This is a genomic window from Geodermatophilus amargosae, from assembly GCF_900116515.1.
GTDB classification, from domain to species: Bacteria; Actinomycetota; Actinomycetes; order Mycobacteriales; family Geodermatophilaceae; genus Geodermatophilus; species Geodermatophilus amargosae.
The window spans coordinates 1-56,296 of record NZ_FPBA01000003.1 but is presented as its reverse complement, the minus strand read 5'-3'; the positions used below and the strand labels follow the sequence as shown (position 1 = coordinate 56,296).

At 75.4% G+C, this 56,296-nt stretch carries 58 protein-coding genes (1 of these 58 cut by a window edge); 25 read left to right on the top strand and 33 right to left on the bottom strand.

Going from position 1 to position 56,296, the window contains the following annotated elements; all coding sequences use genetic code 11:
* On the top strand, positions 1–715 hold the 3' portion of the coding sequence (locus BM414_RS05485) for a sulfite exporter TauE/SafE family protein (protein ID WP_093578444.1). It extends 89 nt beyond the left edge of the window; only the last 715 of its 804 coding nucleotides appear in the window; its start codon lies off the left edge, out of view; its stop codon occupies positions 713–715.
* Positions 716–779: 64 nt separating this feature from the next.
* Positions 780–1,760 (top strand): hypothetical protein, encoded by a 981-nt coding sequence (locus BM414_RS05480; RefSeq protein WP_093578443.1) that lies wholly within the window; start codon positions 780–782, stop codon positions 1,758–1,760.
* Here BM414_RS05480 and BM414_RS05475 read toward each other — a convergent pair.
* Positions 1,720–3,369 carry an AMP-binding protein gene (locus tag BM414_RS05475; RefSeq protein WP_093578442.1) on the bottom strand — a complete coding sequence of 550 codons (1,650 nt, stop codon included), beginning with the start codon at positions 3,367–3,369 and terminating at the stop codon, positions 1,720–1,722. The genes BM414_RS05480 and BM414_RS05475 overlap by 41 nt on opposite strands.
* Before the next feature lie 6 nt (positions 3,370–3,375).
* Positions 3,376–4,347, bottom strand: a complete 972-nt coding sequence (locus tag BM414_RS05470) for a cyclase family protein (protein WP_093578441.1) — start codon at positions 4,345–4,347, stop codon at positions 3,376–3,378.
* Positions 4,348–4,479: 132 nt separating this feature from the next.
* Between BM414_RS05470 and BM414_RS05465 the strand changes: the two genes are divergently transcribed.
* Entirely contained in the window at positions 4,480–5,754 is a 1,275-nt protein-coding gene (locus BM414_RS05465) for a hydroxyacid-oxoacid transhydrogenase (RefSeq protein ID WP_093578440.1), read from the top strand.
* Positions 5,755–5,870: 116 nt separating this feature from the next.
* Here the strand turns inward: BM414_RS05465 and BM414_RS05460 are convergent, their stop codons facing one another.
* The 3 genes from BM414_RS05460 to BM414_RS31285 form a co-directional block, all read right to left on the bottom strand.
* A complete protein-coding gene (locus tag BM414_RS05460) occupies positions 5,871–6,287 on the bottom strand; it encodes a PaaI family thioesterase (RefSeq protein ID WP_139245718.1) in 417 nt (138 codons plus the stop codon).
* A complete protein-coding gene (locus BM414_RS05455; RefSeq protein WP_093578439.1) occupies positions 6,284–6,856 on the bottom strand; it encodes a dienelactone hydrolase family protein in 573 nt (190 codons plus the stop codon). The genes BM414_RS05460 and BM414_RS05455 overlap by 4 nt, the downstream gene beginning before the upstream one ends.
* 70 nt (positions 6,857–6,926) lie before the next feature.
* On the bottom strand, positions 6,927–7,268 hold the full coding sequence (locus BM414_RS31285) for a WhiB family transcriptional regulator (protein ID WP_093578438.1): 342 nt from the start codon (positions 7,266–7,268) through the stop codon (positions 6,927–6,929).
* A gap of 346 nt (positions 7,269–7,614) precedes the next feature.
* Between BM414_RS31285 and BM414_RS05445 the strand changes: the two genes are divergently transcribed.
* The 6 genes from BM414_RS05445 (at position 7,615) to BM414_RS05420 (ending at position 13,958) form a co-directional block, all read left to right on the top strand.
* Positions 7,615–8,637, top strand: coding sequence for a BMP family protein (locus tag BM414_RS05445; RefSeq protein WP_093578437.1), 1,023 nt, complete (start codon positions 7,615–7,617; stop codon positions 8,635–8,637).
* Entirely contained in the window at positions 8,634–10,250 is a 1,617-nt protein-coding gene (locus BM414_RS05440) for an ABC transporter ATP-binding protein (protein ID WP_217644557.1), read from the top strand. Before BM414_RS05445 ends, BM414_RS05440 begins: the two co-directional genes overlap by 4 nt.
* Complete coding sequence (locus tag BM414_RS05435; RefSeq protein ID WP_093578436.1) at positions 10,247–11,332, top strand: ABC transporter permease; 1,086 nt, start codon at positions 10,247–10,249, stop codon at positions 11,330–11,332. Before BM414_RS05440 ends, BM414_RS05435 begins: the two co-directional genes overlap by 4 nt.
* Entirely contained in the window at positions 11,329–12,258 is a 930-nt protein-coding gene (locus BM414_RS05430; protein ID WP_093578435.1) for an ABC transporter permease, read from the top strand. The genes BM414_RS05435 and BM414_RS05430 overlap by 4 nt, the downstream gene beginning before the upstream one ends.
* Before the next feature lie 113 nt (positions 12,259–12,371).
* Entirely contained in the window at positions 12,372–12,713 is a 342-nt protein-coding gene (locus BM414_RS05425; protein ID WP_093578434.1) for a YciI family protein, read from the top strand.
* Between the two features lie 3 nt (positions 12,714–12,716).
* Complete coding sequence (locus BM414_RS05420) at positions 12,717–13,958, top strand: RNA polymerase sigma factor (RefSeq protein WP_093578433.1); 1,242 nt, start codon at positions 12,717–12,719, stop codon at positions 13,956–13,958.
* Positions 13,959–13,979: 21 nt separating this feature from the next.
* Here the strand turns inward: BM414_RS05420 and BM414_RS05415 are convergent, their stop codons facing one another.
* Genes BM414_RS05415 through BM414_RS05395 form a run of 5 tightly spaced genes read right to left on the bottom strand, consistent with a single transcriptional unit; the run spans position 13,980 to position 18,606 of the window.
* Positions 13,980–15,284 (bottom strand): D-arabinono-1,4-lactone oxidase, encoded by a 1,305-nt coding sequence (locus BM414_RS05415; protein WP_245784511.1) that lies wholly within the window; start codon positions 15,282–15,284, stop codon positions 13,980–13,982.
* Positions 15,285–15,289: 5 nt separating this feature from the next.
* Entirely contained in the window at positions 15,290–15,760 is a 471-nt protein-coding gene (locus tag BM414_RS05410) for a heme-degrading domain-containing protein (protein WP_093578432.1), read from the bottom strand.
* Positions 15,757–16,038 (bottom strand): YciI-like protein, encoded by a 282-nt coding sequence (locus BM414_RS05405; RefSeq protein WP_093578727.1) that lies wholly within the window; start codon positions 16,036–16,038, stop codon positions 15,757–15,759. Before BM414_RS05405 ends, BM414_RS05410 begins: the two co-directional genes overlap by 4 nt.
* A 40-nt stretch (positions 16,039–16,078) precedes the next feature.
* Positions 16,079–17,662, bottom strand: a complete 1,584-nt coding sequence (locus BM414_RS05400; RefSeq protein ID WP_093578726.1) for an asparagine synthetase B family protein — start codon at positions 17,660–17,662, stop codon at positions 16,079–16,081.
* Positions 17,662–18,606 (bottom strand): DUF5715 family protein, encoded by a 945-nt coding sequence (locus tag BM414_RS05395; protein WP_093578431.1) that lies wholly within the window; start codon positions 18,604–18,606, stop codon positions 17,662–17,664. The genes BM414_RS05400 and BM414_RS05395 overlap by 1 nt, the downstream gene beginning before the upstream one ends.
* An 80-nt stretch (positions 18,607–18,686) precedes the next feature.
* On the opposite strand from BM414_RS05395, the gene BM414_RS05390 reads away from it, so the two are divergent.
* On the top strand, positions 18,687–19,511 hold the full coding sequence (locus BM414_RS05390; RefSeq protein ID WP_245784510.1) for an alpha/beta hydrolase: 825 nt from the start codon (positions 18,687–18,689) through the stop codon (positions 19,509–19,511).
* Between the two features lie 19 nt (positions 19,512–19,530).
* Here the strand turns inward: BM414_RS05390 and BM414_RS05385 are convergent, their stop codons facing one another.
* Together BM414_RS05385 and BM414_RS05380 are read right to left on the bottom strand one after the other, a co-directional pair.
* Complete coding sequence (locus tag BM414_RS05385; protein WP_139245717.1) at positions 19,531–19,782, bottom strand: hypothetical protein; 252 nt, start codon at positions 19,780–19,782, stop codon at positions 19,531–19,533.
* A 112-nt stretch (positions 19,783–19,894) separates the two neighbouring features.
* A complete protein-coding gene (locus tag BM414_RS05380; protein WP_093578429.1) occupies positions 19,895–21,202 on the bottom strand; it encodes a cytochrome P450 in 1,308 nt (435 codons plus the stop codon).
* Positions 21,203–21,401: 199 nt separating this feature from the next.
* Here BM414_RS05380 and BM414_RS05375 point away from each other — a divergent pair, with 199 nt between their 5' ends.
* The gene (locus BM414_RS05375) at positions 21,402–22,439 is read left to right on the top strand and encodes an aldo/keto reductase (protein ID WP_245784509.1); all 1,038 of its coding nucleotides are present in this window, start codon (positions 21,402–21,404) and stop codon (positions 22,437–22,439) included.
* 78 nt (positions 22,440–22,517) lie between these two features.
* On the opposite strand, the gene BM414_RS05370 is transcribed toward BM414_RS05375, so the two are convergent.
* On the bottom strand, positions 22,518–23,693 hold the full coding sequence (locus BM414_RS05370) for an MFS transporter (RefSeq protein WP_245784508.1): 1,176 nt from the start codon (positions 23,691–23,693) through the stop codon (positions 22,518–22,520).
* A gap of 58 nt (positions 23,694–23,751) precedes the next feature.
* Between BM414_RS05370 and BM414_RS05365 the strand changes: the two genes are divergently transcribed.
* The gene (locus tag BM414_RS05365) at positions 23,752–24,237 is read left to right on the top strand and encodes a cupin domain-containing protein (protein WP_245784507.1); all 486 of its coding nucleotides are present in this window, start codon (positions 23,752–23,754) and stop codon (positions 24,235–24,237) included.
* Between the two features lie 38 nt (positions 24,238–24,275).
* Here BM414_RS05365 and BM414_RS05360 read toward each other — a convergent pair whose 3' ends face one another.
* The 7 genes from BM414_RS05360 to BM414_RS05330 all read right to left on the bottom strand — a co-directional run bounded on the left by BM414_RS05360 (position 24,276) and on the right by BM414_RS05330 (position 29,649).
* On the bottom strand, positions 24,276–25,211 hold the full coding sequence (locus tag BM414_RS05360; RefSeq protein WP_093578426.1) for an alpha/beta hydrolase: 936 nt from the start codon (positions 25,209–25,211) through the stop codon (positions 24,276–24,278).
* A gap of 91 nt (positions 25,212–25,302) precedes the next feature.
* Complete coding sequence (locus tag BM414_RS05355) at positions 25,303–26,154, bottom strand: ABC transporter permease (RefSeq protein ID WP_093578425.1); 852 nt, start codon at positions 26,152–26,154, stop codon at positions 25,303–25,305.
* Complete coding sequence (locus tag BM414_RS05350) at positions 26,151–27,128, bottom strand: ABC transporter ATP-binding protein (protein WP_217644556.1); 978 nt, start codon at positions 27,126–27,128, stop codon at positions 26,151–26,153. The genes BM414_RS05355 and BM414_RS05350 overlap by 4 nt, the downstream gene beginning before the upstream one ends.
* Positions 27,125–28,213, bottom strand: a complete 1,089-nt coding sequence (locus BM414_RS05345; RefSeq protein WP_093578424.1) for a hypothetical protein — start codon at positions 28,211–28,213, stop codon at positions 27,125–27,127. The genes BM414_RS05350 and BM414_RS05345 overlap by 4 nt, the downstream gene beginning before the upstream one ends.
* Entirely contained in the window at positions 28,197–28,808 is a 612-nt protein-coding gene (locus BM414_RS05340) for a sigma-70 family RNA polymerase sigma factor (protein ID WP_245784506.1), read from the bottom strand. The genes BM414_RS05345 and BM414_RS05340 overlap by 17 nt, the downstream gene beginning before the upstream one ends.
* Before the next feature lie 53 nt (positions 28,809–28,861).
* Positions 28,862–29,284, bottom strand: coding sequence for a cupin domain-containing protein (locus tag BM414_RS05335; protein ID WP_093578423.1), 423 nt, complete (start codon positions 29,282–29,284; stop codon positions 28,862–28,864).
* Positions 29,285–29,445: 161 nt separating this feature from the next.
* On the bottom strand, positions 29,446–29,649 hold the full coding sequence (locus BM414_RS05330) for a cold-shock protein (protein ID WP_093578422.1): 204 nt from the start codon (positions 29,647–29,649) through the stop codon (positions 29,446–29,448).
* 559 nt (positions 29,650–30,208) lie between these two features.
* Between BM414_RS05330 and BM414_RS05325 the strand changes: the two genes are divergently transcribed.
* A complete protein-coding gene (locus tag BM414_RS05325; RefSeq protein WP_093578421.1) occupies positions 30,209–30,451 on the top strand; it encodes a hypothetical protein in 243 nt (80 codons plus the stop codon).
* 6 nt (positions 30,452–30,457) lie between these two features.
* Here the strand turns inward: BM414_RS05325 and BM414_RS05320 are convergent, their stop codons facing one another.
* The 4 genes from BM414_RS05320 to BM414_RS05305 all read right to left on the bottom strand — a co-directional run bounded on the left by BM414_RS05320 (position 30,458) and on the right by BM414_RS05305 (position 35,577).
* A complete protein-coding gene (locus BM414_RS05320; protein WP_093578420.1) occupies positions 30,458–31,807 on the bottom strand; it encodes a cytochrome P450 in 1,350 nt (449 codons plus the stop codon).
* 88 nt (positions 31,808–31,895) lie between these two features.
* Entirely contained in the window at positions 31,896–33,224 is a 1,329-nt protein-coding gene (locus BM414_RS05315; RefSeq protein ID WP_093578419.1) for an alpha-amylase family glycosyl hydrolase, read from the bottom strand.
* Between the two features lie 38 nt (positions 33,225–33,262).
* Positions 33,263–34,120 (bottom strand): alpha/beta fold hydrolase, encoded by an 858-nt coding sequence (locus BM414_RS05310; protein ID WP_217644555.1) that lies wholly within the window; start codon positions 34,118–34,120, stop codon positions 33,263–33,265.
* A 35-nt stretch (positions 34,121–34,155) separates the two neighbouring features.
* Complete coding sequence (locus BM414_RS05305; RefSeq protein ID WP_093578417.1) at positions 34,156–35,577, bottom strand: MFS transporter; 1,422 nt, start codon at positions 35,575–35,577, stop codon at positions 34,156–34,158.
* Positions 35,578–35,678: 101 nt separating this feature from the next.
* Between BM414_RS05305 and BM414_RS05300 the strand changes: the two genes are divergently transcribed.
* Positions 35,679–36,434 (top strand): HpcH/HpaI aldolase family protein, encoded by a 756-nt coding sequence (locus BM414_RS05300; RefSeq protein WP_093578416.1) that lies wholly within the window; start codon positions 35,679–35,681, stop codon positions 36,432–36,434.
* A gap of 6 nt (positions 36,435–36,440) precedes the next feature.
* Here the strand turns inward: BM414_RS05300 and BM414_RS29105 are convergent, their stop codons facing one another.
* Positions 36,441–37,652 carry a coiled-coil domain-containing protein gene (locus tag BM414_RS29105; RefSeq protein WP_175551430.1) on the bottom strand — a complete coding sequence of 404 codons (1,212 nt, stop codon included), beginning with the start codon at positions 37,650–37,652 and terminating at the stop codon, positions 36,441–36,443.
* Between the two features lie 173 nt (positions 37,653–37,825).
* Between BM414_RS29105 and BM414_RS05290 the strand changes: the two genes are divergently transcribed.
* From BM414_RS05290 to BM414_RS05270, 5 genes are all read left to right on the top strand, one after another.
* Positions 37,826–38,800: a site-specific integrase gene (locus tag BM414_RS05290; RefSeq protein ID WP_245784505.1), complete on the top strand. Its 975-nt coding sequence runs from the start codon at positions 37,826–37,828 to the stop codon at positions 38,798–38,800.
* A 132-nt stretch (positions 38,801–38,932) separates the two neighbouring features.
* Positions 38,933–40,141 (top strand): phosphoglycerate dehydrogenase, encoded by a 1,209-nt coding sequence (serA, locus tag BM414_RS05285; RefSeq protein WP_093578413.1) that lies wholly within the window; start codon positions 38,933–38,935, stop codon positions 40,139–40,141.
* Between the two features lie 109 nt (positions 40,142–40,250).
* Positions 40,251–40,589: a hypothetical protein gene (locus tag BM414_RS05280; RefSeq protein WP_093578412.1), complete on the top strand. Its 339-nt coding sequence runs from the start codon at positions 40,251–40,253 to the stop codon at positions 40,587–40,589.
* Positions 40,590–40,665: 76 nt separating this feature from the next.
* A complete protein-coding gene (locus tag BM414_RS05275) occupies positions 40,666–41,508 on the top strand; it encodes a nitroreductase family protein (protein WP_093578411.1) in 843 nt (280 codons plus the stop codon).
* The gene (locus BM414_RS05270; RefSeq protein ID WP_093578410.1) at positions 41,403–41,666 is read left to right on the top strand and encodes a hypothetical protein; all 264 of its coding nucleotides are present in this window, start codon (positions 41,403–41,405) and stop codon (positions 41,664–41,666) included. The genes BM414_RS05275 and BM414_RS05270 overlap by 106 nt, the downstream gene beginning before the upstream one ends.
* A 687-nt stretch (positions 41,667–42,353) precedes the next feature.
* Here BM414_RS05270 and BM414_RS30625 read toward each other — a convergent pair.
* Positions 42,354–43,181, bottom strand: coding sequence for a DUF222 domain-containing protein (locus BM414_RS30625; RefSeq protein ID WP_245784504.1), 828 nt, complete (start codon positions 43,179–43,181; stop codon positions 42,354–42,356).
* A 229-nt stretch (positions 43,182–43,410) separates the two neighbouring features.
* Between BM414_RS30625 and BM414_RS05260 the strand changes: the two genes are divergently transcribed.
* Together BM414_RS05260 and BM414_RS05255 are read left to right on the top strand one after the other, a co-directional pair.
* Complete coding sequence (locus BM414_RS05260; RefSeq protein ID WP_093578409.1) at positions 43,411–44,220, top strand: DUF6544 family protein; 810 nt, start codon at positions 43,411–43,413, stop codon at positions 44,218–44,220.
* Between the two features lie 116 nt (positions 44,221–44,336).
* The gene (locus BM414_RS05255; protein ID WP_093578408.1) at positions 44,337–45,008 is read left to right on the top strand and encodes a response regulator; all 672 of its coding nucleotides are present in this window, start codon (positions 44,337–44,339) and stop codon (positions 45,006–45,008) included.
* Between the two features lie 35 nt (positions 45,009–45,043).
* Here the strand turns inward: BM414_RS05255 and BM414_RS05250 are convergent, their stop codons facing one another.
* The 3 genes from BM414_RS05250 to BM414_RS05240 all read right to left on the bottom strand — a co-directional run bounded on the left by BM414_RS05250 (position 45,044) and on the right by BM414_RS05240 (position 48,453).
* Positions 45,044–46,756 carry a GAF domain-containing sensor histidine kinase gene (locus BM414_RS05250; protein ID WP_093578407.1) on the bottom strand — a complete coding sequence of 571 codons (1,713 nt, stop codon included), beginning with the start codon at positions 46,754–46,756 and terminating at the stop codon, positions 45,044–45,046.
* A gap of 104 nt (positions 46,757–46,860) precedes the next feature.
* The gene (locus BM414_RS05245) at positions 46,861–47,214 is read right to left on the bottom strand and encodes a pyridoxamine 5'-phosphate oxidase family protein (protein WP_175551429.1); all 354 of its coding nucleotides are present in this window, start codon (positions 47,212–47,214) and stop codon (positions 46,861–46,863) included.
* 186 nt (positions 47,215–47,400) lie between these two features.
* A complete protein-coding gene (locus BM414_RS05240; protein WP_093578405.1) occupies positions 47,401–48,453 on the bottom strand; it encodes a TerC family protein in 1,053 nt (350 codons plus the stop codon).
* Between the two features lie 181 nt (positions 48,454–48,634).
* On the opposite strand from BM414_RS05240, the gene BM414_RS05235 reads away from it, so the two are divergent.
* The 3 genes from BM414_RS05235 to BM414_RS05225 all read left to right on the top strand — a co-directional run bounded on the left by BM414_RS05235 (position 48,635) and on the right by BM414_RS05225 (position 51,485).
* Positions 48,635–48,952 (top strand): winged helix-turn-helix domain-containing protein, encoded by a 318-nt coding sequence (locus BM414_RS05235; protein WP_093578404.1) that lies wholly within the window; start codon positions 48,635–48,637, stop codon positions 48,950–48,952.
* 148 nt (positions 48,953–49,100) lie between these two features.
* Positions 49,101–50,315: an AI-2E family transporter gene (locus BM414_RS05230; protein WP_245784503.1), complete on the top strand. Its 1,215-nt coding sequence runs from the start codon at positions 49,101–49,103 to the stop codon at positions 50,313–50,315.
* 141 nt (positions 50,316–50,456) lie between these two features.
* Positions 50,457–51,485 (top strand): universal stress protein, encoded by a 1,029-nt coding sequence (locus BM414_RS05225; protein WP_093578403.1) that lies wholly within the window; start codon positions 50,457–50,459, stop codon positions 51,483–51,485.
* 151 nt (positions 51,486–51,636) lie between these two features.
* Here the strand turns inward: BM414_RS05225 and BM414_RS05220 are convergent, their stop codons facing one another.
* From BM414_RS05220 to BM414_RS05210, 3 genes are all read right to left on the bottom strand, one after another.
* Entirely contained in the window at positions 51,637–52,305 is a 669-nt protein-coding gene (locus tag BM414_RS05220) for an HAD family hydrolase (RefSeq protein ID WP_093578402.1), read from the bottom strand.
* A gap of 182 nt (positions 52,306–52,487) precedes the next feature.
* Positions 52,488–53,645 (bottom strand): acyl-CoA dehydrogenase family protein, encoded by a 1,158-nt coding sequence (locus BM414_RS05215; RefSeq protein ID WP_093578401.1) that lies wholly within the window; start codon positions 53,643–53,645, stop codon positions 52,488–52,490.
* The gene (locus tag BM414_RS05210; RefSeq protein WP_093578400.1) at positions 53,642–55,189 is read right to left on the bottom strand and encodes an acyl-CoA synthetase; all 1,548 of its coding nucleotides are present in this window, start codon (positions 55,187–55,189) and stop codon (positions 53,642–53,644) included. The genes BM414_RS05215 and BM414_RS05210 overlap by 4 nt, the downstream gene beginning before the upstream one ends.
* 130 nt (positions 55,190–55,319) lie before the next feature.
* Here BM414_RS05210 and BM414_RS05205 point away from each other — a divergent pair, with 130 nt between their 5' ends.
* Positions 55,320–55,985, top strand: coding sequence for a TetR/AcrR family transcriptional regulator (locus BM414_RS05205; RefSeq protein ID WP_175551428.1), 666 nt, complete (start codon positions 55,320–55,322; stop codon positions 55,983–55,985).
* 117 nt (positions 55,986–56,102) lie between these two features.
* On the opposite strand, the gene BM414_RS05200 is transcribed toward BM414_RS05205, so the two are convergent.
* Positions 56,103–56,296, bottom strand: a 194-nt coding sequence (locus tag BM414_RS05200) for a transposase (protein ID WP_139245716.1), incomplete at its 5' end; no start/stop codon positions are given.

Sequence of the window (56,296 nt, the reverse complement as noted above, 5' to 3'; positions counted from 1 at the left end):
CGGCGGCGGGCTGATCCAGCTGCCCGCCCTGCTGCTGGTGCCGGGGCTCGCGCCGGTGCAGGCGCTGGCCACCAACAAGCTGGCGTCGGTCTTCGGGACGACGACCAGCGCGGTCACCTACCAGCGGCGCGTGCACCCCGACCTGCGCACGGCGCTGCCCATGGCCGCCGTCGCCCTGGCCGCGTCGTTCGGCGGGGCGTCGGTGGCGGCGCTGCTGCCGGCTCCGGTGTTCAAGCCGGTGATCGTCGTCGCGCTGGTCGGCATCGCCGTGTTCACCGCATTCCGGCCCTCGCTGGGCGAGGTGACGGCGCTGCGGCACACCGGCCGCCGGCACTCCGGCACGGCCGCGGGGATCGGCGCCGTGATCGGCTTCTACGACGGCGTCCTCGGGCCGGGCACCGGCTCGTTCCTCGTCTTCGCCCTGGTGTCGCTGCTGGGCTACGACTTCCTGCACGCCAGCGCGAAGGCCAAGATCGTCAACGTCGCCACCAACCTGGGCGCGCTGGCGTTCTTCGTGCCGCACGGGGCGGTGGTCTGGGGCCTGGGCCTGCTGCTCGCCGCGGCCAACACGCTCGGCGGGTACCTCGGCTCCCGGACGGCGACCCGCCGTGGCACCGGCTTCGTCCGCGCGGTGTTCCTCGTCGTGGTGTCGGCGCTGGTCGTCCGGCTCGGCTGGGACGTGTGGACCGAGACGCTGCGCCCCCTGGCGCGCTGACCGGGCGGGCCGGACCGGCAGGGGACCCAGGACCCTGGTTGCTGCCGCGGGGAGGCGCCAGCCTGTGGCGGGGGGGATCGACGGGCGGCAGCCGATGGGGACGGTCGACGCGGAGGTGCCGGACTCCGGCGAGGAGATCCGCCGGGGCACGAGGTGGCTGCTGGCCGCCTTCCTGGTGCTGACCCTGCTCGCGGTCAACCAGCTGTTCGTGCTGGCCGACGTCGCCGACCGGTACTGGGCCTGGACGATCTCCACCGAGGCGACCGCCGCCTTCCTCGGTGCCGCCTACGGCGCGGGCGCGGTGCTGTCGGCGCTCTCGCTCCGGCAGGACCGCTGGAGCGCGATCCGCGTCCCGGTGCTCACGGTCGCCGTCTTCACCGTCCTGACCCTCGCCGCGACGCTGATCCACACGCACCGCCTCCACCTGCTCACCGGCGGGCCGGTCGCGCGGGCGGTGGCCTGGACGTGGCTGGGCGTCTACCTCGTCGTCCCGGCCCTGTGCCTGCTGGTGGTCCTCGGGCAGGAGATCCGCCGCGGCGCGCGTCCGGCGGCGCTGCGGCCGATCCCGCGCTGGCTGACCGGGCTCCTGGCGGTCGAGGGGGCGCTGATGGGCGCGGCGGGCGTCGCCCTCTTCGCGGGCGGGCTCGCCGTCCACCACCACGTCGAGACCGTCGCGACCTTCTGGCCCTGGGAGGTCACCCCGCTCAGCGCCCAGGTGATCGGCGCGTGGCTGCTCGCCCTCGGCTTCGCCGCGGCGCTGGTCGTCCGTGCGCGCGACCTCGGCCGGCAGTTCGTCGCCGGCGTCGCGTACACCGTCTTCGGGGTGCTGGAGCTCGTGGTGGTGGTCTGGTACCGGCCCCTGGTGGAGGCCGACGACCCCTGGCTGTGGGCCTACGTCGGCGTCCTCGTCGCCGTCGTCGGCACCGGCGCGTTCGGCGCCCGGGCCGCCTGGCCCGGCCGCGCCGGTCCCCGCGACGGACGCCCGCCGCGGGGACCGGCGCCGCTCAGGTCTCCCGGAGCTCGCGCCGGAGGATCTTCCCGGTGACCGTCTTCGGCAGCTCGTCGAGCAGCTCGATGCTGCGCGGGTACTTGTAGGCGGCCATCCGCTCCTTGCAGTGCGCGATCAGCTCCTCCGGGGTCACGCTCGCCCCCGGCTTGAGGCTGACGAACGCCTTGACCGTCTCCCCGCGCTTCTCGTCCGGGACGCCGACGACGGCCGACTCGCAGACGGCGGGGTGCTCGGCCAGGACGTCCTCGACCTCGCGCGGCCACACCTTGTAGCCCGAGGCGTTGATCATGTCCTTCTTGCGGTCGACGATGAACACCCAGCCCTGGGGGTCCATGAACCCGACGTCGCCGCTCTTCAGCGCCCCGCCGGGCAGGCCGGCCGCCGTCTCCTCCGGCTTGCCCCAGTAGCCGGCCACCACCTGCGGGCCGTCGGCCACGATCTCGCCCACCTCGCCCAGCGGCAGGTCCTGCCCGTCGTCGCCCTGGATCCGGACGATCGTGTTGGGCGCGGGCACCCCGACCGACAGCGCGCCCGAGGTCGGGTCCACCGGCGAGGGCGACCCGAACGGCGTCACCGTCATCGGCGACGTCGTCTCGGTGAGGCCGTAGGCGTTGTGCACCTGCTTGCCGGTGGCCTCCAGGAACCCGCGCTCGGCGGACGGGGAGATCGCCGCGCCACCGGAGTAGATCGACGTGAACGAGGCGAAGTGCTCCTTGCTGAACCCGGGGGCGTTGAGCAGCGCGCTGAACGCCGTGATCGCGCCGATGGTGAAGGCCGGCCGGTGCTCGAGGAACGCGTCGAGCACCACCTGCGGCTCGAACCGGTAGGCCAGCACCAGCGGCGCCGGCACCAGCATGCTCACCGCCACGTGGCCGATCAGGCCGGTGATGTGGAACAGCGGGGCGACGCCGAAGATCGCGCCGTCGCGCCCGGCGTGCACCCAGTCCCGGTAGACCTGCGCGGTGAAGACGACGTTGCGGTGGGTGTTCATCGCGCCCTTGGGCACGCCCGTCGTCCCCGACGTGTAGGTCAGGAACGCGACGTCGTCCGCGCCCAGGGTCACCGGCGGCGGGGTCTGGCCGCGGTGCTCCGCGATGAACTCCAGCAGGTCGGTGGTGCCCTCGTGCCGCTGGCGCTGCACGCCGGCGAACAGCCGCTCGTCGTCGCGGGTCTGCAGGTCCAGCCCGCTGGTGGTGAGCACCAGCCGCACGTCGGTCTTGGGGACGACGTCGCGCGCCACCTCGTCGTAGAGCGTGTCGAGGGAGAGCAGCACCGTCGCCCCGGAGTCGGCGAGCAGGTAGGACAGCTCCCGGGTCCGGCTCATCGGGTTGATCGACACCATGACGCCGCCGGCCTTCCAGGTGGCGACCATGGCCATGACGAACTGCGGCACGTTCTGCAGGTAGACCGCCAGCCGGTCACCCGGCCGGAAGCCCGACGCCAGCAGGCCGGCCGCCAGCGCGTCGGTCATCTCGTCGAGCTCACGGCGGACGACGGTGCCGTCGAAGTAGCGCAGCGCGTCGCCGTCGGGGTCCCGCTGCACGCCCGCCCGGAACATCGACAGGGCGTCGTCGAACTCGATCTCGTAGTCGGCCGGCTGGTCGCCGTAGAGGGCCAGCCAGGGCCGCTCGTCGTAGACGCTCACGGCGGCCTACTTGAGGACGACGGGGTTGACCGGCGAGCCGCTGCCCTTGTGCACCTTGAGCGGCGCGGCCACGTAGAGGCCTTCGTACTGGCCGTCCTCGGCGGAGTCGTCGGCCAGCGCCTCGAGGTCGGCGATCTCGGTGAGGGTCACCCCGAGGTTGCGCATGAGCGCGTTGTGCAGGACCAGCGCGACGCCGTTGTTCGGGTCGGTGGTGACCTCGTTGGCGATCGTGTCGGTGACCAGGTTGGGGATCTCCATGTCCTGGAACCACTGCACCAGCTCGGGGCTGTAGACCAGGCCCGGCTCGTTGAAGCCCTCGTAGAAGGCCTCGCCCTGCTCGAAGAACAGCTGCAGGAAGTTGGTCCGCAGGACGAGGATGTCGCGCTTGCGGATCTCCACGCCCTGGGCGGCGGCGCACTCCAGCAGGTCCTGGTGGGTGAAGGTCTCGCCCTTGTCCAGCGTCGGCTTGCCGCGGAAGCGGGCCATGTCCAGCAGCACGTACCGGCCGACGACGCCGCGCTGGGCGATCGGCTCGACGCTGGCCTTGTCCAGGCCGCCCACCGTGGTCCGCGCGTCGAAGCCGTTCCAGATCTTGCCGCCGTACCAGACGTGGCCCAGGCCGTCGTACTGCGTGGAGCCCTGCAGGAAGGCGTTGATCTTGTCGTCGGCGTAGTGCAGGCCGCCGGGGTACTGCGGCGCGTCGGGCGAGTCCCAGGTGGACTCGTCGAGGATCTGGGTGCGCTCGGCCGGCGTGCGCCCGGGCCACACCGGATCGCCCTTGGGGTCGCCGATCAGGCGCTGCAGCGTGAAGACCTTGCCCTGCCGGACGAGGCCGACGGCGGCGAGCACCTGCTCGGGGCCGAGGTAGTTCAGGCTGCCGACCTCGTCGTCGTCACCCCACTTGCCCCAGTTGGACGGTGAGTCGGCGAGCAGGTCGTCGAGGGAGGGGACGGCGGTGGTCTCGGGCTCTGCGGTCACAGGTGGCTCCAGGGGAAGACGGAGGGGAACGGTTGGCGCGTGCACCCGACCCTGCCGCGCTGTGGTCCCCGCCACAAGGCGGGTGCAACGATCCCTGCAACCGGATCCCTCCGCCTGCCCGAGGAGCGCGCCATGACCAGCCCCGAGTCCGTGTTCACCTATGGCGCGCCGCAGCTGAAGTTCGGCAGCGGCGCGTCCGACGAGATCGGCTTCGACCTCAGCCGGTACGGCGTGCGACGCGTGCTGGTGGTCACCGACCCCGGCGTGGCGGCCACCGGGCTGCCCCAGCGGGTGGCCGACCAGATGGCCCGCTTCGACATCGAGGCGCGCGTCTACGACGGCGTGCACGTCGAGCCGACCGACGTCAGCCTGACGCAGGCGATCGAGGACGCGCGCTCCTCGGGGCCGTGGGACGCGTTCGTCGCCGTCGGGGGCGGGTCGAGCATCGACACCGCCAAGGCGATCAACCTCCTGACCACCAACCCCGGCGAGCTCATGGACTACGTCAACGTGCCGGTGGGGAAGGGGCAGGCGCCGTCCGAGCCGCTCAAGCCGCTGGTCGCCGTCCCGACGACGACGGGCACCGGGTCGGAGAGCACCACGATCTGCGTGATGGACGTGATCGCGCAGCGGGTGAAGAGCGGGATCAGCCACGCGCGGCTGCGGCCCACCCTCGCCGTCATCGACCCCGACCTGACGCTCACCCAGCCGCCCGGCGTCACGGCGGCCTCGGGGATGGACATCCTCTGCCACGCGCTGGAGAGCTACACGGCGCGCTGGTACACCACCTACGACCGCAAGGCCCCCGAGCAGCGGGTGCCCTACTGCGGGTCCAACCCGATCTCGGACATGTGGTCGGAGAAGGCGCTGACCCTGCTCGCCGGGTCGTTCCGGCGGGCGGTGCGGCACGGCGACGACGTCCAGGCGCGCGCGGACATGGCCATGGCGGCGACCTTCGCGGGGATGGGCTTCGGCAACGCCGGCGTGCACATCCCGCACGCCAACGCCTACCCGATCGCCGGGCAGGTGAAGGACTTCCACCCGAAGGACTACCCGGCCGACGAGCCGATGGTGCCGCACGGGATGTCGGTGGCGCTGACCGCGCCGGAGGCCTTCCGGTTCACCTTCGAGGCCTCGCCCGAGCGGCACGTCCGCGCGGCGAAGCTGCTCGCGCCCAACGCCGGGGAACCCGAGAACGCGGCGGAGTTCCTGCCCACCGTGCTCACCGACCTGATGCGCGACATCGACATCCCCAACGGGATCGCCGCGGTCGGGTTCGGCGAGGGCGACGTCCCCGACCTGGTCGAGGGCACGATGAAGCAGCAGCGGCTGCTGGCCACCTCCCCGCGGGAGGTGACCGAGGACGACGTCGCGGGGATCTTCACCCGCTCCATGTCCCTGTGGTGAGTGCGCCTCGGCCCACGACCCTCACGGCGTGGTGCCCGACCTCACCCCGCAGCGCGCGGTCGGGCAGCGTGCGGTGAGGCCGGTCGGGTCCGGCGTCCCGTGGAGCGCTCCGGCGGTCAGCCGATCGGGACGATCGACTTCGTGACCTGCGCCGAGGCGACGAGGACGCCGTCCACCGTCGCCTCGGAGCGCAGGAACGCCACCGCCCGGCCGCGGCGCAGCACCGAGCCGGTGAGGTCGACCCGCGCGCCGGCGGGGACCGGCCGCAGCAGCGAGGCGGTGAGGTCGTGGGTGACCGCGTGCTCGCGCGTCCCCAGGGAGGGCAGCAGCGCGAGGAACGCCGCGACGTCGAGGAAGGTGTAGACGACGCCGCCGTGCAGCAGCGCGGCCTGGTTCTGCGCTGCCTCGTCGACGGGGAACCAGATGCCGGCCGGCGGGTGCGCGGGGTCGCGCAGCTGCATGCCCAGGTGCCGGTGCAGCGGGATGTCGAGGACGGCCTGCACCCGGGTGGCCGTGACGTCGGGGGAGGTCACGAGCCGGCGAGCAGGTCGAGGACGCGGCGGGTGAGCAGCGCGGCGGCGTCCGGCTCGTAGGAGGGGAGCGTGCGGTCGGCGACGTGGTGCTGGTCGCCGGGGTGGAGGAAGACCTCGGCGCTGTCGGTCCGCCCGGCCAGTGCGCGGGCGGCGGCGAGGTCGCCCTCGTCGACGAACAGCGGGTCGGCGTCCATGCCGTGCACCTGCACCGGGACGCCGTCCGGCCAGCAGCCGAACTCCTCGGCCGGGATGCACGAGGAGAGGAGCACCGCGCCGCGGGCGCCGGGACGGGTCTGGGCCAGCCGCTGCGCCGACAGCACGCCGAGCGACATGCCGGCGTGGACGAGCGCCTCCGGCAGGTCCGCGACGGCGCGGGCGCCGCGGTCCAGCACCTCGCCGGAGCCGATCTCCCGGGCGTGGCCCACGCCGGCCTCGACGGAGTCGAAGGTGCGGCCCTCGAACAGGTCCGGGCTGTGCACCGTGTGCCCGGCCGCGCGCAGGTCGTCGGCGAAGGCCGGGACGCCGGGTGTCAGCCCGAGCGCGTGGTGGAAGAGCACGACCTCGGCCATCGGCAGGCCTCCTCGCGGACGACGACGGTGCGGCGTCGCGACCGTAGCCGCCGGGGGAGGGACCGGCCGGTCAGGCGCTGAGCGGCATGCGGCGGGCCAGGCGCACCCGGCGACGCTCGCGCTCGGACAGGCCGCCCCAGATGCCGAAGCGCTCGTCGCTGGCGAGGGCGTACTCGAGGCACTCGGTGCGGACCTCGCAGCCGGAGCAGACGCGCTTGGCCTCGCGGGTCGAGCCGCCCTTCTCCGGGAAGAAGGCCTCGGGGTCGGTCTCGGCGCACAGGGCGTCCAGGCGCCAGGTGGCGTCGCCGCCGGTGAGGACGCTCCACGGCGAACCGGCGACGGCGTCGGGCTCGGCGACGGCGAGCGGCTGGGCGTTGGACTCGGTGATCAGGCTGAGGTGGGAGGACAGCACGGGAAGCTCCTCGGGAGGTGGGTGGTGGCGCTCCCGTCCGTGACGGACGGGTACGCCCTGACTGCTGTACGTGACGTTACTCAGGACGGAACCGGGAGCGCACCGGCAGGAAGTGGCCGAAACGATGCCGTCCTGTTGTCGCTTCGTGCCCACTGCTCCCGCGTGCCGTGTCGTCACCGGCCGCGGCAGGTGACCGGCTGTCGCACCCGTGGCGAGCGGGAGGGTCGTCGAGGGGCGCGGAGCCGCAACTCGGTCACGGCTCGGCGCGGGGTGTTGTGCGGTTCACGTCTTAGCGCTGAGATACACGCACTCCTCCCAGCCGGCGCGACGACGGGATGTACCGCCCATGCGATCTGCCCGATCCACCGGAAGTGCCCTGGCCGCATCGGCCCTGCTCGTCCTCACCGCCTGTGGTGGCGGCGGAGGTGACGGCGGTGGTGGCGGCGGCGCAGGCGGGGACGGTGAGGCGCCGCGGATCGCCGCCGTCTTCTCCGGGACCACCACCGACGCCGACTACACCTTCCTCGGTCTGCAGGCCCTGCAGGCCGCCGAGGAGGACCACGGCGCGGACACGACGTACTCCGAGAGCGTCCAGGTGCCCGACGCCGAGCGGGTGCTGCGCGAGTACGTCGCCGACGGCTACACCGTCATCTGGACCCACGGCAGCCAGTTCTACGACGCGACGGTCGCCGTCGCCGAGGAGGCTCCGGAGGTCGTCTTCATCGCCGAGCAGGACACCGAGCCCGCCGACGTCCCCGACAACGTCTGGGTCCTCGACCGCAACTTCCACCTGGCCTTCTACCCGCTGGGTGTCCTGGCCGCCGGGGCCAGCCAGAGCGGGCGGATCGCCTACCTCGGCGGCGTGACGCTGCCCTTCTCCTACTCGGAGGTGCACGCGGTCGAGCAGGCCCTGGAGGACACCGGGTCCACCGCGACCCTGACCCCGGTGTGGACCGGGGACTTCAACGACCCGACCCGGGCCCAGCAGTTCACCAGCCAGCTGCTCGCCGACGGCAACGACGTCATCCTGACCTCGCTCAACCTCGGCGCGGTCGGGGCCTTCGAGGGCGTCACCGACGCCCCCGCGGGTGTCCTCATGACGGCGAAGTACACCGACAAGTCCAACCTCGCGCCCGACCGGTACCTGACGTCGGTCCTGTACGACTTCACCCCGATGATCGACGAGATCCTCAGCTCGGTGGAGGACGGCGAGACCGGCGGCTACCTCGGCATGGACTACGAGCGGGGGATCTCGCTCCAGCCGCCCGCCAACGTCGACCAGGCCGTGGTGGACCAGGTCGACCAGGCCGTCGAGCGGCTGCGGTCCGGCGAGATCGAGGTCGAGCGCGACGTGACCCCGGTCGAGTGAGCGGCGCCACCGCGGTCGGGCCGGCCGGGGGTGCGGCCCCCGGCCGGGACCGGCCGCTCACGATGAGCGGGATCAGCAAGTCCTTCGGGCCCGTCCGGGCCCTCACCGACGCCGACCTGGAGCTGGCCACCGGCGAGGTGCACGGGCTGGTGGGCGGCAACGGCGCCGGCAAGACGACGCTGATGAACGTCCTCTACGGCCTGTACCGAGCCGACTCCGGCGAGATCCGCGTCGACGGCCGGGAGGTGCACATCCGGTCACCGCGCGACGCCATCGCGCTCGGCATCGGGATGGTGCACCAGCACCTGCTGCAGGTGTCGAGCTACACCGTCCTCGAGAACGTGGTGCTGGGGACCAGCGCCGGCTCCGGCGGGCTGCGCGGCGCGGCGCGGCGGATCACCGAGCTCTCCGACCGCTTCGGCCTCGCGGTCGACCCGCGGGCGCGCACCGACCGGCTCTCGGTGGGCGCGCGGCAGCGGGTGGAGATCCTCAAGGTGCTCTACCGCGGGGCCAGGGTCCTGGTCCTGGACGAGCCGACGACCAACCTCACGCCGCAGGAGGTCGACGGGCTCTTCGCCTCGCTGCGCGGCATCGTCGCCGAGGGCACCAGCGTCGTCTTCATCTCGCACAAGGCGCGCGAGGTGCTGGCCATCTGCGACCGGATCTCGGTCATGCGCGACGGCCGGCGGATCGCCACGGTGCTCAGGTCGGCCACCGACGCCACCGGCCTGGCCTCGCTCATGGTCGGCGAGCTGGTCGGGGAGCAGACCTCCGAGGTCGCGGCGGCCCTGGGCGTCGGCGCGGTCGGGGAGGTGCCGGCCGCGCCGCCCGCCGAGCAGCGGCGCCCCGACGCCGGGCGGGTCCGGCTGGCCGTCTCCGGCGTCACGGCCGACAACGACCACGGCGTCCCGGCGCTGCGCGGGCTGGGGTTGGAGGTCCGTGCCGGCGAGGTGGTCGGGGTCGCCGGGGTGGCCGGCAACGGGCAGGTCGAGCTGGCGGAGGTGCTGGCCGGGGTGCGTCCCGTCCGCGCCGGCAGCGTGGCCGTGGACGGCACCGACCTGGCGGGGGCGCCCACCCGCCGATGGCTGTCCACGGGGGTCGCCTACGTGCCCGAGGACCGGCACCGGGACGGGATCCTCGGGGCGGGCACGGTGGCCGACAACCTGCTCCTGGGTGCCCAGCGCCGGGCCGACAACCGCCGCGCCGGGCTGATCGACTGGCGACGCGTCCGGGAGCACGCCCGGGACACCATCGAGCGGTACTCCATCAAGACGCCGGGTCCCGACGCCATGGCCGGGAACCTCTCCGGGGGCAACATCCAGCGCCTGGTGCTCGCCCGCGCCTTCGACCGGGAGCCCGCGGTCCTCGTGCTGCAGAACCCGACCCGCGGTCTGGACCTGCGCTCGACCCGCTTCGTCTACGACCGGGTCCACGAGGCCCGCGACCGGGGCTGCGCGGTCGTCCTCATCTCCGAGGACCTCGACGAGCTGAGCCTGCTCGCCGACCGGATGGTCGTCCTGTACTCCGGGGAGGTCGTCGGTGAGCGCGCCCGCGGGGACTACGACGTCTACGAGCTCGGCCGCCTCATGGCCGGGGTCCGGGAGGACGCATGAGCGCGCCCGTGCTGACCGACACCGACGCCCCGGCCCCGGCGACGGAGCGGCCCGCCGTCCGCCTGCTGCGCGGCCTGCTGCCCTACGTGCTGGCGCTCGTACTCGCGTTCGCGGTCTCGGGCGTCGTCATCGCGGCGCTCGGCTACGACGTCGTCGAGGCGTACCGGACGATCGTCACCACGTCGTTCCGGACCGGCTTCGGCTTCACCGAGACGCTGACGAAGTGGGTCCCGCTGACGCTGCTGGCGCTGGGGTTCACGATCCCGCTCGCGGTGGGGCGGTTCAACATCGGTGGTGAGGGCCAGCTGCTCGTGGGCGCGACGGCCGCGGCCGGTGTCGGGATCGTGTACGCCGACCTGCCCACCGCCGTCCTGCTGCCCCTGGTGGTCCTCGCCGGCGTGCTCTCCGGTGCGGTGTGGGCCGGGATCGCGGCCTTCCTCATGGGACGGTTCCGGGTCAACGAGATCCTCAGCACCGTCCTGCTCAACTTCGTGTCCTTCCAGGTGCTCGACTACGCCGCGACGGAGGTGTGGTCGGACCCCGCGGCCGGGGTGGCCGCCACGCAACGGGTGGGCGAGGGCGCCGAGCTGCCCGTGCTGGGCGGCCCGCCGGGGGTGCACGCCGGCATCCTGCTCGCGCTCCTCGTGGCGGCGGTGACGACCGTGGTCACGCGACGCACGGCCGCGGGCTTCGAGCTGCGTGCCGCGGGCGCCAACCCGCGCGCCGCGGCCATCAACGGCATCCGGGTGGAGAAGGTCGCCGTCGTGGCGCTCGTCGTCGGCGGTGCGCTCGGGGGGCTGGCCGGCGCGCTCGAGGTGGGCGGCGTGCACGGTCGCGCCATCGAGGGCATGCAGTCGAACTTCCTGCTGCTCGGCATCATCATCGGGCTCATCGCCCGGGGCAGCGCGCTGTGGGTGCCCGTGGTCGCCTTCGGCATCGCGATCCTCGAGGTCGGCGCCAGCTCCATGCAGCGCACCGTCGGCGTCCCCGCCGAGATGGTGCTGATCATCGAGGCCCTGATCCTGATCTTCCTGCTGCTCTCCGACGTGATCGCGGGGCGGCTGGCGCGGAGGGTGACATGACCGAGTTCGCGGCCCTGGCCCAGCTCACCGTGGTGGCCATGGTCCCCTACCTGCTCGCCTCGCTCGGCACGATGCTCGGCGGCCTGACCGGCGTCTTCAGCGTGTCGCAGGAGGGCGTCATGCTCCTCGGGGCGGCCATCGGCTTCCTCGTCAGCTACGGCACCGGCAGCACCACGATCGGCATCCTGCTGGCCGCCGGCACCGGCGCGGTCTTCGGTGCCGCCCTCGGGTGGGCGACGACCGTGCTCCGGCTCGACCAGTTCGTGGTCGGGCTGGCGCTGTTCTTCGCCGCCACCGGGCTGGCGGGGCTGCTGTACCGGATCGTCATCGGCCAGGGGGCCACGACGCCACGGGTCGACACCCTCCCGCGGCTGGAGATCCCGCTGCTGAGCGACATCCCGGTCCTCGGCACCGCGCTGTTCTCGCACAACGTGCTGGTCTACCTGGCGGCCCTGCTCGCGGTGGGCGCGTGGTTCTTCCTGTACCGCACCCGGGCGGGGCTGGACCTGCGCTCGGTGGGGGAGAACCCCAAGGCGGCCGACAGCCTGGGCATCCCCGTGGTGCGCAACCGGCTGTGGACCGCCACCGTCGGAGGAGCGCTCATGGCCGTGGCGGGGGCGTACCTGCCGCTGGTCTACACCGGGACCTACACCGACAGCATCGTCGGCGGCCGCGGCTGGCTGGCGATCGCCCTGACCTTCTTCGGTGGGTGGCGCCCGCAGTTCATCGTCCTCGGCGCCCTGTTCTTCGCCGCCATGGACGTCGTCGCGCTGCGCGCCGAGGTGGCCGGCATCGACATCCCCAGCCAGGTGCTGCTCGTGGTGCCGTACGTGGCGACGCTGCTGGTCATGGTGTTCGCGTTCCGGTGGGCCAAGGTGCCCGAGTTCCTCGGTCGCAACTACGACCGGGAGTCCCGGACGGCCTAGCCGCACGCCTGGCCGCGGAGGTCTTCCGCGCCGGCTGTCGATCTGGTGCGGTGCTGCGTGTCGTAGGGGTGGAGGGTCCGAACGGCGGGCCCCCGGCAACCCGGGAGGGCACCATGACGAAGTACCTGGTCCTGATCTACGAGGACGAGGCGCAGTACGCCACCGCGACCCCCGAGGTCTACGGCGAGATCATGGCCGACCACGACCGCTTCTCCGCGGGCGTGGAACAGCACGGGGCCAAGCTGCTGGGCGGGGAGGCGCTCGAGCCGACGACGACCGCGACCTCGGTGCGCGGCGGCGAGGTCACCGACGGGCCGTTCGTGGAGACCAAGGAGGCCCTCGGCGGGTACTACGTCATCGACGCCCCCGACCTCGACACCGCGCTCGCCGTCGCGCGGACGGTGCCGGCGCGCTTCGGCGGGGTCGAGGTCCGCCCGGTGATGACCTTCGACTGACCGGTGCCCCCGACGACCGCCGACGTCGCCGCCGCGGTCGCCGACGCGCACCGTCGCGAGTGGGCCTTCGTGCTCGCCGCGACGGTGCGCGTCACCCGCGACCTCGACGTCGCCGAGGAGTGCGTGCAGGAGGCGTTCGCCGCGGCGCTGACCGACTGGGGCACCGCCGGCGTCCCCGCACGCCCCGGCGCCTGGCTGACCACTGCCGCCCGGCGGCGGGCGCTCAACGTCCTGCGCCACCGGGGAGTCGAGCGCCGGTACCTGCCGCTGCTCGTCGAGGACGACGTGGCGCCGTCGATGGTCGACGACGCGCACGGCTACCCCGACGACCGGCTGCGCCTGGTGGTCACCTGCTGCCACCCGGCGCTGGACCTGCCCGCCCAGGTGGCGCTCACGCTGCGCCTGGTGTGCGGCCTGACCACCGCCGAGGTGGCCCGCGCCTTCCTCGTCCCGACCGCCACGATGGCCGCGCGGATCACCCGCGCCAAGAAGAAGATCACCGTCGCCCGGATCCCGTACCGGGTGCCGCCGGCCGCGGAGCTGCCCGGGCGCGTCGAGGCAGTCCTGGCGGTCGTGCACCTGCTGTTCACCACCGGGCACACCGCCCCGGCGGGGGAGGAGCTGGTCCGCCGCGACCTGGTGGAGCGCTCGGTGGAGCTCGCCCGGATGCTGCGCCGGCTGCTGCCGCGCGACCCGGCGGTGGCCGGGCTGCTGGCGCTGCTGCTGCTCACCGACGCCCGCCGGGAGACCCGCACCACCGACGACGGCCGGCTGCTGCTGCTCGAGGAGCAGGACCGCGCGCGGTGGGACCGGGCGGCGATCGCCGAGGGCGTGGCCCTGGTCCGCGAGGCACTGCGGGCCCGGCCGCCGTCGCGGTACGCGCTGCAGGCCGCGATCGCCGCGGTGCACGCCGAGTCCCCGTCGTGGGACGACACCGACTGGGCCGAGATCGTCGCGCTCTACGGCGTCCTCGCGCGGCTGTGGCCCTCCCCGGTCGTGGCGCTCAACCGCGCGGTCGCCGTCGGCTTCGCCCGCGGTCCCGACGCCGGGCTGGCCGCCCTCGACGAGCTCGCCGCCGAGCCACAGCTGGCCGGCTACGGCTACCTGCCGGCGGCCCGCGCCGACCTGCTGCGGCGGCTGGGGCGGGTCGGCGAGGCGCGCGAGGCCTACACCGAGGCGCTGCTGCTCACCGGGAACGCCGCCGAGCGCGAGTTCCTCGCGGCCCGGCTGCGTGCCCTGGGCTGAGCGTCCTGGGCTGAGCGGCGGTCAGTCGAAGGCGGCGACGGTCCGGTCGAGGTAGTCGTTGCGGAACGCGCCGCGCGGGTCGAACCGGCGCACCAGGGCCCGGAAGTCCGTCATCCGCGGGTAGAGCCCGGCGAGCCCGGCGGCGTCGGTGGCGAACAGCTTGCCCCAGTGCGGCCGGGCGCCGAAGGGCCGCAGCGCGGCCTCGATCTCCGGGAGCACCGCGGTCACGGCGGCCTGGTCGGGGAGCCAGGTGAAGTGCAGGGCCATGACGTCGCCGCCGGAGGCCGGGCTCAGCCACAGGTCGTCGGCGGCGACGGTGCGGATCTCGCTGACCTGCAGCAGCGGCGCCACCCGGTCGGCGAGACCGCGCAGCGCCTCGCAGGCCGCGCGCCCGTGCCGGCGGGGCACGAACCACTCGCTCTGCAGCTCCTCGCCCTTGCTCGGCGTGAAGTCGGCGCGGAAGTGCGGCAGCCGCTCGTGCCACTCGCCGGGGACGCCGAGCTGCTCGGTGAGGTTCTCGACCGGGGTGTCGGGGAGCATGTGCGTCGGCTCGGTGGCCGCGCGGGCGCCGAAGAAGTCCTCCGGCACCGCGGGGTCCTCCGGCCGCGACTTGACCCACACCGACGTGACCGTGCGCCAGTCGGTGAAGACGCTGACGCTGTAGGCGGCGTCGGCCACGGCGTCGAGGTCGGCGAACAGCCGGTCCCACGTCATGCCGACGTAGACGGTGTTGCGGACGTCGAAGGTCGGCTGGAACCGCAGGGCCACCCGGGTGACGACGCCGAGGGCGCCGAGGTGGACGACCGCGCCGGGCAGGTCGGCGTCGTCGGCACCGAGGACGACGGCCTCGCCGTCGGAGCGCACGAGCTCCAGGCCGGCCACCGAGGTGCTCAGCGAGCCGTTGCGGTTGCCCGAGCCGTGCGTGCCGGTGGCCGTGGCGCCGACGACGGTGATGTGCGGCAGCGACGCGAGGTTGTGCAGCGCCCGGCCGGTGGCCGCGAGCTCACCGACGAGCTCGCCGTACCGCATCCCGGCCGGCACCCACAGGACGCCGGTGCCGTCGTCGGCGGCCTCCGCGAGCTCGACCCCGGTGTCGAGGTCGTCGAGGAGCACGTGGTCGGCGGTCGTGTCGGCGATGTCGTTGAAGCAGTGCCGCGAGCCGAGGGCCTTGACCCGCTCGCTGCGCGCGACGACGTCCTGCACCTCGGCCACGGTCCTCGGCCGGTGCACCCGCGCCGCGCGGTAGGTCAGGTTGCCTGCCCACGTGCGCAGCGGGGCGGTCTGGTGCGTGGTCGTGGGGACTCCTCGGCTCGGGACGGGAGCCACGCTACTCAGCCGCCGAGGTGGGCGCGCAGGGCGGCGACGACCATCCGGTGGTCCTCCAGCTGCGGCAGCCCGGACACGACGACGACGCCGACGGGGCCGACGTCGCGCACCAGCACGGGGAAGGCGCCGCCGTGTGCCGCGTACCGCCGCGGGTCGAGCCCCGAGGACTCCTCGAACGTCGTCCCGCGCTCGACCCACGTCTGCCGGACGTACAGCGAGCTGTGCCCGAAGCGGTGCACCACGCGGGCCTTGCGCGCGATCCACGACGCGTTGTCGGGGGTGGCGCCGGTCAACGCGGCGGAGAACAGCCGGTGCCCGTTGCGGCGGATCTCGACGGCCACCGGTGCGTCGGCCCGGCGGGCGGTGGCCACGAGCGCGGAGCCGAGGTCCCATGCGTCGTCGTTGGTGAAGGAGGGGAACCGCAGCTCGTCCTCCTCGGCGGCGAGCTCGGCGACGGTCGGGAAGCCGGCGCTCACGACCCCTGCCCCCCGACGACGACGTTCCACGGCCGCACCGTCCACGACGTGACCAGGCCGTTCACCACGTACGGGTCGGACTCCGCGAAGCGCTCCACCACCTCGCGCTCCGCGGTCCACACCAGCAGCGCGCGGTCGAACGGGTCGGGGAGCGCGCCGGCGAGCAGCAGCTCACCCCGCTCGTGCGCCGCCCCGGCGAGCGCCAGGTGCTCCTCGCGCAGCGCGGCCCGCCGCTCCAGGTAGTCGTCGGCCAGCGAGTACTCGAGCACCATGTACATGGCGTCACGGTGCCACGTGCGCGGCACCGCGCGGGACCGGTCAGCCGCCGGCCCGGTCGGCGGGACGGCGCACGAGGGCGGCGAGGTTCCAGCGCAGCGCCCCGGCGAGGTCACGGGCGTGCTCGGCGACGGTCAGGTCCCGCGGGGTGCTGGCCGCGGCGGCGTCGAGGTCGTAGTCGTGGTCCTTGAGCACCTCGGAGAAGTCGCGCTGCAGCGGTGCGGCGCACCGGTACCCGTAGCCGTCGTAGATCCGCGGGAACAGCGGCCGGAACAGCCGGATCCGCTCGTGCAGGCCGCTGGAGTGCGACATCGGGTTCTTGTGCCGCGCGGCGACGTAGCCGGGCAGCAGGTCGGCGAACGCGTGGCGCACGATCCACTTCTCGTAGCCGTCGCGGTGCTTGAGCTCCTGCGGGATCCGCATGGCCAGGTCGAGCATCTCGACGTCGAGGAAGGGCACCCGCGCCTCGACCCCGTGGCCCATGGAGGTGCGGTCGACCCGCTGCAGCTCGGTGCGGCTCAGGTGGCCGATCTTGTGCAGGAACAGCCGGCGCGCGTCCTGCCCGGGGACCCGGCGGTACATCGCGTAGCCGCCGAAGAGCTCGTCGGACCCGTCGCCGGTGAGCACCACCTTCACGCCGGCCCGGTGCACGGCGGCGAACAGCCGTTGCGAGACGACCGCGTTGATGATGTCGCCGTACTCGGTGAGCTCGGAGACGCGGATCGCCTCCCGCACGTCGCGCAGCCCCAGCTCGCGGGGCCGGACGGGGACGACGACGTGCTCCACACCCAGGTCGGCGGTCAGTCGCCGCGCGTAGGCCAGGTCCTCGCTGCCCTCGGCCCCGACGGTGAAGGCCACGCAGTCGGGGTGCAGCCGCTGCACGAGCAGGAGGGTCAGCGAGCTGTCGAGCCCGCCGGAGAGCACGACGCCGACGCGCAGGTCGGTGTCCACCCGGATGCGCACCGCGTCGGTGAGCGTCGTCCGCAGCGCCTCCGCCGCCTGCTCGACGTCGGTGAGCTCCGGCTGGTCCTCGCCCAGCCGGTAGAGGTCGAGGTAGGGGTGCAGGAGCGGCTGGGTACCGGGGCCGGCCCAGCCGCAGTGGCCCGGGGGGACCTCGTGGACGGCGACGCCGAGCGGGACCAGGGCCTTCACCTCCGAGGCGACGTGCAGCCGGCCGTCGGCGACCGCCCAGTACAGCGGCTTCACCCCCACCGGGTCGCGCGCCAGGAACACCCGGCGGGTGTCCCGCTCGACCAGGGCGAAGGCGAACTCGCCGCGCATCGCCAGCAGCGCCTCCTCGCCCCAGGCGAGGACGGTCTCGAGGACCACCTCGGTGTCGCTCTCCGACCGCGTGGTCCGTCCCTCGGCGTGCAGCCGGGCGCGCAGCTCGCCGTGGTTGAAGACCTCCCCGTTGAAGCACAGCGCCCACCGCCCGTCCCCGGACGTCCACGGCTGCACGGCGTGCTCGCGGTCGACGATGCGCAGCCGGGCGGTCCCGAGCAGGGCGTCGTCCGCGCGGAGGACCTCGTCGACCTCGCCGCGGGGTGAGATCGAGTCGAGCATGCCGTCGAACAGCGCCTGCTGCGTGCCGGCGCCCGCCCCGAGCACCACGGCGATCCCGCACATCAGGCGGGTCCCCACGTCCCGGGGGCGGCCGGTGCCGCCGCCGCGTACCTGCCGGCGTGCGCCGGCGACAGGCAGACGTGCCAGGCCTGGCCCTCGTCGATCACGTTGAGCACCCCGTCGTCGCGGTAGGCGGTCAGGACGTCCTCCAGTGCCGGGGCCACGCCGTGCCGGCGCAGCCAGGCCATCTCGATGTCGGCGGCGTGCCCGGTGCAGTGCGCGCTCGGGAGCAGCGCCGAGTACCCCAGCTGCTGCAGCCGCTGCTGGACGGCGGTGCTGCGCACGATGCAGTTCACCCACATCGTGCCGCGCCAGGGCCGGGCGGCCGCCGCGAACCGGCCGGCGACCTCGTTGAGCAGCCCGACCATCGCCGGCCGGGCGAGTGGGTAGCTCAGGCCCGAGGACCGGGGCTCGCGGTCGGGCGACCACCGGCGTACGGCGTAGTTGCGGGCGCGGCCGGGCAGGGCGGTGGTGCCGAGCCGGTAGCGGAAGGCGAGCCGGTGCTGCCGCCGCAGCGGTGCCAGTGCCGTCAGCTGGGGGGACCGCCGGACCGCCTCGTCGTCGGCGAACGGGGGCACCGACCCCCACCAGGCGACGTCGATCTGCTGCAGCAGCGCGATCCGGAGCAGGGTCGCCGGGTTCGTGGCGTTCGACCGCGGGTTGGGCCGGAAGCCCGAGAGCTGGCGGGTGATCCGCTCGAGCGCGACGTCGGCACCACCCGGGACGCGGTCGAGGACCGCGCGCAGCTCCGGGGTCGCGGCGGCGCGGGCGAGGACGGGTCCGGCGGCCCGGCCCGGGTCGGCCGTCCCGTCGCGGAGGTGCCGCACGACCTCGTCGACCGCCCCGCGGTAGCCGGCCAGGTCCGGAGGCGGAGGGCCGGCCGTCGCCGTCCCCCGCTGTTCCCCCCGGACCGGCCCGCCGCGTTCCTGCTCGCGTGGCTCCTCCACCGGGGGGACTCTACGAAGAGACTCCGGCCGCGAACAGGCCCTCGTCCGGCACCGGTGGAGCGGGAGCGCATCCTGGCGCCGTGCGCTCCGGACTCCGGGCGGCGGTGGTCGTCGTCGTCCTGTTGGCTCTGCTCGTGGGTCTGATGTGGGCGCTGCAGCGGCGCCTGGTCTACCTCCCCGACGACGGACCGCTGCCGGCCGCCGCCGACGCCGTCCCCGGCGGCCGCGACGTCCGGCTGACCACCGTCGACGGCCTCTCCCTCGGCGCCTGGTTCGTGCCCGGGCCGGCCGCCGACGCGCCCGCCGTCCTGGTCGCCAACGGCAACGGCGGGCACCGGGGGCTGCGCGCACCGCTGGCGCGGGCGCTGTCGTCGGCCGGGCTGGCGGTGCTGCTGTTCGACTACCGCGGGTACGGCGGCAACCCCGGCAGCCCGAGCGAGGAGGGGCTGGCCCTCGACGTCCGCGCCGCCCGCGCCTGGCTCCTCGAGGAGGCCGGGGTTCCTGCGGACCGGCTCCTCTACTACGGCGAGAGCCTCGGCTGCGCGGTCGTCACCGAGCTGGCGGTGGAGCACCCGTCGGCGGGGCTGGTGCTGCGGTCCCCGTTCGTCGACCTGGCCGCCGTCGGCAGCGAGCACTACCCCTTCCTGCCGGTCCGCCTGCTGCTGCGCGACCGCTACCCGGTCGCCGAGCAGGTGGCCCGCGTCCGGGTGCCGACGACGGTCGTGTACGGCGGCGCCGACACGATCGTGCCGCCGTCGCAGAGCCGGCGGGTGGCCGACGCCGCCGCGGGGCTGCACCGCCGCGTCGAGGTGCCGGGGGCCGACCACAACGACGCCGTCCTGCTCGACGGCGCGGCCCTCGTGGACGCCGTCGTCGAGCTCGCCGCCCTGACCGCCGGGCCGTGACCTCCGGCGCCGCCCGGCGTCAGCACGTGCGGGCGGGCAGGACGGTCCCCTGCTGCGCGTCCCCCTCCCACCGCAGCGGCCGCGCGTCGAGGCCGGACGCCGGCCGGGGAGCCCACGGGTCGCGGGACAGGACCCCGTCCCAGAGGTGCACGTGCGCCCGCCAGCGCCGGGCCGCGGCGCGCCGGACACGGCCCGCCGGGGTCCCGGTGGGGCGCAGGTGGACGGCGATCGCGAGGAGTGCGGCGCCGAGGGCGGCGACGACGAGGTCCATGACGCCAGGATCGGCCGCGACGCGGCACGGCGACAGCGGCATCCCGGTCTCCGTGCGCAACGAAGCTGCCGGGACCTTCGCGGACTGCCGCTCAGGGGGTCCCGGCTGACCCTCAGAACGCCACGGGCAGCGCGTCGACGCCGAACACGAACGCCAGCCGCCGGAACGGGAGCCGGTCGGGTGGGACGGCGAGGGCCAGGTCGGGGAAGCGCCGCAGCAGCGCGGGCAGCACGATCCGCAGCTCCAGCCGGGCGAGCTCGGCGCCCACGCAGCGGTGGATGCCGTGGCCGAAGGCGAGGTGCGCACCGCGCGTCGAGCGGGCCGGGTCGAGCCGGTCGGGGTGCGCGCCGGCCCAGGCCGGGTCGCGGTCGGCGCCGCTGAGCGAGACGAGGACGACGTCGCCGGCCCGCAGCCGGGTGCCGAACAGCTCCTGTTCCTCCCGGGCGAAGCGGGGGAAGGCGACCTGCACGACCGACAGCAGGCGCAGCAGCTCGTCGACCACCCGCTCGACGTCGCGGCGCGAGCCGTCGCGCACCAGGGCGGCTGCGGCGGGGTCACCCAGCAGCACCAGGGTCCCCAGCGCGATCATGGACGCCGTCGTCTCGAAGCCGCCGGTGACGATCCCGTCGGCCAGCCCGGCGAGCTCGGCGTCGGAGACGGCGTCCCCCTCCGTCCGGATGATCCGGCCGATCAGCCCGTCGCCGGGCGCCCGGCGCTGGGCGGCCACCGCGTCGACGAGCAGTCGGCGCTGCGCGGAGACCGCGCCGAAGGTGCCGGCCGTGCCGCCCGTGGCGTCGAACCGCCGGGTCCCCAGCCGGCTGACCACCTGCTCGTCGGCGCCGTCCAGCCCGAGCAGGGTGCAGATCGTCGTCATCGGGACGGGCATCGCGACGTGCCGCACGAGGTCGGCCGGGGACCCTGCCGCCGCCAGCTCGTCGAGCGCCCGGGCCACCGTCTCCTCGACGGCCGGCTCCAGCCGCTGCATCCGGGCCCGGGTGAAGTCCGGCGCCACCAGCCCGCGCAGCCGGGTGTGCTGCGGCGGGTCGGTCGGGCCGAGCCCCCCGACGTCGTCGGCCGTGGCCGGGCCGGTGCCGCTGAACAGGTGCCGGACGTCGGTGCTGAAGCCCGCGGAGTCGGCCAGCACCGCGCGGGCCTCGGCGGCGCCGGTCACCAGGTGGGCCGAGAGGTCGAAGGGCAGGTCGAGGCGGTGCACGGGCCCGCTGACCCGCAGCTCGGCGAGCCGGGGGACCGGGTGGACGCCGACCCGCTGCAGCGGCACGCGCGCGGCCCGCGGGAGGAACGTCAGGCGGGAGGGGTCCAGGCCCCGGCGGCGGATCCGGCGCAGCGCCAGGCGGCCCAGCCAGGACCGGCCGCGGCCCGCCGCGGACGGCGGGGTTCGGACGGCGGGAGGAGCGGACACGACGCCTCGTCTCGGGCCACGGCGGGAGGGATCCGGGAGGGACGTGACCTCGGTCCCGGCCGGCTCCGCCAGCCTCTCGACGGCGCCGGGAGGCGACCATCAGGTGACGCCCCCGAACCCGCTGACCGGCGTGGGGGAGCACCCGGAGGGGGCTCACCCCACCGGGCGCCGTCCGGACAGCTGTGGCTTGCTGGAGGCCATGGAACGAGTCATGGAGCTGCGCACCCTCGGCCGTAGCGGCTGTGCCGTGTCGGCACTGGCCCTGGGCACGATGACCTTCGGCGCGGAGACCGACGAGGCGGGGGCGCACGAGCAGCTCGACGTCTTCGTCCAGGCCGGCGGCACGCTGGTCGACACCGCCGACGTCTACTCCGCCGGTGCCGCCGAGGAGATCGTCGGCCGCTGGCTGGCCGCGCGCCCGGCCGACGTCCGCGACCGCGTCGTCCTCGCCACCAAGGGCCGGTTCCCGATGGGGGACGAGCCCAACGCGGTGGGCACGTCCCGCCGCCACCTGCGCCTGGCCCTCGACGACTCGCTGCGCCGGCTCGGCGTGGACCACCTCGACCTCTACCAGCTGCACGCCTGGGACCCGCTCACACCACTGGAGGAGACGCTGCGCTTCCTCGACGACGCCGTCTCGGCCGGGAAGATCGGCTACCCGGGGCTGTCGAACTTCACCGCGTGGCAGGTCCAGCGCGCCGTCGACCTCGCCGAGCACCGCCACCTCGCCGTCCCGGTGACCCTGCAGCCCTCCTACAGCCTGCTCGGGCGCGACGTCGAGGCCGAGATCGTGCCCGCCTGCCTGGCCAACGGCCTGGGGCTGCTTCCCTGGGGACCGCTCGGCGGCGGCTGGCTGTCGGGCAAGTACGCCCGCGAGCAGCGCCCCGCAGGTGCCACCCGGCTCGGCGAGGACCCCGGCCGCGGCATGGAGGCCTACGACCGGGTGGCGACGCGGGAGCGCACGTGGGACGTGCTCGCCGCGGTGCAGGACGTCGCGGAGGCGCGCGGCGCGACCATGCCCCAGGTGGCGCTCGCCTGGCTGCTCGCCCGGCCGGCGGTCAGCTCGGTGATCCTCGGCGCGCGCACGACGGAGCAGCTGCGCGGCAACCTGGGCGCCGCCGGGCTCGTGCTCGACGGCGAGGAGACCGCACGGCTGGACGCGGTCAGCGACCCGGGCTGGGCCGACTACCCCTACGGCGAGATCGGCGTCGAGCAGCGCACCCGCGCGCTCGACTGACCGGTAGGGACGGTCTGTGCACCCATCGGGGTCTCGACGCACGTCGAGACCCCGATGGGTGCACACCCGGCCCGGGGCTCAGCTGCGCGCCGTCGAGCGGAGCTCGAGGGCCAGCCAGGCGGCCAGCGCGAGCGGTACCGCCGCGAACGCCGACAGCGCCGTGACGGTGCCCAGCTGCGAGCCGACCCAGGCGAGCAGCAGCGGGGCGCCGAACCCGGCGTAGGCAAAGGCGTAGAACGCGCTGTTCATGGCCCCGCGGGTGTGCGGCGGGGCCAGCCGGGCGGTGAGCGTGAGCCCGGCGGTGAGGCAGAGTCCCGCCCCGCCGCCCATCAGCGCCGCCGACGGCAGCAGCAGCAGCTCCGAGCCCGTGACGACCGCGACCACGCCGATGGCGACCCCGATCGCGCCGAGCAGCATGCCCAGCGGCGCCGCGCCCCGCTCGAACCGGCGGCCCACCCGCGCGGCCACCGCGCTCGCGCCCAGGGCGAGCCCGCCGACGAGGCCGGCGTAGGCCACGCCCACGCCGTCGGGGACGACGAGCAGGGGCAGCACGGTCGCCGCGACGGCGGGGAACGCGAACACCCCGACGGCGGTGGGCGCGAGCACCGCCCGGAACGGCCGGCGGGCCTCCGGCGGCAGGCCGAGGGTCATGAGCCGGCCCGGCCGCCGCTCGTGCACCGTCTCCGGCACCACCAGCAGCGCGCCGAGCCCGAGCACCAGGACGGCGACGTGCACGAGGTAGGGCAGCGTCGTCGGCGCGGGTCCGTACTGGGCGAGCAGCCCGCTCATCGCCGGGGCGATCGCGAAGCCCAGCGACGACGAGACCGCGCCGCGCGTGGCCGCCGACTGCTGCCCGTCGGGGCCGGCGAGCTCCTGCAGCCACGCGTTGGCCACCGAGAACACCACCCCGGAGACGACGCCCTGCAGCAGCCGCCCCGTGTAGAGCAGCGGGAGCGACCCGGCGGCGGGGATGAACAGCAGCGAGGACAGCCCGGCCAGCACCGCGAACGGCAGCACGAGCGTCCGCCGGCCGAAGCGGTCCGACGCCGCCCCGGCCACGGTCAGCGCCGCGACCAGCCCGATGGCGTAGCAGCCGAAGACGGCGGTGAGGTCGGCGTCGGACAGGCCGATGGTGCGCCGGTAGACCAGCAGCAGCGGCGTCGGGATGTTGGTGCCGAGGGCGACGGTGAACAGCCCGAAGGTCAGGGCGTCGAGACGTCGCCGCCTGTCCCGCTCCGTCGCGGCGTCCAGCACCCGGCGGACGCTACCGCTCCGCTGCCAGGATGGACGCCCGCACGGAAGGAGCGCCGACGTGTCCCTGCACCGGCACTACCCGCCCGACCTCTACCGGGGCACGACCGGCGAGGCCAGTGCCTGGCTGCGCCCGTCCGGGCAGCCGCCGGACACCACCTCGGCGGGCGGGGTCACCTGCGAGTTCCTCGCCACCGGCGAGCAGACCGCGGGCCGCTTCGGCCTGTACCGCTGGACCTTCGGCCGCGAGGCGTCCGGGCCCGGTCCGCACTTCCACCGGTCGATCTCCGAGCAGTTCTACGTCCTGTCCGGGGAGGTCGAGGTCCACGACGGGCGCACCTGGACGACGGCGGGGGAGGGCGACTTCCTCTACGTCCCCGAGGGCGGGATCCACGGCTTCCGCGGCGGCGACGGCGCCTCGATGCTGCTGATGTTCGCGCCGGGCGGGCCGCGCGAGGAGTACTTCGAGACCCTCGCCCGCGGGACGCAGATGACCCCGGAGGAGCGCGCGGAGTTCATGCTCCGCCACGACACGTACTGGGTCTGACGGGCCGGCCGCGCGGACGCGGCCGGCCCGGCGGCCGGTCAGCTCCGGATGAGCTCGCCGAAGCGCGCGCAGCTCTGGTCGATCGCGGTCTGCGCGGCGGGGGAGAAGGCGCCCATGTCGAAGAAGCCGTGGATCATGCCGTCGTAGCGCAGCACGTCGGCCTGCACGCCGGCGGCCTCGAGCGCCCTGCCGTAGGCCTCGCCCTCGTCGCGCAGCGGGTCGTACTCCGCGGTGACCACCACCGCCGGCGGCAGCCCGGAGAGGTCGGCGTGGTGCAGCGGCGAGAGCCGGGCGTCCTTGGCGTCGTCCCAGGCCCCGGCGTAGTGGCCGTAGAACCAGTCCATCGTGTCCTTCTCGAGGAAGTAGCCCTTGGCGTTCTCCACGCGCGACGGGTATTCGCCCTCGGCGTCCACGGCCGGGTAGATCAGGAACTGGCCCACCAGCGGCGTGCCGTCGTCGCGCAGCACCTGGGCGACGACGGCGGCCAGGTTGCCGCCCGCGCTGTCGCCGGCGAGCGCCAGCCGCTGGTCCCCGCCGAACTCGTCGAGGTGCTGTGCCACCCAGCGCGCCGAGGCCACCGCGTCGTCGGAGGCCGCGGGGAACGGGTGCTCGGGAGCCAGCCGGTAGTCGACGGCGACGACGACGGCCCCCGCGCCGCGGCAGACCGAGCGGGCCATGTTGTCGTGGGTGTCGAGGTCGCCGATCACCCAGCCGCCGCCGTGGAAGAACACGACCGTGGGGAACGGCCCGTCGCCCTCGGGCCGGTACACGCGCGCCTTCAGGTCGCCCTGCGCGCCGGGGACGGTGCGGTCCTGCGTGCCCGCCACCGGCACGACCTGCTCGGGGGTGCGGGCGCCGTGCGTGAGCTGGAGGTACAGGGCGCGGCCCGCCTCGGGCGACCCCTCGTACATGGGAGGGGCGCCGGACTGCTCCAGCACGGACAGCAGGGCGGCGATGTGCGGGTCGACCGGCACGGGATCTCCTGACGGCGGTGTCGGGCAGTATCGGAACGGGGCGGTGGAACCCCGGCTCCGGACGCTACCGCCGCCTGCCCGGCCCCGTCCCTCAGAGGTCGCGGCGGGAGAAGGCCAGCCCGGCCAGGCCCAGCACGACGACCACCCACAGCACCGCCCATCCCAGGTAGGTCACGGTGAGCGGGGCCTCGGAGAAGAAGGGCGAGCCGCCCAGCTCGGGAGCGAACTGGGTCAGCAGGCTCGGGTCCTGGAAGGCGTTCATCGCCCCGCGCCACAGCCCGTCGGTGGGCAGCAGCATCCGCGACACCGCGCCCACCCGCGCGACGCCCTCGTTGCCCAGCGCGTCGCCGATGCCGCCGACGACGCCGGCGATCCAGGTGGCCCCGAACAGGCCGACCGCCACGACACCGGAGGCCATCGGCGAGATGACCGTGGACAGCAGCAGGCCGAGGGTGAGCAGCACCGCCGTCTGCGCGGCGAGCAGCGCGAGACCCGTGACGGGCTGCGGCGGCCAGTACCCCACGGTCACCTGGACGACGACGAACTGTGCGAGCCCGGCCAGCGTGACGAAGGCGCCGCCGAAGGCCACCAGCCCCAGCCACTTGCCCACGAGCACCGTCGAGCGGCGCACCGGGCGGGCCAGCATCGCCAGTGCCGTCCCGGACTCCACCTCGCCGGAGAGGGTCGGGCCGGCGAGGAAGGCGGTGCCGAGCGCGGCGATGAGGCTGAACCCGAACATCACCAGGTTGAGCACGGTCGACGCCGCCAGCCGCGCCTCCCCGCTGGTGAGCCCGCCGAACTCCGCGTCCAGGCGGGAGAAGCCCCAGGCCGACAGCGCCAGCAGCAGCACGGTCAGCACCGCGAGCGAGCGCAGCACCTTGCGGCGCGCGGCCTCGCGCAGGGTGAGGCCGGCCAGCGTCAGGACGGTCCGGACGGCGCTCACGACGGGGCCCCGGAACCCTCGCGGAGCACGGCGAGCAGCCGTTCCTCGAGGCTGATCCGGCCGGGCTCGACCGCGTGCACGCCCACGCCGAGGGCGACCAGGTCGGCCACGAGGGCGGGGACGGCGGACTCCTCGTCCTCGGCCAGCGTGACGGTGAACCAGTTGCCGCTGCGGGTCAGCCGGCCGGTGGCGGCCAGCCGCGCCTCGGCCCGGGCGTCGACGCCGTCGAGCCGCAGCCGCAGCTCCCGCGAGCCGAGCAGCTCGGCGAGCGTGCCGGCGGCGGCGACCCGGCCGCGGTCGAGGATGACCACCCGGTCGCAGACCCGCTCCACCTCGCCGATCAGGTGCGAGTTGAGCAGCACCGCGACGCCGCGCTCCTTGAGCGAGAGGACCAGGTCGCGGACGTCGACGCGGCCGAGGGGGTCCAGCGCGCTGGTCGGCTCGTCGAGGACGACCAGCTCCGGGCGGGCGACCAGCGCGACGGCCAGGCCCAGCCGCTGCTGCATGCCCTTGGAGAAGCCGCCCACCCGGTCGCCGGCGCGCTCGCCGAGCCCCACCAGGCCGAGGACGTCGCGTTGCTCGCTCGCCGGGACCGCCGCGCCGGAGAGCCGGACGTGCAGCGTGAGCACCTCGGCGGCGCTGAGCCACGGCTGGTACCGGAAGAGCTCGGGCAGGTAGCCGACGCGGGCCCGGGACTGCGGGTCGCGCGCCGGCCGGCCGAGCAGCAGCACCTCGCCGGCGTCGGGCCGCACGAGGCCCAGCAGCATCTTGATGACGCTGGTCTTGCCGGCGCCGTTGGGCCCGAGCAGGCCGAGGACCTCGCCGCGACCCACGGTGAAGGAGACGCCGTCGACCGCGGTCCGCCGTCCGTACCGCTTGCGCAGGCCCTCGCACCAGACCGCCGGCGACGGCGGCAGGTCGGCCAGCAGCCGCTGCGCCGTCGCCGTGGTGGAGCCGGCGGTCGGGGCCGTCACTCCTGCAGACCCCGGGCGACGGTGAGCACCTCGTCGGCGTCCAGGGACCCGGCCACCGCGGTGACCACGCCGTCGGTCACCCACACCACGCCGGCGACCGAGCCGTCGCGGGAGGTGAGCACCGTGGCCGGCGCCCCGTCGACGTCGGCGACCGAGCTGGTGACCAGGCCGGCCGGGACCGGGAGCGGCAGCGTCGTGCCGTCGCCGGAGAAGGTGCGCAGCTGGGCGGCGAGGTCCTCGGGCAGGCCGGGCAGCGACAGCAGGTAGTCGCGGGCGGTCTCGAACGGCACGCCCGAGGACTCGGCGGTGGGCGCGACGGCCCGGGCCACGACCAGGCCCGGAGCGCCGCTGCCGCTGGTCCACACCGCCGCGACACCGGGGCCGGCGGAGAGCCGGAAGCGGCCGTTGTCCAGGCCGGCCGGCGGGGGCGGCAGCGTCTCGCCCGCCGCGGCGGCGGCCTGCGCGGCGCGCTCGGCGGAGAAGGTGAACTCCACGACCGCCCGGTCGCCGACCTGGTAGGCCGGGTCGCCGCTCACGCCGCCGGGGAGGTCGGTGACCTCCGGGACGGTCAGCCCGGTGGCCTGTTCCGCGGCGGCGGCGTCGGAGACCCCGCGGACGTCGGGCTCCTCGACCACCTGGGCCGTGCCGTAGGCGGAGAGGTCCGGCAGCGCGACCAGGTCGGCCTGCGTGACGGTGACCGGCGCGATCTGCTCGGTGCGGAAGACCTGCAGCCAGTCCGCGGCCGCGGCCGCACCGCCGCCGGCCAGCAGGGCGGCGACCCCGACGACGGCGACGACGGGGCTGCGCAGCCGGTTGCGCCAGCGGCGGGTGGGAGCGGGGGCGGCTGCGGTCGCGCGCCGGCGCTCGTCGACGGCGACCGCGTACGACAGGCGGCGCCACGCGGCGTCGACGTCCGGGGTCGCGCCGGTGTCGAGCGCGGTCGAGACGGCGGCGGCGTCGCGCTGGGCGGTGGCCAGGCCGGACAGGCACACCGGGCAGCCGGCCACGTGCTCGCGGTCGGCGTCGGGGACACCGGCCGGCTCGTCCACGAGTCGGCGCAGCGTGCCCTCAGTGGGATGACGCATGACGGGACAACTCCTCGCGCAGGGCGGACTCGGCGCGTCGCACGGTCGTGCCGACGCTGCCGGGGGACAGATCGAGGGCGGACGCGACCTCGGCGTAGCTCAGGCCGCTGTGCCGCAGGACGAGCGCGACCGCCTGGCGCCGGGGGAGCCGGGCCAGGGCCGCGCGCACGCGGCGGCGCTCGTCGAGGGTGACGACGTCGTCGGCGACGTCGGGCACGGTGGGGTCCGGACCGGCGGCCGTCTCCTCGCGGGTGGCACGGCGGCGGCCGGAGCGGAGGTGGTTCAGCGCGGTGTGCGCCGCGGCCACCGACAGCCAGGCCGGTGCCTCACCGGCCGGGACCGCGGTGTGCGCGAAGGAGAGGAAGACCTCCTGCGCGACGTCCTCGGCGCCGTCGCGGGAGCCCAGGACCCGGGTGGCGACGGCGACCACGCGCGGATAGGCGGTGCGGAAGACCTGCTCGAGGTCGGTGCGGACGGCTCCTCGTCCCGACACGGCTCCGCCGTCCTCCCGCTCCGCTCGCCGGGCGATCCGGCCGCTGCCTGCGCGGGACAGCACGGCGGCCGGCGCGTCGACACAATGCCCCACGACGTCCACGTCTGTAGAGCACCGCCGACCCCGCGGATGTGACACGGCCGCGACGGCAGGTGTCAGGTGAGCCCGGGGAGGTTGACGACGATCGCCTCCTGGCTGCTGCGGGCGATGACGACCACGGCCTCCTCGTCGGTGGGGTTCTCCTCGCGGTGCGGGGTGAACGGCGGCACGAAGACGTAGTCGCCGGGTTCGGTGGCCAGCCGCACCTCCTCGCCGTCGCGGGCGAACACGAACACCGGCCGGCCGCGCAGCACGTGGATGGCGGTCTCGGAGTCGCCGTGGTGGTGGTCGCCCGACGACGTCCGCGGTGCGACGTGGGTCTGTCCCATCCACAGCCGCTGCGAGCCGACGGTCCGCTCGGAGACCGCCTCGCGCCGCGTCATGCCGCCGGTCTGCCCGGTGTCCCCGCTGAGGTCGGCGGCCCGGACGTGCCGCAGGGGGCGGTGCCACGCCCCGTCGTCGTGCGCGTCGTCGGTCACCGGTGCAGTCCACCGCCGGACGGGAGGCCGGTCAACCAGCAGACGGCTCGACCGGGAGACGGCCTCACCAGGAGACGGCCTCACCAGGAGACGGCCTCACCAGGAGACGGCGGAGGCCCCGCGGTCAGTGACCACGGGGCCTCCGTCGGGGAGTGCTGCGCTCAGATGGCGCGGACGTTCTCCGCCTGCGGGCCCTTCTGGCCCTGCGTGACGTCGAACTCGACACGCTGCGCCTCGTCCAGCGAGCGGTAGCCGCTGCCGGTGATCGCGGAGAAGTGGCAGAAGACGTCGGGGCCGCCGCCGTCCTGCTCGATGAAGCCGAAGCCCTTCTCGGCGTTGAACCACTTCACGGTTCCCTGGGTCATGTCGATCTCATTCCGTGCTGGGGTGTTCGAGACCGACGAGTGCCGGTCCCGGGTCGCCGCACCGACCGGCAGGACCGAGAGGAACGTCAGGCAGAGACGACTGCGGACGTTCGTAAACGAAGCAGAGGCACGACAGCGACCGAGCACCACTGTACGGGGTGCGGGGCCCGAACGGGCAAGAGGCCGGTCACCGGTGCCCCGGAGGGGTCACCAGCGCAGCGGGTCGGTCACCCGCGAGTGCGCCGTGCGGCACGCGCGGCAGTTCCCCCAGGCGACGAGTGCCAGCGGCGTCGTGGGCCCACCGCACTCGGGGCAGTCGACGGGTTCGGCCGCCCGCGTGCGGGCGTCGGCGACCTCGCGGGATCGTTCCTCGTGGATCGTCTCGTCGCCCCGGCAGGGGCAACCGAGATGAGCCTCGGCGCAGCGTTCACGGTGTGTGGGGATGGGGCCTCCTCGTGCCACCCCGACGCTACCCCGCCCGGCCCTCCGTGCGACCGCCCCGAACGGGGGTGATGCCGCGGGCGGCCCGCCGGGGGCGGCACCGGAGGACGCTGGCCCGATGGACATCACCACGGTCAACGACCGCCACCTCTACCGGGCGCGGGTCGTGATCCAGGACCCGGCGGACCCGTCGCGTCAACTCGAGTTGCACGAGCGGATCGTCCGGTTCGGGCCGGCCGGCTGGCTGACCCTGACCACGGCGCTGACCGAGGGCGCCGGGATCGAGGTCTACCCGACGTCCCACGTCCTCGCGGTCACCGACCTGCGGGAGGCCGGTCAGCTCCCCGACGGCCAGGGCTGAGGCAGCTCAGGCGGGGACCTGTGGGCGGTCCGGGGTGGATCCGACGGGCCGGCCGAGCGTGACGGGCATCGAGGAGTGGCCCCGCAGGATGATCGTCCTGCGCCGTCGCGGGGGCCCGGCCGGCGTGAGGTCGGGGAAGCGCTCGAACAGCGCCTGCAGCGCTACCTCGCCCTCCATGCGGGCGAGCGCGGCGCCGAGGCAGAAGTGGATGCCGCTGGAGAAGGCGACGTGGTCGCGGGCGTCGGCGCGCGTGACGTCGAACTCGTGCGGGCGGTCGAAGACGCGCGGGTCGCGGTTGGCTGCGGCCAGCACCAGGATCACCAGGTCGCCCTCCCTCACCGGCACGCCGGCGACGGTGGTGTCGCGGCGCGCCCGCCGCCCGGTCCGCTGCACCGGCGACTCCACGCGCAGCACCTCGTCCACGGCGTTGGGCCACAGCGACGGGTCCGCGGCGAGCAGCCGGCGCTGGTCGGGGTGCGCGAACAGCCGCTCGGTGCCGTTGCCGATGAGGTTGACCGTCGTCTCGAAGCCGGCGCCGAAGACGAGCAGGGCGGTGGCCAGCAGTTCCTGCTCGGTGAGCCCGCTGCCGTCGTCGTCGAGCATGCCGACCAGCGCGGACAGCAGGTCGTCGCCGGGGTCGCGGCGCAGCCGCTGCACGTGCCCGCGGAACCAGGTGTCGAGCTCGCCGAGGCTGCGCTCGACGCCGCGGAAGGTGCGCCAGTCCAGGCCCATGTCCAGGCTGGGGGAGGCCGCGTCACCCCAGGCGAGGAACTGCTCGCGCATGGCGACCGGGACGCCGAGCACCTCGGAGATGACCGTGACCGGCAGCAGGCTGGCGTAGCGGGCGACGAGGTCGGTCCGCCCGCCGCCATCGGCGGCCTCCCGCTCGAGGTCGTCGAGCAGGCCGTCGGCGATCGCGCGGGTGCGCTCGTGCAGCCCGGCGACGGCGCGGGCGCTGAAGGCGCGGCTGACCAGCTTGCGGTAGCGGGTGTGCGCGGGCGGGTCGACGGCGAGCATCGACGGCGGGTCGATCGGCCCCACGCTCGGCCGCGGCCCGGCCAGCCGCAGCACGGTCTGCAGCACCGGCGGCAGGCCCTCGGTGCGCGAGCTCGCGATCTGCCCGAAGTCGGCGCTGCGGAGGACCTCGGTGCACACGTCGTGGTGGACGCTGACCTTGGAGAACGCGCCGCCCACGAGCGGCGCCGCGGTGCGCAGCCGCTCGTAGTGCGCGAACGGGTCCTCGCGGACGGCGGCGTCGCGCAGGACCTGCGCGTCGGGGTTGCCGCCGCGGGCCCGGGCCCGGATGGCCAGCCGCATCACCCCGTGCGTCGCGGCCCACCGGGCCGCACTGCGCATGACTCCGTCCCCGTCGCGCACGTCCGCGTCTCCCGTTCCTCCGGGCGCACCCCGGTCGCGGCCACCTTCTCACCCGCTGTGGCCCGGGTCACCGACGGTCAGGCGCGGCCTCGAGGACCGCCCAGCCGTGCGCCGACAGCTCGACGCCGCCGCGGCCGACGGTCGCCGAGCCGGCGAGCACGGCGCCGGCGCCGGGGGCGGGCACGCGGGCGGTCGTGTCGGCCAGGTTGAGCGCCACGAGCAGCCGCTGCCCCTCGCCGGCGACGGCGTGGACGAGCTGCTCGTTGGCCACGTGCACCTGCTCGGGGGCCGCGGTGTGCAGCCAGCGGTGCCGGCGGCGCAGCCCGATCAGCTCCTGGTGCAGCGCGAACGTCGGCGCGCCGAGGGGGGACAGCCCGGTGGGGTCGGGCGGGAAGGGCGGCCGGACGGCGTCGTCACCCCCGGCGCGGTGCTCCTTGACGCCGGTGAAGGCGTGCTCGTCGCCGGACCACACGGCCGGCGTCCCACCGACGGTGAGGAGGACGGCGAGGGCGTGCGGCAGGTGCCGCGGGTCGGCGACCGCGCTGGCGATGCGGGTGACGTCGTGGTTGCCCACGAACGTCCACGGCACGAAGGAGCCCAGGAACTCCCCGTGCCGCTGCATCGACCACGCCAGCTCGAAGAGGTTGCGCTCGGCGATGCCGTGCCAGACGGCCTGCCACAGCTCGTACTGGGTGACCGAGTCCAGCCCGCCCTCGGCCACGATCCGGGGGTGGTCGCCGTGGATGACCTCACCGACGACGTACGCGTCGGGGTGGGCCGCCCGCACGGCGGGGAGCACCCGCACCCAGAACGACGGCGGGACGGCGTAGGCGGCGTCCAGGCGCCACCCGTCGGCGCCGCGGTCGAGCCAGTGCGTCATCACCCGGGTGACGAGGTCGGCGACCGCGGGGGAGGAGTGGTCGAGCTCGACGAGCAGGTCGTGGCCCTCGAAGACGTCGGCGCCCGGCGCGGTGCCCGGCGTCCAGTCCTCCGGCCAGTGCAGCCGGAACCAGTCCGCCGTCGGTGCGTCGGGACCCTGCTCCACGACGGCGCGGAACGCCGGGTGGTCGCGGCCGACGTGGTTGAACACGCCGTCGAGCAGCACCCGGATGCCGCGGTCGTGCGCCGCGGCGACCAGCGCGTCGAAGTCGCCGTCGTCGCCCAGGCGCGGGTCGATCCGGAAGTGGTCGACGGTGTCGTAGCCGTGCGTGCCGCTGGCGGAGACGGGTCCCAGCGCCAGGCCGTTGCAGCCGAGCGCGAGCAGGTGGTCCAGCCAGCGCTGCAGGTGCGGCAGCCGGTGGCGCACCTCCCCGGGCGGCAGGGCGGTGCGCTCGGCGCCGGTGAAGGACAGCGGGTGCACCTGCCACCAGATCGCGTCGGACACCCAGTGCGGCACGCGCCCTCCCGTCCCCGGTGCCCCGGCGGGCGCCGTCGTCACCCTTCCCGGCCGTCGCCGGGCCAGAACGCGAGCAGGGTGCGGATCCCGGTCACGAGGGCCAGTGGCCGGTCGAAGACCGGGTGGTGGCCTGCGTCGGGGAGGTCGACGACCGGCAGGCCGCCGGCGACGAGGCCGGCCATCTCCGCGGCCATCTCCCGGCTGACCAGTCCCTTCTCGCAGCGGAACAGCGCGGCCGGGCAGGTCAGCCGCGGGAGCAGCTCGGTCAGCAGCGCCGGCGGGCCCCACAGCCGCGGGTCGAACTTCCAGGTCCAGCCCTCGCCCTCGCGGCGCAGCGAGCCGCGCGCGACGTGCTCGCGCACGTAGGGGAGCAGCACGTCCTGGGGCGGGAGCGTGCGGAAGCGCTCGACCGCCTCCTCGACGGAGGCGTACGTCCGGGTGGGGCGCCGACGCTGCCGCAGGCGCTCCTCCTCCGGCGGCCGCGAGACCAGCGGGGAGTCGATGACGGCGACGGCGGAGACCGCGCCGGGGTGCGCGACGCCGACGGTCAGCGCCACCCACCCGCCCATGCTGTGGCCGATGACCACCGGCGCCACGAGGTCCTCGGCCTCCACCACGGCCACGACCTCGCGGGCCCACGTGTCCATGTCGTAGGACGGGCGACGGCCGCTGTCGCCGTGCCCGCTGAGGTCGAGGGCCACCACCCGGTGCGAGTGCAGCTGCGGCGCGACGTGGTCCCACCAGCCCGAGTGCGCGGCCCCGCCGTGGACGAGCACCAGCCCGGGCCGGCCGGCCTCGCCCCACACCCGGTAGTGCACCGGCGTGCCCTCGACCTGGACGTCCCGGTGCTCCGGGACGTCGGCGAGGGCGGCCTCGAACCAGGCGGGAGCGGACACGGGCGACTCCTCGGGAGGGGCGGTCGGCCTGCCGATCATCCGGTGCCGGTGCCGGAGGCCACTGCGGGGGCGGGCGCGTCCACCGGTGGCCGTCGGGCCAGGCCGAGCCGGGCGACGACCGCGGTGAGCAGGCAGGCCGCCCCGCCGACGACGGCGATCGCCGTGTACCCGCCCGCGGCCGGCGCGCCGCCCTGCGGTGTCGCGGCGGCGAGGACGGTCGCGGTCAGCGTGCTGCCGAGGGAGAACCCGACGTAGCGCAGGACCTGGTTGAGGCTCATGGCGCTGCTGGTCTCCGACGGCGGGACGGCGGAGACGACCAGTGCCGGGAACGCCGCGAACGAGGCGCCGACCCCGAGCCCGGCGACGCCCATGACGACGAACAGCAGCCACAGGTCCGTGCGGGCCAGCCCGAAGAGGACGAAGGCGGCGCACTGCACGAGGGCGGCGACCGGCAGCACCAGGTGCTGACCGCCGCGGTCGGCCGCCAGCCGGGCCCACCGGCCGGCGAGCACGGTCGCGGCCGAGAACGGCAGCAGGACCAGACCGGCCACCACGATCGAGACGCCGAAGCCCGCGCCGTCCGCCACCGGGCTCTGGGCGAGCACCGGCACCGTGGCCAGCAGCAGGTAGTTGGACAGGCCGACCAGCAGGGCGGCGACGTGCGCGGTCAGGGCGACCCGGCCGCGGGCCAGCCGCAGGTCGACCAGCGGCGACGGCGTCCGCCACTCCCACCGCGCCCAGCAGGCCAGCGCCGCGGCCGCGCCGGCCAGCAGGCCCCACAGCGCGGGCGACGACCAGCCCCACGTCTCGGCCTCGCCGAGGGCGACCAGCAGCGCGGCGAGCCCCGCACCGAGCAGCAGCGCGCCGACGACGTCCAGTCGGGACCGGTGGGTCGTCGTCGCCCGGGGGAGGACTGCGGCCGAGGCCAGCAGCGCGACCAGGCTCACGCCGGCCCCCGCCCAGAAGGCGGCCCGCACGCCCCCGAGCTCGGCCACCAGGCCGGCCAGCGGGTAGCCCAGTCCGACGCCCGCGGCGACGGTGACCGACAGCGCGGCGATGGTGGACCGCGCCCGCTGCCCGGCCAGGGCCTCGCGGGCCGTGGCGATGGCCAGCGGGGTGAGGCCCAGCCCCACCCCCTGCAGGGCGCGGCCGGCCACCAGCCAGCCCAGGTCCAGCGGGAGGGCCGCCAGCACCCCGCCGAGGGTGACCACGCCCAGCACGACGAGGACCACCCGGCGCCGGTGCGGTCCGTCGCCGAGCCGGCCGACGACGGGCGTGGCGACGGCGCCGACGAGCAGCGTGGCGGTGAGCGACCACTGGGCGTCGGGCAGTGAGGCGTCCAGGGTGGCCGCCACGGCCGGCACCAGCGGTGCCCCGAGGCTGCTGATGACGGCGACGACCGTGCCCACGAAGACCAGGACCGGGACCAGGGCCCGCGGAGGGGGAGCGACCGCCATGGCCTCCAGGGTCCCAGGCCGTTGCGGGTGGCAACGAGTGGTCTCGGTCGCGTGCGGAGGAGCGCCCGAGCAGGATCGCCCGCGGAGGAGAGGGGACCGGCATGGGGACGAGCGAGGACGACCTGCGGCGCGCGTGGGCGGCGGGCGAGGCGCGGCACGGCCTGTGGAGCCTGCTGCCCGGCGCGGTGACCGGCGAGGTGCTGGCGCGGACCGGCGCCGACTTCGTCGTCGTCGACCTGCAGCACGGCTCGACCGCCGAGGCCGACCTGCCGGGGACCGCGGCCGCGATCACGGCGGCGGGCTCGCTGCCCCTGGTGCGGACCCGCAGCCCCGCCTTCGCCGACGTCGGCCGGCCGCTCGACCTCGGCGCCCGCGGCGTGATCGTGCCCAACGTGCGCGACGCCGCGCACGCCCGCGAGGTGGTCGCCGCGACCCGGTACGCCCCGGCCGGCGGGCGGTCGATCGGGCGGCTCTCCGGCGGGGCGGAGCAGCCGCTGGTCGTCCTGATGGTCGAGGCGGCCACCGCGCTCGACGACCTCGACGCCGTCCTCGCCGTCGAGGGGCTGGACGGGGTGTACGTCGGGCCGGGAGACCTGTCGCTGTCGCTCGGGCTCACCGGCGAGGAGCACCGGGAGGAGCTGCGTGGCGTGCTGTCCTCGATCGTCGCGCGGGCCGCAGCCGCCAGGGTGCCGGTGGGCGTGCACGCCTACAGCGGGGAGGAGGCCGCCGGGTTCGCCGCGGAGGGCGCCACCATCGTCACGGTCGCCGTCGACGTCGCCGTCCTGGGGCAGGCGACGTCGCAGCACCTCTCCATCGCCCGCGGGGCGGGCACCGGTCCGGACCGGGGGATCGCCTGAGGCGGCTCAGGAGGCGGCCGTGCCGCCGCCGTCGACCGGTGCGCGGAGGCGCTCGACCTGCGCGCGGAGGCTCTCGACCTCGGCGGTGAGCTCGCCGATCCGGTCGTCGGCCCGCCGGGTCGCGGCCTCGGCGTCGGTGGCCCGGCGTGAGGCGTCCTCGGCGCGCCGGGCGGCCCGCGCGGCGTCGGTTAGCGCGGCCCGGACATCGTGCTCGGCGGCGGTCGCCCGGGCGGCCGCCTCCCGCGCGAGGGTCCGGGCGTCCTGCTCGGCGCGCCGGGCTTCGTCCCGCTCGCGCTCGGCGTCGCGGGTCTGCTCGCGCGCGCCGGCCGCGGCGGCGAGCGCCTCGTCGCGTGCGACGACCGCGTCGTCCCGCTGCTGTGTCCGGGCCCGCAGGGTGTCGGTGAGGGTCGCCTCGGTGACGCTCCACCGCGCCCGGGCCTCGACGAGGGCGTCGTGCTCACCGGCGGCCTCGGCACGCGCGCGCTCCGCAGCCTGCCGCGCTCCCTCGGCCTCCCACTCGGCCGCCCGGCGGGAGAGCTCGGCGTCGTCGGCCTGCCGCCGGGCGGCGGCACGCTCCTCCTCGGCCCGGTCCCGCGCGGACTCCGCCTGCTCGCGCGCGGTCTCGGCCGCCTGACGCGCGTCGTCCGCCAGCCCGACCCGGCGGGCGGCCTCCGCGTGGGCTGCGGTGACCTCGTCCTCGGCAGTGGCCCGGGCCGCCTCGGTGTCCCGCTCGGCCGCCCGTCGCCCCTCCTCGGCCGCCGCCTGGAGCTGCTCCGCCCGGCGGACCTGCTCCTCGGCGCGCAGCCGTGCGGCGTGCGCGGCGTCGACGTCGGCCCGCGCCTGCGCCAGCCGCGCCTCCACGGTGGTCTCGTCCTGGTACTGCCCGAGCGCCTCGGCGGCCGCGGTGAGCAGGGCGGCCTGGGCCTCGGCGGCCTGGGCGGCCTCGCGGGTCGCCGCCGCCCACTGGCCGACCAGGTGCCGCACCCGGCCCTCCGGCGGCAGGTCCTCGCCCAGCGCGGTCGCGGTCGCCGCGAGGCGGGTGGCCCGCTGGCCGGCCGCCCGCGCCCGGGCGGTGCGCGCCGACTCCGGGTTGTGGTCCGGCCGCTCGCAGAACTTGGGCGACGGGCCGCTCCGCCCGGGGACCCGGGGCCGTGGGGGAGCGGAGCAGCCCGGATAGGCGCACCGGTCCTCGGTCGCCGCCTCGTCCGGTGCGCTCATGGTCACCGACCATAGTCGAATGGGCGGTACGCCCATCCATTGTAGGGTGAGGACATACCGGTCAGCCGCCAGTTGCTTCCGAGAAGCACCTATTCTGCGAAGCGATGTCCGAGCAGAGGGTGAGCCCCGATCCAGGGGAGGAGCGGCCGTCTCTCCACCGAGTCGCCGTTCCCGTGACGCCGGCCGACGACGGACTGCTGCTGCCCGGTGACCTCGGCGCGATCGGGGCGTACGTCGACGCGTCCCTCGCCGACTCCACGCGGGAGGCCTACGCGCGCGACGTCGCCGCCTGGGCCACCTGGTGCCGGAGCCGCTCGCTGCCCGCCGCGCTGCCGGCCGATCCGCTCACCGTGGCGGCCTGGCTCGCCGCGATGGCCGACGACGGGCACAGCCCGCGCTACGTCGCCCGCCGGCTGTCCGCCCTGAACGACGCGCACCGGAACGCCGGGCTCTCCCCGCCGGGCGACAGCGAGGGGGTGCGGCGCACCCTCACCGGGATCCGCCGGACCGCCGTCCGCAGCGGGTACCGGCCGCGGCGGGCCCGCGCGGTGGACACCGCCACCGTCCGCGCCCTCGTCGAGGACCTCCCGGACACCCTCGGGGGAGCGCGCGACCGCTGTCTCATCCTGGTCGGCTACGCCCTCGGCCTGCGGGCCTCCGACCTGTGCGGCCTGCGGATCGAGGACCTCGTCCCGGCCGGGCACGGTGGCCTGGACGTCCTCCTCCGGTTCTCCAAGACCGACCAGGAGGGCGCCGGGGAGACCCTCGCCCTCGCCGAGGGGGTCCGCGAGACCACCTGTCCGGTGCGCGCGGTCCGTGCGTGGCTCGCCGCCCTGGCGGAGCAGGGCGTCACCTCGGGACCGCTGTTCCGGTCGGTGGGGAAGGGGAGCGTCCCGCGGCTCGGGGCGGCACCCCTGACCACCCGCAGCGTCGACCTGGTCCTGCAGCGCGCCGCCGCGCGGGCCGGGGTCTCCGCCGAGGGGCTGTCCCCGCACTCGCTGCGCCGCGGCTTCGCCACCACGGCCTACGCCCAGGGCGTGCCCGAGAAGGAGATCAGCCGGACCGGCCGGTGGAAGTCCCTCGTGGTCCGGTCGTACGACGCCTCCAGCCGGTGGGCCGACCCCGCCTCCGGCTCCCTCGGCCTCTGAGCTCCCGGCGGCGCCGTACTCGCACCCCGCCCCTCCGCGTCGACCCCCGCCGACCGGGCCCTCCCGGTGGCGACGGGATACTCGTCGCGACGGAGTCCGCCGGTGGCCCCGCGCCCGAGGAGGTCCCACCCCGTGCCCAGAGCCCTGCTGCTGGAGAACATCGACCCGGTGGCGGCCGAGCTGCTCGGCGCGGCCGGCTTCGAGGTCGAGTCGCAGCGCGGGGCGCTGGACGAGGCCGACCTGACCGCCGCGCTCGACGGCGTCGACGTGCTGGGCATCCGGTCGAAGACGCAGGTGACCGCCGCGGTGCTGCGCGCCCGCCCGGAGCTCGCGGCGATCGGCGCGTTCTGCATCGGCACCAACCAGATCGACCTCGTCCGGGCGGCGGGCGCGGGGGTGGCGGTGTTCAACGCGCCGTACTCCAACACGCGCAGCGTCGTGGAGATGGCGCTCGCGGAGATCATCTGCCTGGCCCGTCGGCTGATCGACCGCGACCGCGCGCTGCACGCGGGCTCCTGGGACAAGTCCGCGGCCGGCAGCCACGAGGTCCGTGGGCGCACCCTCGGCATCGTCGGCTACGGCAACATCGGCAGCCAGCTGTCCGTGCTCGCCGAGGCGCTGGGCATGCGGGTGCTGTTCTACGACCTCGAGGAGAAGCTCGCGCTCGGCAACGCGCAGGCGTGCACCAGCCTCGAGGAGCTGCTCGAGCGCTCGGAGACGGTGACGCTGCACGTCGACGGGCGCGCCGGCAACGCGGGGCTGTTCGGCGCCGAGCAGTTCTCGCGGATGCCCCGGCGCAGCCTGTTCCTCAACCTCTCGCGCGGCTTCGTGGTCGACCACGAGGCCCTGCGGGACCACGTGCTCAGCGGCCACATCGCCGGTGCCGCCGTCGACGTCTTCCCCGAGGAGCCGCGCGAGCAGGGCGACCCGTTCACCTCCGTGCTGCGCGGCCTGCCCAACGTGATCCTCACGCCGCACGTCGGTGGCTCGACGCAGGAGGCGCAGCACGACATCGGGCGCTTCGTCGCCGGCAAGCTCGTCGACTACACCGCCACCGGGACGACGAACCTCAGCGTCAACCTGCCCACCGTGGCGCTGCACGGGTCGTCGGTGGCGCGGTTCGCGCTGCTGCACCGCAACGTGCCCGGGGTGCTCGCACGCGTCGACGCACTGGTCGGCGAGCACGGGCTCAACGTCGACGGCCAGGTGCTGGCCACCCGTGGCGAGCTCGGCTACGCGGTCACCGACGTCAGCGGGCCGCTGCCCGCCGACCTCCTGGACGCCCTCGAGACCCTCCCCGAGGCCGTGCGCCTGACCACCTTCGCCCGCCGGGGTCGCTGACCCGGTCGCGCGCCGGGCCGGAGGTCCCGGCGGCCGGGACCTCCGGCCCCGGGCTGCGGGCGGTCCGCCCGTGTCACGGTCGTCGTCGACCGCCGACCCGGGAGGACCGATGACCGACACCGCCGTACCCACCCGCCCAGGGCCGGCCCTCGCGGCCCGGCCGGAGCGGGTGCGCCCGCGTCCCGTCGTCGACGTCACGCGGGTGGTCGCCACCGCCGAGGTCGTCCTCGGCGCGGTCGCGGTGGCCTCCCGCCTCGCGCGGCGGCCGGGTCCGGTCGTGGCCCGAGTGACCATGGGCCCCGGCGGCTGGGTGAGCATGAAGGGCGGGGCGATGGCGGTGCGGCCGGCCCGGCGCCTCTGGCGACGGGCCCCGCTCCCGGCCCCCACGCGGCGCCCGTGGTGGGCCCGGCTGCTGGCCGCCACCCCACTCGAGCGGCCGGCCGGTTGACCCGTACGGCCCGGGCCGGCGCGCGACCGACGGCCCGAGGAACCCATCCGGAACGGATGGATCGGGAGGACGGGGCGTGGACCAGCAGGAGTGGACCCGGGTGGTGGAGGCGGCGACGCGCGCCCCGTCGATCCACAACACGCAGCCGTGGTCGTTCACCGCGGACGGCGACCGGCTGCTCGTGCGCACCGACCCGTCGCGGGCGCTGCGGGCCCTCGACCCCAGCGGGCGGCAGCGGATCGTCAGCGGCGGGGTGGCGGTGGAGTTCGCCGTCGTCGCCCTGGCCGCTACGGGAAGGGCCGCCGAGGTGGACCTGCCGCCCGACCCGGCCGACCCGGACCTGCTGGCCACCGTCACGGTGACGGGCCCGCGCGAGCCGGAGGAACGGGATCGCGCCCCGGGTGCGGCGATCGCCGAACGGCACACCGAACGGGCGCCGTTCCTGTCGCGCGCGGTGCCGGACGAGGTGGTCGACCGGCTGCAGGCCATCGCGGGGGACCTCCGCGTGTGGCTCGAGCCGATCAGCGGGGAGGACGAGGAGGTCGCCACCGCCTTCCTCGTCTCCCGCGCCGAGGAGATCGAGCAGGGGGAACCGGAGTACCTCGCCGAGCTCCAGCAGTGGATGCGCACCGACCCGGCCGCCGTCGACGGCATCCCGGTGGCCGCGGTACCGGCCGACGACCCGTCGGCCCGGCCGTCGAACTGGTCGGTCCGCGACTTCCTGGTCGGCTCGCGGTCGGGCGACGGCCCGTCCGGGCGTGACCTCGACCCGGACGCCCGCCGCCCGCGGTGGAGCGGCCGACCGTCGTCCTCATGGGCACCGACGGCGACGACAGGGCGGCGTGGTCGACCGCCGGCCGCGCGCTGGGCCGGGTCCTGCTCGAGGCGACCGCCGCCGGGCTGGCCGCCTCACCGCTGACCCAGGCGCTGGACTGGCCGGCCACACGCACCCAGCTCCGCTCCCGCCTGCGCCTGGTCGGCTACCCGCAGATGCTGCTGCGTCTCGGCTACCCGAGCGGTGACCGCACGCCGTCGACGAACCGCCGCCCGGTCACCGACGTCCTGACCTTCGGCTGACCCCGGCGCTGGCCGGCGGCCCGCCGCTCAGAACGGCGGTGGGTGGTCCCGTTCGACGTCGTCGGGCGGCGGATTGGGTGCCGGTGGTGGTGGTCGCATGCCCGGTGGCCGGGTGGTGCGGGTGATGCCCGAGGGCGTGGTGACGGTGAGGACCCCGTCGGGGCTCATCTGGATCCAGCCGCGGGCGAAGGTCTTGAGCCGGTGGTGGCTGCGACAGAGGCACCAGGTTGGCGCAGTCGGTGGGGCCGCCGTGCGCGTGGGGGATGACGTGGTCGGCGTCGGCCCACCCGACCCGTTGCCCGCAGGTGGGGAAGCGGCAGGTGCGGTCGCGGGTGCGCACGAACCGGTGCTGGGCGGCGGAGGGGCCGTAGCGGTCGACCTGCTCTGGCCGGTCGAGCACGGCACAGTCGCAGTCGGCGGTGTCCGGAGCGGCCGGGTGGTCGGGGCAGCCGCGGCGGGCGAGCCGGCGCAGCTGCTCCAGCGTGCTGGTCGCCCGCAGGGCGCCGTCCTCGTCGGCGAGGGCGAGTGTGACCGATCCGCCCTCGGGAGTGCGCACGCCGAGCGCGTCGAGCTGGGCGAGCAGGTCGCGCAGCTGTGCGGCGGTGATCGGCAGGCCGTTGACCTCGCCGGGCTGGTCACTGCGGCCGGCCAGCGCGGCCAGGGTGGCGATGATCTGCAGGTGCGCGGTCACCGGTGGGCGGGTGTCGTCCCAGGGGCGTTGCAGCAGGTCGGCGAACACCAGGGTGCGCAGTTCACCGATGGGCCGCTCGTCGCCGTCGGCCTCGAGCATCCGGGCCAGCTGGTCGACCAGCGCGTGGCAGGCGGCGGCGACGTCGGCGGGCAGATCGGCGGCGAGGGTGGCCATGCCCTCCTGCGGGGACGGGTGGACCCGGACGTCGGCGCGCCGCCGAGCTGCGCCCGCCGCCGGTCGGCGGCCTCGGCGTCCAGCTCGAGCAGAAGGGCCAAGGCGCGCTTCTTCAGCTTGCCGACGGTCAGCTGCGCGGCCTCGGGCAGCACCCGGGCCTCGACCTGGCGGGCGACCGCCGGGTCGGTGTGCTCCAGCACCTCGACCAGCGTCCGGGCCCGGTACTCGTCCAGCTCCCCGGCCGCCATCGCCGCCCACGTCGCCGGCAGGTGCGTCCGATACGTCCACGCCCGGTGCGCCAGCTGGCTCGCCGCCAGCCGCCCGCAGTTGAGCACCACCGCCAGCTCGGCGGGGAAGAACTCCGACACCCCGGGCAGCTCGGGATCGGGCTTCCACGACCGCGCCCGCGCCCCGGGTGTCCCGGGAGCCGGGTCGTCGTCATCGGGGGAGTCGTCGGCCAGACCCAGGACCAGCTCGGCCTCGTAGGCGGCGGCCCTGGCCTTGATCGCCTGCACCCGCTGCAGCTCGGCGGCCTTCTGCTCACGGGAGAGGAGAGCCACGGGAAGCCGCCGGAGGGGCGCTGGCTGCTCGACCAGCCAGCCTGCGAGGGCCCGCTCGATGAGCGACCCGGGACCGGCGACCTCCTGCACGACCCCGAACCTACGGATGGGGTCCGACAGTTCCCGCAGGTCAGGACCGTGGAGTCCCGCGTCGATCCGCCGGTCGGTCCTGGGGCGTCCGGTGAGGGCCCTCCGACCCTCCAGCGGGGTCCTTCGGCGGTGCAACGGTGCCGTGCGGTCGATCTAGCGTCGAGTCCACCGTCCGGCAAGGGGCGACGGCCGGGAGCACCTCCCGCAGCACTCGCACGCGGGAGGACCGATGACCACGACGAGCCAGCGCCCGGGCACGTCCCGGCCGCCGCGCGCCTTCACCCGTCGGCTGGCTGCCGCGGGCCTCCCCGCCGGCCGGCCGTCCGTGGCGCCGGTGACCGAGGACGACCTCACCGGCCTCCCGCCGGCCGCCGTCCGGTACCTGCGGGCCATGGGGGTCGTCGGCCGGCCCCGGACGTGGTCGCTGCAGGCGCACCTGAGCGGGCGGTTCCGCCTCGGTGCCAGCGGTCGGTGGATGCCGTGCGACGCGTGGCAGTACGACACCGCCCAGGAGGTGGCTCGCCTCTACCGCATGCGGCTGCTCCTGGCCGGTGCGCTGCCGATGTGGGGCTGGGACACCTACCGCTCGGGCACCGGCCGGATGATCGGCAAGGCCCTCGGGGTGATCACCGTCGCCGACGGCGAGGGTCCCCGCTTCGACGAGGGGGAGCTCGTCACCTGGCTCGCCGACGCGGTCCTCCTCGCCCCGGCGATGCTGCTGCACCCGCGCACGCGGTGGGAGGAGCGCGGCAACGATCTCGCCGTCTCGGTCACCGACGCGGGACGCACGGTCTCCGCCCAGGTGCTCCTCGACGACGACGGCCGTCCGCGGGAGCTCCGGACCGAGGACCGATGGGCCGACCTGCCCGGCGGTCCGGTGCGGGCGCCGTGGACGACCACGGTCGACGCCTGGACCGTCGTCGACGGCCGGCCCCGCATGACAGGTGGCTCGGCGTCGTGGCACCTGCCCGAGGGCGAGCTCCGCTACGCCGAGATGCGGCTGCTGCGGCTCGACCTCGACGTCCCCCCGACCCGGTGAGCGCCCTCCCGAGGGACCTACGGTGCACCGCGGGGCCCTGGGCCCCCTAGCCTCGGGACCGGAGCTGCCGGACGGCCGGGAGCCACGCGCCGGGGACGGCGGGAGGGGGAGGCACGGTGGAGGACGACGGGCAGCGGCCCCCGATCCAGGTGTTCCTGCTCGACGACCACGAGATCGTGCGCCGCGGTGTGGCGGACGTCCTCGGGACCGACTCGGGCATCACCGTCGTCGGGGAGGCGAAGAACGCCGCCGAGGCGCTGGCCCGGGTCCCTGCGCTGCGCCCCGACGTCGCCCTCCTCGACATCCGGCTGCCCGACGGCGACGGCGTCTCCGTCTGCCGGGAGCTCCGCAGCCGGATGCCGGAGCTCAAGGTGATCATGCTGACCAGTTACAGCGACGACGAGGCGCTGTTCGAGGCGATCATGGCCGGGGCGTCGGGGTACCTGCTCAAGCAGATCCTCGGCGCCGACCTGGTGAGCGCGGTCCGCACGGTGGCCGCGGGCGGCTCCCTGCTCGACCCCGCCGCCACCACCAGGGTGCTCGAGCGCATGCGCCGTGCTGCCGAGCCCGCCGGCCCGCTCGCCCGGCTCAGCGAGCAGGAGCGCACCGTCCTGGAGCTCATCGGCGAGGGTCTCACCAACCGGCAGATCGGCGAGCGGATGTTCCTCGCCGAGAAGACGGTCAAGAACTACGTCTCGCACCTGCTGGCGAAGCTCGGCCTCGAGCGGCGCACCCAGGCGGCGGTGCTGGCGACCGAGCTGCGCTCGGGCGGTCCGCACCGGGGCTGAGCGGCCCGGTCAGGACCGCAGCGCGGAACGGCAGCTCAGGGCAGCGGCGCCCACCACCGCAGCCGCGTCCCGCCCTCGGCCGGACCGTCGACGGTCAGTCCGCCGCCGCGGCGGGCCGCTCGCTCCTCGAGGTTGCGCAGCCCGCTGCGCGCGGCGCGGGCGTCGATGCCGCGGCCGTCGTCGAGGATCTCCAGCACGACCTCGTCCCCGACGTCGAGGGTCACCGTCACGTGCCGCGCACCGGAGTGGCGGGCGGCGTTGCTCACCGCCTCCCGGGCCGCGGCGACGACGTCGACGGCGAGGTCACCGGTGACGAGGGTGTCGACCGCGCCGGACACCCGCACGCTCGACCCGAGGTCGCCGGAGGTCCCGGTCACCACGTCGAGGACAGCCCGGCGCAGGCCGGCGTCCTCGGACTGGTCGGCGGTGTGCAGGTCGAAGATGCTCGTGCGGATGTCCCGGACGGTGGCGTCGAGCTGGCCGACGACGTCGCGGATCCGGCGCTGGGCCTGCGGGTCGCCGACCCGCGGCAGCACCGACTGCAGGCTCAGGCCCGCCGCGAACACCCGCTGGATGACGTGGTCGTGCAGGTCGCGGGCGATGCGGTCGCGGTCCTCGTAGACGTCGAGCCGGCGGGCGAGCCGCTGCTGGGCGGCGAGATCCAGGGCGACGGCGGCCTGGTCGGCGAAGGCACCGACCAGCGGGGTCACCGCGGGGGCGAACGCCGGGGCACCGGCGCGGCGCGCCGCCACGACCACCGCGGACTCCACCTGGGCGCCGCGGAGGGGGACGGCCAGGCACGGGCCCCAGTCGGGGCGTGCGTCCGGCCCGTCGTGGGCGAGGCCGGACACGTCGACGGCGACGACGTCCCCGGCGCCGGCCACGGCAGCCTGCAGCACCGGGCTGTCGGAGACCGCCAGCCGCCTCCCGGTGAGGTCCTCGAGCCCGTCGCCGACCTGCACCCGGACCTCGAAGCGGGCGTCGGCGTCGGGGCCGACCATGATCCACGCGGCGGCCGCGCCGGTGAGGCGGGCGATCCGGTCGGCGATCAGCCGCAGCGCCGGCTCGGCCGGACCGGGGTCGAGCAGGCTGGCCCGGACGTCGGACAGGGCGGTCGCCCAGCGCCGGCGCTCCTCGGCCTCCTCGTAGAGCCGGGCGTTGTCGACCGCGACGCCGGCGGCTCCGGCGAGCGCGGTGAGCACGGCCTCGTCCTCGGCGGTGAACTCCCCGTGCCGCTTCTCGGTCATGTACAGGTTGCCGAAGACGGTGCCCCGGACGAGGACGGGCACGCCGAGGAAGGCGTGCATCTCCGGGTGTCCCGGCGGGAAGCCGACCGAGGCGGGGTGCTGGCTCAGGTCGGCGATCCGCAGGGGGTGCGGCTCGGTGATCAGCTGCCCGAGCACGCCCTTCCCCTCGGGCAGCGAACCCATGGCGGCGGCCCGCTCGGCCTCGATGCCGACGTGGATGAACGCCGCCAGGCCACCTTGCGGGGCCAGCACACCCAGGGCCCCGTAGCGGGCGTCCACCAGGTCGCAGGCGGTCGCCACGATCCGCCGCAGCGTCGTCTCCAGGTCCAGGCCGGAGGAGACCGACAGGAAGGCGTCGAGCAGTTGCTGGACGCGGGCCTGGCTGCGCGCCACCGCCGACAGGCGCTCCTGCACCTCGCCGATCAGCTCGGTGAGCCGCATGCCGGCCAGCGCGGACCCACCGGCCGGGTCCGGTCCGCGACGGCGTTCCGGCTCGCTCATGTCGGGACCTCCCCTGGGACCGGACGGCTCCGTCGGGGAGCCTGGCACGGGCCGCCCTCCGGGAGTAGGCGCCGGGGTGCCGGCTCGGTCCCGCTGCGGTCGGGTCACGCCGGCGGCGGGGCGGGCAGCGTCCGCCAGCCGCGGAGGACCCCGATCGTGAGGACCACGTACCGCACGTCCTGGTCGGCGACCGTCCGGGCCGGGCCGACGACGGTCACCGCCCACGGGGCGTCCCCCTCGGCGTCGTCGATGCCCAGCACCACCACGGCGCCGCCGGCGGGGGCGAGGTGGTCGCTGTCCGGGCGGGCGGGGATCACCAGCCGGTCGCCGTCCACGGCGTAGCGGACGGGCGCGATCGCCGGCAGGGCGTCCCGCGTGAAGGCGAGGTGCCCCCGCGAGGTGGCGCCGAGCAGCCGCCGGCACTCCTCGTCGGTCAGCTCCTCCCGGATGGTGTGCACGCGTCCCCCGCCCGTTCCGTCCGGCGTCCCGGGGGCGGCGCCGGCCGGGTGCGCCCGCGAGCGCTGCCGGCCCCACGCTGCAGCCCTCCGGGGGATCGCGGACAGGGACCTCCGTCCCGCACGGGCGGGTCCCTCGCCCCGCCCCGCCGACGCGACGGTGCGCGGCCGGGGACGGCCCGGCCCGCTTCACGGCTGCCGCCCGGCGGACGGGGCCTCCTGCTCCCCGGCCGGCGTCCTCCGGCGCCACAGCGGCTCCACGGCCGCCAGCTCCTCCGGGGTGGCGGTCCGGAAGGGCGGGGCCGCCGGAGCCGCGACGGCGCGCCGGCCCTGACCGCGGGTGACCCGCAGGCTCGCGGCGACCGACACGCCGATGACGGTGGCGATGACCGCGAGGCTGACCGGAGTCGGCACGTAGAGCAGGTCGACCTTCAGCACCATCTTGACGCCGACCCACACGAGCACGAGGGCCAAGCCGACCTTGAGGTACACGAACCGGTGGACCAGGTCGGCGAGCAGGAAGTACATGGCCCGCAGCCCCAGGAGGGCGAAGGCGTTGGCGGTGAAGACGAGGAACGGCTCGTCGGTGACCGCGAAGATCGCCGGGATCGAGTCGACGGCGAAGACGACGTCGGTGAGCTCGACGAGGACGAGCACCGCCAGCAGCGGGGTGGCCAGCAGGACGCCGTCGCGGCGGACGAGGAACCGCTGGCCGTGATAGGCGTCGGTCATCGGCACCCAGCGGCGGAACAGCCGCAGCGCCCGGGACCGCTCCGGGTCCAGGTGCTCGTCGCGCGGGCGGATCATCCGGTAGCCGGTCCAGAGCAGGAACGCCGCGAACAGGTACAGCACCCAGTCGAAGCTCGCGATGAGCACCGAGCCGCCGGCGATGAACACCCCGCGCAGGACCAGGGCGCCGAGCACGCCCAGGAAGAGCACGCGGTGCTGGTACTCCCTCGGCACCGCGAAGTACGTGAAGAGGATGGCCCAGACGAAGACGTTGTCCACGGCCAGCGACTTCTCGATCAGGTAGCCGGCGAAGTACTGCTGGCCGGAGTCGGCGCCGTACGCCCACCAGACCCAGGCGCCGAAGGCGACGCCGATCGCCACCCACAGTGCCGACCACGTCGCGGCCTCGCGGACCCCGATCACGTGGGCCCGGCGGTGCGCGAACAGGTCGACGGCCAGCATGCCCACGATGAGGCCGAGAACGGCCAGCCACAGCAACGGCGAGACGCCCACGCGTCCCCTCCCTCCGGTCGATGTCCATCAACCGGAGGTCTCTCCCGGCGCCGCACCGGGCGCCCGCCCCGCCGGGCGCCGTGGCGCCGTACTGACGACGGGACGTCAGGGGATACTCCCCTCCGCGACAACGAGTGAAGCAGACTTCACCAGTGCACGCCACCCGACGAAGGAGCGCACCGTGAGCGAGGACGCCCGGACCGACCGCCCGTCCTGGACGTTCCTGACCAACCACGGCCACGTGCTCCTGGCCGTGGCGGCCGACCCCGACGCGCGGGTCGCCGACATCGCCGCGCGCGTGGGCGTCACCCCGCGGGCGGCCCTGGCGATCCTCCGCGACCTCGACGACGGCGGGTACCTGGTCCGCCATCGGCACGGCCGGCGCACCCGGTACGAGATCCGGCCGCACCAGCACTTCCGGCACCCCGCCACGGCCGCGCACGAGGTGGACGGGCTGATCGCGCTCCTCGCGCAGGACCGGGGCCCGTCGGGACCGTGACGCCCGGTGCCGGTCCGCTCGCGGGGACGCGCTCCCGGAGGAGGAGCGGCACCGGAGGCGTGCGGGCGGGTCCGCCGGGGTGGTGCTGCCCCGAAGTGCCGGACCTCTGGCACGTGACCTGCGTGCCGCGCCGCTCTACCGTGCCGACGTGCCGGCGAGTGACGTGCCCGACGGGCCAGCCGGGCGGGAGGCCAGGGCCGCCGTCCCGCCCCTGGCCGGATCGGCCGGCGCCGACGGCGGTCCCGGCCGATGGCGCACGGAGCCGCCCTGGCTGCGTCGCGTCGTCCTGTCCGTGGCCCTGGCCGTCGCCACCTACCAGGCGGCGGCGTGGGCGTTCACGCACCTGCGGAGCTTCCTCGGCCTGGTGTTCCTGGCCTGGATGTTCTCGATCAGCATCGAGCCCGGTGTGCACCTGCTCACCCGGCGGGGGATGCGCCGCGGCGCCGCCACCGGCCTGGTCATGCTCGCGGTGGTCCTCTTCGGAGCCGGCCTGGTGGCCGCGTTCGGCACCCTGCTGGTCGACCAGCTGGCCGGACTCGTGACCTCGCTGCCCGAGGTCGTCACCAACGCGGTGGACGGCGCCAACCGGACGTTCGGCACGCGGTTGGAGCCCGACGACGTCGTCGACTCGCTGCGGCTCACGCCCGCCCGCATCCAGCAGGTCCTGCAGGAACTCACGCCGGGCGTCCTCGGGATCGTGACGTCGGTGATCGGGGCGGTCTTCCAGACCTTCACGTTCCTGCTGTTCGCCTTCTACATGTCCGCCCAGGCGCCCGCGCTGCGCGACACCGTCACCCGGCGCTTCCCGCCTCGCCAGCAGCACGTCATCGCGACCGTCTGGGACATCGCGGTCGAGAAGACCGGCGGGTACGTCTTCTCCCGGTTGCTGCTCGCCCTGCTCAGCGCCTTCGTCACGGCGGTCTTCCTCCTGGTCCTGGGAGTGCCGTACTGGGCCCCGCTCGCGCTCTGGACCGGGCTGGTGTCGCAGTTCATCCCCACCGTGGGCACCTACCTCGCCATCGGCCTGCCGGCGGTCGTCGCACTGGCCGGCCAGCCGGCGGACGCCCTCTGGGTGGTGGTCTTCGGCGTCGTGTACCAGCAGGTGGAGAACTACCTGATCGGACCGATGATCACCGCCCGCACGGTCCACATCCACCCGGCGGTCGCCCTCGGCTCGGTCATCGTCGGGGTGAGTCTCTTCGGCCCGATGGGCGCGCTGGTCGCCATCCCCGTCGTCGCTGCGATCCAGGCGGTCATGGAGACCTACGGGCGACGCTACGAGCTCGCCGCGGACGACGTCCCGCCCGTGCGCGGGCCCGTGGCGCGCCGGCGGTGGTGGGCGACGCCCCGCGGTCCGCGCTGACCGCGGTCGTGCACCACGGCGCGTCGCGGAGGCTGCTCGGGACGAAGGTCCTGCACCGCCGGTGACGTCGGTCCGCGTCCCGGTCGGCCGGTCGGGTCGACGCTGGGAGCGACCGGACGTCGGCGAGGGGAGCGGGCTGCTGTGGGAACCGAGGGTGGGGCGGGGGGGACGGCCGGGGAGCCGGGCGGCGACCGGATCGTCGTGGGGGTCGACGGGTCGCCCGGCGGGAGGGCCGCGCTGGTCTGGGCGCTGACGGCCGCGGCGCGCGCGGGTGCCGAGGTCGAGGTGGTCAGCGCCGTCCCGGTGGACCCCTACTGGGTCGGACCGTCCCTGCTGGACACCCACCGCCTCGACGCGGTCCGCTCCGACACGGAGGTCCGGCTGCGCGAGGGCGTCGCGGAGGCGAGGACCGACGCGGAGGCGAGGACCGACGCGGAGGCGAGGACCGACGCGGAGGCGAGGACCGACCCGGCGGTCCGGGGAGCAGCCCCGGGCGAGGCCGTCCCCGTCCACGTCACCGTCGTGCCGGGCGACCCCGCCGAGTCCCTGGTGCTGCGGGCGGAGGGCGCCCGGCTGCTCGTGGTGGGCAGCCGTGGCCGGGGAGCGGTGGCCAGCGCACTGCTCGGCTCGGTGGCCCTGCACGTCTCCGCGCACGCCTCGTGCCCCGTCGTCGTCGTGCACGCCGACCCGCCGGCGTCCGTCTCGCGCGTGGTCGTGGGCATCGACGACTCGTCGGTGTCGCGCGCGGCGCTGACCGAGGCCGTGCAGTACGCCCGCGGGCTCGGGGCCCGCGTCGAGGCCGTCCTGGTCTGCCAGCCGATGACCTACTGGAGTGACGCCGTCCCCGCGCCGCCGGTCGGCGAGACGCTCGAGGCGGCCCAGGGCCGTGCCGACCGCATCGTGGCCGGCGTCCTCGGCCCGGGAACGCACCCGGACGTCGAGGTGAGGGTCGAGACGGGTGCACCGGGGGACGTGCTCGTGCGGACGGCCGAGGGGGCCGGTCTCCTGGTCGTCGGCAGCCGCAGCCGGAGCCGCCTGGCGGGGCTGGTGCTCGGTTCGGTGGCCCTGCACTGCGTGGTGCACGCGTCGTGCCCGGTGATGGTCGTGCGCCCCCGGCATGCCGGCCGGGCCGCTCCGGGTCCGGAGGTCGCGACCCCCGCCCACGGCTGACCGGGACGCCCGTCAGCCGTCGCCCCTGGCGTCCCCGCGGGCCGGCCGCCGGGGTGTCGCGGTGCCGGGACGTCGGCGGTCCCGTCGTGGTCGCCGGTCGGCGGCGGGGCGAGGACGTGCTCCGCCGCCGGTGCCCGGGAGTGGATCCGGGTCAGCGTGGCGCCAGGTCGGCGAGCACCGCCACGAGGTCGGCGACCGCCGCGACCTCGACGTCGGGCGCCGGACCCCCGGGATCGAGAGCGTGCCCCGGGCGGCGGAGCCGGACGACCCTGATGCCCGCCTCGAGGGCGCCCCGGACGTCCCGCGCCGAGCTGGCGACGTGCACCAGGTCGCCGCCTGCCGCCTGCCGTGCCCGCCGGTAGATCTCGGGGGAGGGCTTGTAGGCGCGTAGCCGCTCCGAGGTGAGGACGGCGGCGTCGTCGACCAGGCCGGCGACCGGGCTGCCGGCGAAGACCGCGTCGTCCACGTTGGACAGCACACCGACCCGGTACAGCCGGGCGACGTCGGCCAGGCCGGGGACGACGTCGGGCCACAGCGGCCACCGGCCCACCGTGCCCAGCAGGGCGTCGACGTCCGCGTCCGGGTCCCCGGCGAGGCCGAGCGCGGCACAGGTGCCGGCGAGGGCCCGCCGGCAGTGCTCGCGGAAGGGCACCCACTCGGGCAGGTCCCGCTGCGAGGCCTTGTTCCGGGCGTCCCAGTCGTCGTAGAGGGTCGCGCCCGCGACCGGCCAGCCGCGCGAGTCGGCGAGCTCGGTGAACGCGGCGGACCCGCCCGATCGGGAGTCGACCAGCGCGCTGAAGAGGTCGAAGGTGACCAGCACGCGGCCAGTCTCCCGGGCGTGCGACCCGGGAGCCGGGGGCCGTGCGACGGGGGCGGCCCTGGCCGGCCATGCGCCTGACCGTGCCGACGACGGAGACCACCGACAGCACGGAGAACAGGCCGGCGATCGCCGCCTGCACCGGTCGCTCGGGGCCCGGGCGTGCGCTCCTCCGGCGGCCGGACTCACAGGCCGAGGCGCTTGGCGATCACCTCGTTCATGATCTCGGTGGTCCCGCCACCGATGCCGAGGATGCGGGCGTCCCGGTAGTGGCGCTCGACCTCCGACTCGCGCATGTAGCCCAGGCCGCCGAAGACCTGCACCGCCTCGTCCACGACGACGTCGCAGGCGGCGACCGCGGTGTTCTTGGCCATCGACACCTCGGTCACGACGTCCTCACCGGCCAGCCAGCGCTGCATCACCGCACGCGTGTAGGTGCGGGCGACGTCGACCTGCCGGGCCATCTCGGCGAGCTTGTGCCGGATGACCTGGCGCGAGGACAGCGGCCGCCCGAACGTCTGCCGTTGCCGCACCCAGTCCAGGGCGAGGTCGAGGCAGCGGGCCGCCGTCGCGTAGGCCTGCACCGCCAGGCTCAGCCGCTCGGACTGGAACTGCTGCATGATCTGCACGAAGCCGCTGCCCTCGGCGCCGACCAGGTTGCCGGCGGGCACGCGCACGTCGACGAAGGACAGCTCGGCGGTGTCCGAGCAGCGCCAGCCCATCTTGTCCAGCCGGCGGCTGACGGTGAACCCGGGCGTGCCCTTGTCGACCACCAGCAGCGAGATCCCGCCGTGGCCCTCCCCACCGGTGCGGACGGCGGTGGTGACGAAGTCGGCCCGGACGCCGCTGGTGATGTAGGTCTTGGCGCCGTTCACCACGTACTCGTCGCCGTCGCGCACCGCCCGGGTGCGCAGGCCCGCGACGTCGGAGCCGGCGTCGGGCTTGGTGACACCGAGCGAGCCGATCAGCTCCCCGGCCAGCGTCGGGCGGACGTAGCGGTCGACCAGGGCGGCCGACCCGTTCGCCACCACGTGCGGCAGCGCGATCCCGTGCGTGAACAGGCTCGCCGCCACCCCGGTCGACCCGCCGCCGAGCAGCAGCTCCTCGGTGACGACGGCCGAGTCGACCGCGTCCCCGCCCCCGCCGCCGACCTCCTCCGGGAAGGCGACGCCGAGCAGGCCGGTCGCCGCGGCCCGGCGGTGCAGGTCCCGCGGCAGTTCGCCGGCCGTCTCCCACGCCTCCACGTGCGGCGCGACCTCGCGGGCGACGAAGTCGTGAGCCAGCCGCCGCAGCGCGACCCGCTCGGGGGTGGTCCACGGATCGGCGACCTCCGGCCCCGTCACCTCTGCACGGACTCCGCCGAGCCGCCGTACTCCCTGCGCAGGGTCGTCTTCAGGACCTTGCCGGTCGCGTTGCGCGGCAGCTCGGTCACGAACTCGACGCGGGTCGGGCACTTAAAGTGGGCCAGCCGTTCCCGGGCGTACGCGAGCAGCTCCTCGGGGGTGGGCTCCGCGCCCTCCGCGGGAGCGACGACGGCCACCGGCGTCTCGCCCCAGCGCGGGTCGGGCAGGCCCACGACGGCGACCTCGCGCACCGCGGGGTGCCGGTAGAGCACCTGCTCGACCTCGATCGGGTACACGTTCTCGCCGCCGGTGATGATCATGTCCTTCTTGCGGTCGACGAGGGTGACGAAGCCCTCGGCGTCCATCCGGCCCAGGTCGCCGGTGTGGAACCAGCCGTTGCGGAACGCCTCGGCCGTCGCCTCGGGCAGTCCCCAGTAGCCGGCGAACACGTTGGGCCCGCGCACCACCAGCTCGCCCACGACGTCGGTGGCGACGTCCCGGTCGTCGTCGTCGACGATCCGCGCCTCGACGTGCATCAGCGCGCGGCCGATCGAGCCGGCCTTCTCCTTGACGTGGTCGGCGTCGAGGATCGACACGGCCGGCGCGGTCTCGGTCATGCCGAAGCCCTCCTGGAAGGGCAGGCCCTTGCCCTGGAAGAACTCGATCACCGGCAGCGGGCACGGCGCGCCGCCGGTGACGGCGAGCTCCAGCGCGGACAGGTCGTGGCGGTCGAAGTCGGGGACCGTCGTCAGCGCGGCCCACATCGCCGGGACGAGGAACTGCACGGTCGCGCGCGCCTGCGCCATCGCCCCGAGGGTCTGCGCCGGGTCGAAGGAGGGGAGGACGACGTTGGTGCCACCCAGGTACAGCAGCGGCAGCGTGTGCACGCCCAGCCCGCCGATGTGGAACATCGGCGCGACGGTCACCGTCACGTCGCTCTCCCTGAGCCCGCGGCCGAAGGACAGCACGTTGACCACGTTCCACAGGTGGTTGTCGTGCGTGAGCATCGCGCCCTTGGGGCGGCCGGTGGTGCCCGAGGTGTACATCAGGCAGGACAGGTCGCTGCCGGCGACGTCGGTGCCGAGCGCGCGTGGCTCCCCGGCGGACAGCAGCTCCTCGAGGTCCAGCTCGCCGTCCTGGGGCTCGCCGCCGGCGACCACCCGGTGCCGCACGCGGATGCCCTCGCCGGACAGCGCAGCCCGGGCGACGGGCGCCAGCGGGGCGGACCAGACGAAGACGTCGGCGCCGGAGTCGGCGAGCAGGTAGGCGACCTCGGGAGGTGCCAGGCGCAGGTTCATCGGCACGAGGACCGCCCCGAGCTTGGCGGTGGCGAACATGGTCTCGAGGAAGGCGGGGCTGTTCAGCAGCAGCCCGGCCACCCGGTCGCCCTGCCGTACGCCGAGGTCGCGCAGGGACCGGGCGAGCTGGTCGGTGCGGCGGTCGAACTCGGTGTAGGTGATCCGCCGGTCGCCGGCGACCAGGGCGGTGCGGTCCCCGGAGAGGAACGCCCGCCGGGTCGGCCAGCTGCCGATGCCCCTGTCCATGGATGGCCTCTCCCGCGCGACTGTGGTCTGGGTCACGCAGTCTGTCGAGGACCTGACGAGGGCGTCAACTCCCTGTCGGCTGTGGCAGGCTGCCCGGGCCCGGAGCGAGCGGAGGTGGGCGGTGTCCGGCGTGGAGCAGGCGACAGGCGTGCAGCAGGAGCAGGTCCCGGTCACCGACCGGGGACGGCGCACCCGCGCCGCCCTCCTGCAGGCCGGCCGCGAGCTGTTCGAGGAGCGCGGCTGGGCCGACGTCCGCATCGACGCCGTGGCCGAGCGGGCCGGCGTCTCGCACGGCACCTTCTACACCTGGTTCGACTCCAAGGAGTCGCTGCTGCGGGCGATCGTCGCCGTCGTGGTGGAGGACGTCTTCACCGCCACCACCGTCGGCCCGCGGCTGCCGCCCGACGCGCCCTACGCCCGGATCGAGGCGGCCAACCGGCTCTACCTCACGGCCGTCACCCGGCACGCCCGCATCCTGCGGGTGCTCGACTCGCTGGCCGACACCCGCGAGGAGTTCCGCCGGCTGCGGGTCGACGTCCGGGAGGCCTTCGTGCGCCGCGGGATGGAGGGCCTGGTGCGGCTGCAGGAGCTGGGACTCGCCGACGGCGCCCTGCCGCCCCGGGCCACCGCCAGCGCGCTGGGGGCGATGGTCGAGTCCTTCGCGCACCTGTGGCAGGACCCGGGCGAGCACCTCGACGAGGACGCCGCCGTGGACGTGCTCACCCGGCTGTGGGCCGGCGCCATCGGCCTGCCGCGCTCGGCCTGGCCCGACGGCGCGTCGCGACGCCCGACCTAGTAGTGCTTTGTTAGGTCGGTGCTCGAGGTTGGCTGTCGATGTGGGAGCCGCAGACGGTGCAGGTGCCGGTCCAGGTAGCTAGCAGGGCCTGCAGCTGGTGGAGCACGGCGTAGAGGCTCAGGCCGAGACACGGGCTTTTGGGCTGGTGCGCAGCAGGGTGAGGAACAGCTGGGCGGCAGTGACCAGGGTGACGTGGCGGTGCCAGCCGGTCCAAGTGCGGCCCTCGAAGTGGTCCAGGCCCAGGGCGGTCTTCAGCTCGCGGTAGTCATGCTCGATCCGCCAGCGGATCTTGGCCAGCCGGACCAGCTCGG

Excerpts from the sequence above, each read along its gene's own strand:
- BM414_RS05465 (WP_093578440.1), top strand. The coding sequence starts at position 4,480 with ATGACCAGCCCCGAGTCCGTGTTCACCTATGGCGCGCCGCAGCTGAAG.
- BM414_RS05455 (WP_093578439.1), bottom strand. The coding sequence starts at position 6,856 with ATGGCCGAGGTCGTGCTCTTCCACCACGCGCTCGGGCTGACACCCGGC.
- BM414_RS05445 (WP_093578437.1), top strand. The coding sequence starts at position 7,615 with ATGCGATCTGCCCGATCCACCGGAAGTGCCCTGGCCGCATCGGCCCTG.
- BM414_RS05435 (WP_093578436.1), top strand. The coding sequence starts at position 10,247 with ATGAGCGCGCCCGTGCTGACCGACACCGACGCCCCGGCCCCGGCGACG.
- BM414_RS05430 (WP_093578435.1), top strand. The coding sequence starts at position 11,329 with ATGACCGAGTTCGCGGCCCTGGCCCAGCTCACCGTGGTGGCCATGGTC.
- BM414_RS05425 (WP_093578434.1), top strand. The coding sequence starts at position 12,372 with ATGACGAAGTACCTGGTCCTGATCTACGAGGACGAGGCGCAGTACGCC.
- BM414_RS05405 (WP_093578727.1), bottom strand. The coding sequence starts at position 16,038 with ATGTACATGGTGCTCGAGTACTCGCTGGCCGACGACTACCTGGAGCGG.
- BM414_RS05400 (WP_093578726.1), bottom strand. The coding sequence starts at position 17,662 with ATGTGCGGGATCGCCGTGGTGCTCGGGGCGGGCGCCGGCACGCAGCAG.
- BM414_RS05385 (WP_139245717.1), bottom strand. The coding sequence starts at position 19,782 with ATGGACCTCGTCGTCGCCGCCCTCGGCGCCGCACTCCTCGCGATCGCC.
- BM414_RS05375 (WP_245784509.1), top strand. The coding sequence starts at position 21,402 with ATGGAACGAGTCATGGAGCTGCGCACCCTCGGCCGTAGCGGCTGTGCC.
- BM414_RS05345 (WP_093578424.1), bottom strand. The coding sequence starts at position 28,213 with ATGCGTCATCCCACTGAGGGCACGCTGCGCCGACTCGTGGACGAGCCG.
- BM414_RS05330 (WP_093578422.1), bottom strand. The coding sequence starts at position 29,649 with ATGACCCAGGGAACCGTGAAGTGGTTCAACGCCGAGAAGGGCTTCGGC.
- BM414_RS05325 (WP_093578421.1), top strand. The coding sequence starts at position 30,209 with ATGGACATCACCACGGTCAACGACCGCCACCTCTACCGGGCGCGGGTC.
- BM414_RS05320 (WP_093578420.1), bottom strand. The coding sequence starts at position 31,807 with ATGCGCAGTGCGGCCCGGTGGGCCGCGACGCACGGGGTGATGCGGCTG.
- BM414_RS05305 (WP_093578417.1), bottom strand. The coding sequence starts at position 35,577 with ATGGCGGTCGCTCCCCCTCCGCGGGCCCTGGTCCCGGTCCTGGTCTTC.
- BM414_RS05300 (WP_093578416.1), top strand. The coding sequence starts at position 35,679 with ATGGGGACGAGCGAGGACGACCTGCGGCGCGCGTGGGCGGCGGGCGAG.
- BM414_RS29105 (WP_175551430.1), bottom strand. The coding sequence starts at position 37,652 with ATGAGCGCACCGGACGAGGCGGCGACCGAGGACCGGTGCGCCTATCCG.
- BM414_RS05280 (WP_093578412.1), top strand. The coding sequence starts at position 40,251 with ATGACCGACACCGCCGTACCCACCCGCCCAGGGCCGGCCCTCGCGGCC.
- BM414_RS05270 (WP_093578410.1), top strand. The coding sequence starts at position 41,403 with ATGGGCACCGACGGCGACGACAGGGCGGCGTGGTCGACCGCCGGCCGC.
- BM414_RS05260 (WP_093578409.1), top strand. The coding sequence starts at position 43,411 with ATGACCACGACGAGCCAGCGCCCGGGCACGTCCCGGCCGCCGCGCGCC.
- BM414_RS05250 (WP_093578407.1), bottom strand. The coding sequence starts at position 46,756 with ATGAGCGAGCCGGAACGCCGTCGCGGACCGGACCCGGCCGGTGGGTCC.
- BM414_RS05210 (WP_093578400.1), bottom strand. The coding sequence starts at position 55,189 with ATGGACAGGGGCATCGGCAGCTGGCCGACCCGGCGGGCGTTCCTCTCC.